The sequence below is a fragment of the Sphingomonas fuzhouensis genome (assembly GCF_034659795.1).
Lineage (GTDB): Bacteria > Pseudomonadota > Alphaproteobacteria > Sphingomonadales > Sphingomonadaceae > Sphingomonas > Sphingomonas fuzhouensis.
Genome location: NZ_JAXSQY010000002.1, coordinates 748,299 through 804,724 on the forward strand (window position 1 = coordinate 748,299; position 56,426 = coordinate 804,724).

General features: G+C 66.8%; 52 protein-coding genes and 1 other RNA gene (2 of these 53 cut by a window edge). 25 read left to right on the top strand and 28 right to left on the bottom strand.

Annotated features, from left to right (window positions below; all coding sequences use genetic code 11):
- The 10 genes from U1H82_RS07855 to U1H82_RS07900 form a co-directional block, all read right to left on the bottom strand.
- Positions 1-1,276: the 5' portion of an acetyl-CoA carboxylase biotin carboxylase subunit gene (locus U1H82_RS07855; protein ID WP_322964372.1), read on the bottom strand. It extends 722 nt beyond the left edge of the window; only the first 1,276 of its 1,998 coding nucleotides appear in the window; it begins with the start codon at positions 1,274-1,276; the stop codon falls past the left edge of the window.
- Positions 1,277-1,476: 200 nt separating this feature from the next.
- The gene (gene bioB, locus U1H82_RS07860) at positions 1,477-2,481 is read right to left on the bottom strand and encodes a biotin synthase BioB (protein ID WP_322964373.1); all 1,005 of its coding nucleotides are present in this window, start codon (positions 2,479-2,481) and stop codon (positions 1,477-1,479) included.
- Positions 2,482-2,495: 14 nt separating this feature from the next.
- Complete coding sequence (gene scpA, locus U1H82_RS07865; protein WP_322964374.1) at positions 2,496-4,757, bottom strand: methylmalonyl-CoA mutase; 2,262 nt, start codon at positions 4,755-4,757, stop codon at positions 2,496-2,498.
- Between the two features lie 72 nt (positions 4,758-4,829).
- Positions 4,830-5,588, bottom strand: a complete 759-nt coding sequence (locus U1H82_RS07870; protein ID WP_322964375.1) for an enoyl-CoA hydratase-related protein — start codon at positions 5,586-5,588, stop codon at positions 4,830-4,832.
- Between the two features lie 8 nt (positions 5,589-5,596).
- On the bottom strand, positions 5,597-6,016 hold the full coding sequence (gene mce, locus U1H82_RS07875; protein WP_322964376.1) for a methylmalonyl-CoA epimerase: 420 nt from the start codon (positions 6,014-6,016) through the stop codon (positions 5,597-5,599).
- 102 nt (positions 6,017-6,118) lie between these two features.
- Positions 6,119-6,415, bottom strand: coding sequence for a GIY-YIG nuclease family protein (locus U1H82_RS07880; protein ID WP_375339505.1), 297 nt, complete (start codon positions 6,413-6,415; stop codon positions 6,119-6,121).
- Between the two features lie 90 nt (positions 6,416-6,505).
- Positions 6,506-8,032, bottom strand: coding sequence for an acyl-CoA carboxylase subunit beta (locus U1H82_RS07885; RefSeq protein ID WP_322964378.1), 1,527 nt, complete (start codon positions 8,030-8,032; stop codon positions 6,506-6,508).
- Positions 8,033-8,131: 99 nt separating this feature from the next.
- Positions 8,132-9,064 carry a 50S ribosomal protein L11 methyltransferase gene (locus U1H82_RS07890; protein ID WP_322964379.1) on the bottom strand — a complete coding sequence of 311 codons (933 nt, stop codon included), beginning with the start codon at positions 9,062-9,064 and terminating at the stop codon, positions 8,132-8,134.
- A complete protein-coding gene (locus U1H82_RS07895) occupies positions 9,054-9,749 on the bottom strand; it encodes an SDR family NAD(P)-dependent oxidoreductase (protein WP_322964380.1) in 696 nt (231 codons plus the stop codon). Before U1H82_RS07895 ends, U1H82_RS07890 begins: the two co-directional genes overlap by 11 nt.
- 171 nt (positions 9,750-9,920) lie before the next feature.
- The gene (locus tag U1H82_RS07900) at positions 9,921-11,303 is read right to left on the bottom strand and encodes a methyl-accepting chemotaxis protein (RefSeq protein WP_322964381.1); all 1,383 of its coding nucleotides are present in this window, start codon (positions 11,301-11,303) and stop codon (positions 9,921-9,923) included.
- 207 nt (positions 11,304-11,510) lie between these two features.
- Here U1H82_RS07900 and sdhC point away from each other — a divergent pair, with 207 nt between their 5' ends.
- Genes sdhC through sdhA form a run of 3 tightly spaced genes read left to right on the top strand, consistent with a single transcriptional unit; the run spans position 11,511 to position 14,112 of the window.
- The gene (sdhC, locus tag U1H82_RS07905; protein WP_322964382.1) at positions 11,511-11,921 is read left to right on the top strand and encodes a succinate dehydrogenase, cytochrome b556 subunit; all 411 of its coding nucleotides are present in this window, start codon (positions 11,511-11,513) and stop codon (positions 11,919-11,921) included.
- Complete coding sequence (gene sdhD, locus U1H82_RS07910; protein ID WP_322964433.1) at positions 11,921-12,304, top strand: succinate dehydrogenase, hydrophobic membrane anchor protein; 384 nt, start codon at positions 11,921-11,923, stop codon at positions 12,302-12,304. The genes sdhC and sdhD overlap by 1 nt, the downstream gene beginning before the upstream one ends.
- Positions 12,304-14,112, top strand: coding sequence for a succinate dehydrogenase flavoprotein subunit (gene sdhA, locus U1H82_RS07915; RefSeq protein ID WP_322964383.1), 1,809 nt, complete (start codon positions 12,304-12,306; stop codon positions 14,110-14,112). The genes sdhD and sdhA overlap by 1 nt, the downstream gene beginning before the upstream one ends.
- Before the next feature lie 289 nt (positions 14,113-14,401).
- Here sdhA and U1H82_RS07920 read toward each other — a convergent pair whose 3' ends face one another.
- From U1H82_RS07920 to U1H82_RS07940, 5 genes are all read right to left on the bottom strand, one after another.
- Positions 14,402-15,817 (bottom strand): alpha,alpha-trehalose-phosphate synthase (UDP-forming), encoded by a 1,416-nt coding sequence (locus U1H82_RS07920; protein ID WP_322964384.1) that lies wholly within the window; start codon positions 15,815-15,817, stop codon positions 14,402-14,404.
- The gene (locus U1H82_RS07925) at positions 15,814-17,592 is read right to left on the bottom strand and encodes a glycoside hydrolase family 15 protein (RefSeq protein ID WP_322964385.1); all 1,779 of its coding nucleotides are present in this window, start codon (positions 17,590-17,592) and stop codon (positions 15,814-15,816) included. Before U1H82_RS07925 ends, U1H82_RS07920 begins: the two co-directional genes overlap by 4 nt.
- On the bottom strand, positions 17,592-18,365 hold the full coding sequence (otsB, locus tag U1H82_RS07930) for a trehalose-phosphatase (protein WP_322964386.1): 774 nt from the start codon (positions 18,363-18,365) through the stop codon (positions 17,592-17,594). Before otsB ends, U1H82_RS07925 begins: the two co-directional genes overlap by 1 nt.
- Before the next feature lie 51 nt (positions 18,366-18,416).
- Positions 18,417-19,520, bottom strand: a complete 1,104-nt coding sequence (locus U1H82_RS07935) for a mechanosensitive ion channel family protein (RefSeq protein ID WP_322964387.1) — start codon at positions 19,518-19,520, stop codon at positions 18,417-18,419.
- A gap of 151 nt (positions 19,521-19,671) precedes the next feature.
- Positions 19,672-20,382 (bottom strand): hypothetical protein, encoded by a 711-nt coding sequence (locus U1H82_RS07940; RefSeq protein WP_322964388.1) that lies wholly within the window; start codon positions 20,380-20,382, stop codon positions 19,672-19,674.
- A 134-nt stretch (positions 20,383-20,516) separates the two neighbouring features.
- Here U1H82_RS07940 and U1H82_RS07945 point away from each other — a divergent pair, with 134 nt between their 5' ends.
- The 4 genes from U1H82_RS07945 to U1H82_RS07960 all read left to right on the top strand — a co-directional run bounded on the left by U1H82_RS07945 (position 20,517) and on the right by U1H82_RS07960 (position 25,690).
- Positions 20,517-21,185 (top strand): response regulator, encoded by a 669-nt coding sequence (locus U1H82_RS07945; RefSeq protein ID WP_322964389.1) that lies wholly within the window; start codon positions 20,517-20,519, stop codon positions 21,183-21,185.
- A gap of 2 nt (positions 21,186-21,187) precedes the next feature.
- Positions 21,188-22,552, top strand: coding sequence for an ATP-binding protein (locus U1H82_RS07950; protein ID WP_322964390.1), 1,365 nt, complete (start codon positions 21,188-21,190; stop codon positions 22,550-22,552).
- A gap of 13 nt (positions 22,553-22,565) precedes the next feature.
- Positions 22,566-24,137 carry an alpha,alpha-trehalase TreF gene (treF, locus tag U1H82_RS07955; protein WP_375339506.1) on the top strand — a complete coding sequence of 524 codons (1,572 nt, stop codon included), beginning with the start codon at positions 22,566-22,568 and terminating at the stop codon, positions 24,135-24,137.
- Positions 24,138-24,406: 269 nt separating this feature from the next.
- On the top strand, positions 24,407-25,690 hold the full coding sequence (locus U1H82_RS07960) for an Hsp70 family protein (protein WP_322964392.1): 1,284 nt from the start codon (positions 24,407-24,409) through the stop codon (positions 25,688-25,690).
- 194 nt (positions 25,691-25,884) lie between these two features.
- Here U1H82_RS07960 and U1H82_RS07965 read toward each other — a convergent pair whose 3' ends face one another.
- Both U1H82_RS07965 and U1H82_RS07970 read right to left on the bottom strand, forming a co-directional pair.
- Positions 25,885-28,281 (bottom strand): TonB-dependent receptor, encoded by a 2,397-nt coding sequence (locus U1H82_RS07965; RefSeq protein WP_322964393.1) that lies wholly within the window; start codon positions 28,279-28,281, stop codon positions 25,885-25,887.
- A 331-nt stretch (positions 28,282-28,612) separates the two neighbouring features.
- A complete protein-coding gene (locus U1H82_RS07970; protein WP_322964394.1) occupies positions 28,613-30,871 on the bottom strand; it encodes an NADP-dependent malic enzyme in 2,259 nt (752 codons plus the stop codon).
- A gap of 132 nt (positions 30,872-31,003) precedes the next feature.
- Between U1H82_RS07970 and U1H82_RS18350 the strand changes: the two genes are divergently transcribed.
- Positions 31,004-31,189 (top strand): antitoxin, encoded by a 186-nt coding sequence (locus tag U1H82_RS18350; protein WP_511073012.1) that lies wholly within the window; start codon positions 31,004-31,006, stop codon positions 31,187-31,189.
- A 125-nt stretch (positions 31,190-31,314) separates the two neighbouring features.
- Positions 31,315-33,885: a DNA mismatch repair protein MutS gene (mutS, locus tag U1H82_RS07975; protein ID WP_322964434.1), complete on the top strand. Its 2,571-nt coding sequence runs from the start codon at positions 31,315-31,317 to the stop codon at positions 33,883-33,885.
- 368 nt (positions 33,886-34,253) lie between these two features.
- Here the strand turns inward: mutS and ssrA are convergent.
- Positions 34,254-34,603, bottom strand: a transfer-messenger RNA (tmRNA) gene (gene ssrA / locus U1H82_RS07980).
- A gap of 37 nt (positions 34,604-34,640) precedes the next feature.
- Here ssrA and U1H82_RS07985 point away from each other — a divergent pair.
- On the top strand, positions 34,641-35,072 hold the full coding sequence (locus U1H82_RS07985) for an RrF2 family transcriptional regulator (protein WP_007406932.1): 432 nt from the start codon (positions 34,641-34,643) through the stop codon (positions 35,070-35,072).
- A gap of 43 nt (positions 35,073-35,115) precedes the next feature.
- Here the strand turns inward: U1H82_RS07985 and mscL are convergent, their stop codons facing one another.
- Positions 35,116-35,568: a large conductance mechanosensitive channel protein MscL gene (gene mscL / locus U1H82_RS07990; protein ID WP_322964395.1), complete on the bottom strand. Its 453-nt coding sequence runs from the start codon at positions 35,566-35,568 to the stop codon at positions 35,116-35,118.
- 108 nt (positions 35,569-35,676) lie between these two features.
- On the opposite strand from mscL, the gene U1H82_RS07995 reads away from it, so the two are divergent.
- From U1H82_RS07995 to U1H82_RS08010, 4 genes are read left to right on the top strand one after another with little or no spacing between them, the layout of a single operon-like run.
- Positions 35,677-36,270 (top strand): LemA family protein, encoded by a 594-nt coding sequence (locus U1H82_RS07995; protein WP_322964396.1) that lies wholly within the window; start codon positions 35,677-35,679, stop codon positions 36,268-36,270.
- Between the two features lie 22 nt (positions 36,271-36,292).
- Complete coding sequence (locus U1H82_RS08000) at positions 36,293-37,189, top strand: TPM domain-containing protein (protein ID WP_322964397.1); 897 nt, start codon at positions 36,293-36,295, stop codon at positions 37,187-37,189.
- Between the two features lies 1 nt (position 37,190).
- Positions 37,191-37,856 carry a TPM domain-containing protein gene (locus U1H82_RS08005; protein ID WP_322964398.1) on the top strand — a complete coding sequence of 222 codons (666 nt, stop codon included), beginning with the start codon at positions 37,191-37,193 and terminating at the stop codon, positions 37,854-37,856.
- A complete protein-coding gene (locus tag U1H82_RS08010; protein WP_322964399.1) occupies positions 37,853-38,386 on the top strand; it encodes an NUDIX hydrolase in 534 nt (177 codons plus the stop codon). The genes U1H82_RS08005 and U1H82_RS08010 overlap by 4 nt, the downstream gene beginning before the upstream one ends.
- A 452-nt stretch (positions 38,387-38,838) precedes the next feature.
- Here the strand turns inward: U1H82_RS08010 and U1H82_RS08015 are convergent, their stop codons facing one another.
- The 3 genes from U1H82_RS08015 to U1H82_RS08025 all read right to left on the bottom strand — a co-directional run bounded on the left by U1H82_RS08015 (position 38,839) and on the right by U1H82_RS08025 (position 42,807).
- Positions 38,839-39,120 carry an ETC complex I subunit gene (locus tag U1H82_RS08015; RefSeq protein ID WP_042491340.1) on the bottom strand — a complete coding sequence of 94 codons (282 nt, stop codon included), beginning with the start codon at positions 39,118-39,120 and terminating at the stop codon, positions 38,839-38,841.
- 12 nt (positions 39,121-39,132) lie between these two features.
- Positions 39,133-41,583, bottom strand: coding sequence for an ATP-dependent helicase HrpB (gene hrpB / locus U1H82_RS08020; protein ID WP_322964400.1), 2,451 nt, complete (start codon positions 41,581-41,583; stop codon positions 39,133-39,135).
- A 213-nt stretch (positions 41,584-41,796) separates the two neighbouring features.
- Positions 41,797-42,807: a polyprenyl synthetase family protein gene (locus tag U1H82_RS08025; RefSeq protein ID WP_322964401.1), complete on the bottom strand. Its 1,011-nt coding sequence runs from the start codon at positions 42,805-42,807 to the stop codon at positions 41,797-41,799.
- Positions 42,808-42,916: 109 nt separating this feature from the next.
- Between U1H82_RS08025 and U1H82_RS08030 the strand changes: the two genes are divergently transcribed.
- Positions 42,917-43,195 carry a chorismate mutase gene (locus U1H82_RS08030; RefSeq protein ID WP_175313215.1) on the top strand — a complete coding sequence of 93 codons (279 nt, stop codon included), beginning with the start codon at positions 42,917-42,919 and terminating at the stop codon, positions 43,193-43,195.
- Complete coding sequence (locus U1H82_RS08035; protein WP_322964402.1) at positions 43,195-43,866, top strand: nucleoside/nucleotide kinase family protein; 672 nt, start codon at positions 43,195-43,197, stop codon at positions 43,864-43,866. Before U1H82_RS08030 ends, U1H82_RS08035 begins: the two co-directional genes overlap by 1 nt.
- A gap of 278 nt (positions 43,867-44,144) precedes the next feature.
- Here the strand turns inward: U1H82_RS08035 and U1H82_RS08040 are convergent, their stop codons facing one another.
- The 3 genes from U1H82_RS08040 to U1H82_RS08050 are packed head-to-tail and all read right to left on the bottom strand — an operon-like array spanning position 44,145 to position 45,247.
- Positions 44,145-44,738 carry an NADPH-dependent FMN reductase gene (locus U1H82_RS08040; RefSeq protein ID WP_322964403.1) on the bottom strand — a complete coding sequence of 198 codons (594 nt, stop codon included), beginning with the start codon at positions 44,736-44,738 and terminating at the stop codon, positions 44,145-44,147.
- 53 nt (positions 44,739-44,791) lie between these two features.
- Positions 44,792-44,980, bottom strand: coding sequence for a hypothetical protein (locus U1H82_RS08045; protein WP_322964404.1), 189 nt, complete (start codon positions 44,978-44,980; stop codon positions 44,792-44,794).
- Between the two features lie 57 nt (positions 44,981-45,037).
- Entirely contained in the window at positions 45,038-45,247 is a 210-nt protein-coding gene (locus tag U1H82_RS08050; RefSeq protein ID WP_175313204.1) for a cold-shock protein, read from the bottom strand.
- A gap of 266 nt (positions 45,248-45,513) precedes the next feature.
- On the opposite strand from U1H82_RS08050, the gene U1H82_RS08055 reads away from it, so the two are divergent.
- The 6 genes from U1H82_RS08055 (at position 45,514) to rplA (ending at position 50,393) form a co-directional block, all read left to right on the top strand.
- Entirely contained in the window at positions 45,514-47,559 is a 2,046-nt protein-coding gene (locus U1H82_RS08055) for a carbon starvation CstA family protein (RefSeq protein ID WP_322964405.1), read from the top strand.
- Positions 47,556-47,738 (top strand): YbdD/YjiX family protein, encoded by a 183-nt coding sequence (locus tag U1H82_RS08060; RefSeq protein WP_322964406.1) that lies wholly within the window; start codon positions 47,556-47,558, stop codon positions 47,736-47,738. Before U1H82_RS08055 ends, U1H82_RS08060 begins: the two co-directional genes overlap by 4 nt.
- A gap of 418 nt (positions 47,739-48,156) precedes the next feature.
- A complete protein-coding gene (gene secE / locus U1H82_RS08065; protein ID WP_042491311.1) occupies positions 48,157-48,354 on the top strand; it encodes a preprotein translocase subunit SecE in 198 nt (65 codons plus the stop codon).
- Between the two features lie 10 nt (positions 48,355-48,364).
- Entirely contained in the window at positions 48,365-48,901 is a 537-nt protein-coding gene (nusG, locus tag U1H82_RS08070; protein ID WP_042491307.1) for a transcription termination/antitermination protein NusG, read from the top strand.
- Between the two features lie 363 nt (positions 48,902-49,264).
- Positions 49,265-49,696: a 50S ribosomal protein L11 gene (gene rplK / locus U1H82_RS08075; RefSeq protein ID WP_007407063.1), complete on the top strand. Its 432-nt coding sequence runs from the start codon at positions 49,265-49,267 to the stop codon at positions 49,694-49,696.
- A 4-nt stretch (positions 49,697-49,700) separates the two neighbouring features.
- Positions 49,701-50,393, top strand: coding sequence for a 50S ribosomal protein L1 (gene rplA / locus U1H82_RS08080; RefSeq protein WP_175313557.1), 693 nt, complete (start codon positions 49,701-49,703; stop codon positions 50,391-50,393).
- A 424-nt stretch (positions 50,394-50,817) separates the two neighbouring features.
- Here the strand turns inward: rplA and U1H82_RS08085 are convergent, their stop codons facing one another.
- Complete coding sequence (locus tag U1H82_RS08085; RefSeq protein ID WP_322964407.1) at positions 50,818-51,717, bottom strand: sugar kinase; 900 nt, start codon at positions 51,715-51,717, stop codon at positions 50,818-50,820.
- Positions 51,718-51,855: 138 nt separating this feature from the next.
- Between U1H82_RS08085 and uxuA the strand changes: the two genes are divergently transcribed.
- The 3 genes from uxuA to U1H82_RS08100 are packed head-to-tail and all read left to right on the top strand — an operon-like array spanning position 51,856 to position 55,840.
- Complete coding sequence (gene uxuA, locus U1H82_RS08090) at positions 51,856-53,058, top strand: mannonate dehydratase (RefSeq protein ID WP_322964408.1); 1,203 nt, start codon at positions 51,856-51,858, stop codon at positions 53,056-53,058.
- Positions 53,055-54,467 (top strand): glucuronate isomerase, encoded by a 1,413-nt coding sequence (gene uxaC, locus U1H82_RS08095; protein WP_322964409.1) that lies wholly within the window; start codon positions 53,055-53,057, stop codon positions 54,465-54,467. Before uxuA ends, uxaC begins: the two co-directional genes overlap by 4 nt.
- A complete protein-coding gene (locus tag U1H82_RS08100) occupies positions 54,464-55,840 on the top strand; it encodes a mannitol dehydrogenase family protein (protein ID WP_322964410.1) in 1,377 nt (458 codons plus the stop codon). Before uxaC ends, U1H82_RS08100 begins: the two co-directional genes overlap by 4 nt.
- Before the next feature lie 127 nt (positions 55,841-55,967).
- Here U1H82_RS08100 and U1H82_RS08105 read toward each other — a convergent pair whose 3' ends face one another.
- Both U1H82_RS08105 and U1H82_RS08110 read right to left on the bottom strand, forming a co-directional pair.
- Positions 55,968-56,324: a hypothetical protein gene (locus U1H82_RS08105; protein WP_322964411.1), complete on the bottom strand. Its 357-nt coding sequence runs from the start codon at positions 56,322-56,324 to the stop codon at positions 55,968-55,970.
- Between the two features lie 11 nt (positions 56,325-56,335).
- Positions 56,336-56,426: the final stretch of a L,D-transpeptidase family protein gene (locus U1H82_RS08110; RefSeq protein WP_322964412.1), read on the bottom strand. The gene runs 1,454 nt beyond the window's last position; 91 of the gene's 1,545 nt are visible here — the last part of the coding sequence; its start codon lies off the right edge, out of view; it ends in the stop codon at positions 56,336-56,338.

Here is a 56,426-nt window from a genome sequence, read left to right on the forward strand (position 1 = left end):
TGCCAGGACCTGCAATCTCGAAGGCGTCGAGTGCGGCGATCTGCGCATCGATCGCGGCTTCGCGGGTCGGCGCCCAGGTGACGAGCTTGGCGATCATGGGATCGTAGAACATGCTGACCTCGCCACCTTCGGCGACGCCGTCGTCGATGCGGACGCGTACGTCGTCATCGGCCTGTTCGGCAGGCGGGTTGTAGCGGATCAGCCGTCCGGTCGAGGGCAGGAAGCCGCGATACGGGTCCTCGGCATAGACGCGGTTCTCGATCGCCCAGCCGGTCAGCGTCACCTCGTCTTGGGTAAAAGCGAGCGGCTCTCCGGCAGCGACACGGATCATCTGTTCGACCAGATCGAGGCCGGTGATCTCTTCCGTCACCGGATGCTCCACCTGAAGCCGGGTGTTCATCTCCAGGAAGTAGAAGCTCTTGCCGCTCGTATCCGCGCCCGACACGATCAGCTCGACGGTCCCGGCCGAATAATAGCCGACCGCGCGGGCCAGCGCGACCGCCTGCTCGCCCATCGCGCGGCGCATTTCGGGCGTGACGAAGGGCGACGGGGCTTCCTCGACCACCTTCTGGTGGCGGCGCTGGACCGAACATTCGCGCTCGCCGAGATAGACGATGTTGCCATGCTGGTCGCCCAGCACCTGGATCTCGATATGGCGCGGGCTTTCGATGAACTTCTCGATGAAGACGCGGTCGTCGCCGAAGCTGGCGAGCCCTTCGCGCTTGGTCGCATCGAAGCCCTCGCGGACGTCCGCCTCGGACCAGGCGAGCCGCATCCCCTTGCCGCCGCCACCGGCGGAGGCCTTCATCATCACGGGGAAGCCGATCTCGCTGGCAATGCGCACCGCCTCCTCGGTATCGGCGATCTCGCCCAGATAGCCGGGGACGACATTGACCCCGGCCGCCTTGGCGAGTTTTTTCGATTCGATCTTGTCGCCCATCGCGGCGATGGCGTTCGGCGGCGGGCCGATGAACGCGACGCCCGCCTCGGCACAGGCGCGCGCGAAGCTCTCGCGCTCGGACAGGAAGCCATAGCCGGGATGGATCGCATCCGCGCCGGTTGCCTTGGCGGCAGCGAGGATCAGTTCGGCCTTGAGATAGCTTTCGGCGGCGGGCGCGGGGCCCAGGCGGACCGACTCATCGGCCAGCCGGACATGCGGGGCGTTGGCGTCTGCGTCCGAATAGACCGCGACGGTGGCGATGCCCATCGCGCGAGCGGTGCGGATCACCCGGCACGCGATTTCCCCGCGATTGGCGATCAGGATTTTCTGGAACACGGGGATACCTCTCCTTTTATGTCGTTGGTCCGTGTCGAATGTCTTGTGGGAAGCACCACCCCGGCGAAGGCCGGGGCCCAGTTCCCCTGTGGTCGGTGGCGCGCCGTGCCGCCTCGGGGAAGGCCTCTGTCACGCGCCATCGATGGTTCACCGCAACTGGGCCCCGGCCTTCGCCGGGGAACAGGGGCGGTGTTTCAAACTCACTCCGCCGCGACCCGCATCGGCTCGGCGCCTTCCATCGGCTTCAGGCCCAGTTTCGCGAACAGCGCGGCATCGGCATCATCACCGGCATTGCCTGCGGTGAGCAGCTTGTCGCCGGTGAAGATCGAGTTCGCGCCCGCCAGGAAGCACAGCGCCTGCGTCGCCGCCGACATGCTTTCGCGGCCCGCCGACAGGCGGACCATGCTCAGCGGCATGGTGATGCGCGCGACCGCAACGGTGCGGACGAACTCGATATCATCGATCCGCGCCAGCGGCGTGTCGGCCAGCATGTCGCCTAGCACCGTGCCCTTGACCGGGACCAGCGCGTTGACCGGCACGCTTTCGGGATGGCGTGGCAGGGTGGCGAGCGCGTGGACGAAGCCGACGCGGTCGCCGCGCGTCTCGCCCATGCCGACGATGCCGCCGCAGCACACCGAAATCCCCGCCTCGCGCACGTTGGACAACGTCTCCAGCCGGTCCTCGAAGCAGCGCGTCGTGATGACGTTGGCGTAGTTTTCGGGCGAGGTGTCGATGTTATGGTTGTAATAGTCGAGACCCGCCTCGGCCAGCCGCTGCGCCTGCGGCGCGTCGAGCATGCCGAGCGTCATGCAGGTCTCCAGCCCCATGGCTTTCACGCCCTCGACCATGGCGACGACCTTGTCCATGTCGCGCTCCTTAGGGGACCGCCACGCCGCGCCCATGCAGAAACGCTGCGAGCCCGCCGCCTTGGCCTCGGCGGCCGCCGCCAGCACCGCCTGAACGTCCATCAGCTTTTCGGCCTTCACGTCGCTCTCCGCCGAGGCGCTTTGCGAGCAATAGCCGCAATCCTCAGGACAGCCGCCGGTCTTGATCGAGCACAAAGTGCACAGCTGCACCTCGTCCGCCGTATGATGCGCGCGGTGGACCTCGGCCGCACGGAACAGCAGTTCGGTGAAGGGCAGGTCGAACAGGGCGCTAATCTCGGCGCGGGTCCAGTCGGTGCGCAGCGCGGGGGTGGTCGTCATTCCGTATCGTCCTGTCATTCGCCCGTCTCGGGCGGCATATTATGGCCCAGCAGCCTCAGCACATCCTCGGCCGCCTTCACAAGATTGGTGCCGGGGCCGAAAATCGCCTGCACCCCGGCATCATAGAGCGCCTGATAGTCCTGCGCAGGAATAACGCCACCCGCGATGACCTTGATATCGGCGCGGCCTGCATCGCGCAGGTGGCCGATCAGTTCCGGGATCAGCGTCTTGTGCCCGGCGGCCAGGCTGGAGGCACCGACCACATCGACGTCGCGGGTCAGCGCGATCTGCGCGGCTTCTTGCGGAGTCTGGAAGAGCGCGCCCGGCACCACCTCGAAGCCCAGATCCCCGAACATCGAGGAGACAAGGTTCGCCCCCCGATCATGCCCGTCCTGGCCCATCTTGGCGACGAACAGCCGGGGCTTGCGACCCAGACGGCGTTCGACCGCCTCGACGCCGCGGATCAGCTGCGCCCAGCGTTCGTCCTCGGCGTATGCGCCGCCGTAAATGCCCGACACCGGGGTCGGCTGGGTGCCATAGCGACCGAACGCATCCTCCAGCGCGGCGGAAATCTCGCCCAAGGTCGCCCGCGCCCGCGCAGCTTCGACCGCCAGCGCCAGCAGGTTCGACCCCATTCCTCCCTGAGCTTGCTCGGGGAGGGGGACCGCGCCCGCAGGGCGTGGTGGAGGGGCGGCACCGTCAGCCCCGGCCCCTCCGCCATCCTTCGGATGGTCCCCCTCCCCAAGCACAGCTTGGGGAGGATTTTGGGCGGCTTGGCGCAGGGCATCGAGTGCGGCCTGGCACGCCGCTTCATCGCGTTCGGATTTCACGCGAGCGATCCGCGCCACTTGGGCCTCGCGCACCGCGTGATTGTCGATATCGAGAATTTCCACCGGCGCTTCGTCGGCCAGCCGGTATTTGTTGACCCCGACGATCACGTCCTCGCCCCGGTCGACCTTGGCCGCGCGGGCCGCCGACGCCTCCTCGATCATCGCCTTGGGCCAGCCCGCCGCAACGGCCTTGGCCATGCCGCCTTCGGCCTCGATCCGCTCGATCAAGTCCCAGGCGCCGTCGACTAGGCTCTGGGTCAGGCTCTCGACATAATAGCTGCCGCCCAGGGGATCGACGACCTTGGTCATCCCCGTTTCCTCCTGCAGCACGATCTGCGTGTTGCGCGCGATCCGGGCGGAGAAGTCGGTGGGCAGCGCGATCGCTTCGTCCAGCGCATTGGTGTGCAACGACTGGGTGCCGCCCAGCATCGCCGCCATCGCCTCGATCGTGGTGCGGATGACGTTGTTATATGGGTCCTGCTCGGTCAGCGACACGCCGCTCGTCTGGCAGTGCGTGCGCAGCATCTTGGAGCGCTCGTCCTTCGCCCCAAGCTGCGTCATCGCCCGGTGCCACAGCACACGCGCGGCGCGCAGCTTGGCGACCTCCATGAAGAAGTTCATGCCGATGGCGAAGAAGAAGGACAGACGGCCCGCGAACTTGTCGATGTCCAAACCCGAGGCGACGCCGTATTTCACATATTCCATGCCATCGGCGATGGTGAAGGCCAGCTCCTGGAGCTGTGTCGCCCCGGCCTCCTGCATGTGATAACCGCTGATCGAGATGCTGTTGAACTTCGGCATCTCGGCCGAGGTATAGGCGAAGATGTCCGAGATGATCCGCATGCTCGGCTCAGGGGGGTAGATATAGGTGTTACGGACCATGAACTCCTTGAGGATGTCGTTCTGGATGGTCCCTTCCAGCTTGGAACGATGAACCCCCTGCTCCTCGGCCGCGACGATGAAGAAGGCCAGCACCGGGATCACCGCGCCGTTCATCGTCATGCTGACCGACATGGCATCCAGCGGGATGCCGTCGAACAGGATCTTCATATCCTCGACCGTGTCGATCGCGACGCCCGCCTTGCCCACGTCGCCCGTCACGCGCGGGTGGTCGCTGTCATAACCCCGGTGGGTCGCCAGATCGAAGGCGACCGACAGCCCCTTCTGCCCCGCCGCCAGATTGCGGCGATAGAAGGCATTGGACTCCACGGCGGTGGAGAAGCCCGCATATTGCCGGATCGTCCAGGGGCGGCCCGCATACATGCTCGCGCGCACGCCGCGCGTGAACGGGGCGAAGCCCGGCAGGCCGGGATCTTCGCGCACATCGGCGGCGGTGTAGAGCGGCTTGACCGTGATCCCCTCGGGCGTCTGCCAGTCGAGGTCGCGACCCTTCACCTCGCGAGACGCAAGCGCTTCCCAATCCGACAGGTCAGGGCGTTCGGCCATCGACCACTCCTCATCCACTCTTATTTTATTTCACTAGAGCGAAATCATCATGCGCGCGCAAGGGGCGGTCTCTTATCGCCCCAGGAAACGCGGCGGACGCTTTTCGAAAAAGGCCCGACCGCCTTCCTCGCCGTCCTGGGTGGCGCGGGCGGTGCGCTGGTCGTCCGCCTCGCGGGCCAGTGCGGCGGCATAGTCGCTGTCGAACCCGGCATGGAGCGCCCGGCGCATCAACCCCAGCGCCACGCTCGGCCCGGCCGCCAGCCGCCCGGCGAGGGACAGGGCTTGCGCATCGAGCACATCGTCGGCGACGACCTTGTGGATCATGCCCCAGTCGCGTGCCTTGGCGGCGGGCACCCGCTCGCCCAGCATCATCATCTCGGCGGCGCGGGCCCGGCCGATCAGGCGCGGGAGCATCCAGCTCGCGCCGCCATCGGGGACGAGGCCGATATTGACGAAGGCGTGGAGGAAATAGGCATTCTCGCTCGCCACGCAGAAATCGGCGGCGAGCGCCAGGCTGCACCCGATCCCCGCCGCCGCACCGCGCACCGCGCTGACCACAGGGATAGGCAGATCGGCCAGCGCCAGCATCGCCGGGTTGTAATGCTGGACCAGTGCGCGGTGGACGGTGTCGGGGCCGACATCGCCACCCGAAATATCCGCGCCGGAGCAAAAGGCACGCCCCTCGCCCGCGATCAGGACCGCGCGGGCATCGCCTCTTTCATCCAAGGCGGCACGGATCGCATCGAACAGCGCGGGCGGCGCGGCATTCAGCCGCTCGGGCCGGTTGAGCGTCAGGACCAGGACATCACCCCGACGCTCAGTCCGAAGCATGCTATCGCTCAATGCCCTTCTCCCGGCGTTTCCATCAACTCGACCAGCACCCCGCCCATGTCGCGCGGGTGGAGGAAGACGACCGGCGTGCCATGCGCACCGATGCGGGGCTGGCCCAGCAGCGTCGCGCCCTTGGCCTGAAGCTCGGCGACGGCGGCGGCCATGTCGGCGACCTCGAAGCACAGATGATGCTGCCCGCCGCCTGGGTTCTTTTTCAGGAAGTTGGCGATGGGGGAGCTTTCGTCCAGCGGCTGGATCAGCTCGATCTGGGTGTTGGGCGCGTCGATGAAGCACACCCGCACGCCTTGTGGCGGCAGATCGAAGGGCTCGCCGATCGCGTCCGCACCGAGCAGGTAGCGATAGGTTTCGATGGTCTTCTCGATGGACGGCGTGGCGATGCCGATATGGTTGAGACGGCCGAGGGTCATATCGTGTCCTTCGTCATTGCGAGCGCAGCGAAGCAATCCAGTGCGTCGCGCGAGACCCTGGATTGCTTCGCTGCGCTCGCAATGACGGGGCTGTTTAGAGAGTTAGCCATGAGCGATCTGCTCGAACAGGTCATGCCAATGCGGGTTCGCCTCTTCGATCAACGCGATTTTGCGCGCCCGCGATCCGCCCTTCAACTGCTTCTCGCGCAGGATCGCAGTTTCCATCGTATCCGCGACTTCGAACCAGACCAATGATTTACAGCCATAACGCTTGGTAAAGCCATCGGCGACGGCTTCGCGATGCTGCCAGACCCGCTGGGCCAGGTTCGACGTCACGCCGATGTAGATCGTGCCGTTGCGCTGGCTGGCCATGATATACACGGCGGGCTTTTTCACCACGCTCCCAACCCGTCATTGCGAGCGAAGCGCGGCAATCCAGTGTTTCGCACGACGCCCTGGATTGCTTCGCGATGCTCGCAATGACGGGGGTCAGAGCGGCAGATTGTCATGCTTCTTCCACGGGTTCGCCAGGTCCTTGTTCCGCAGCTTGCGCAGGCCCAGCGCGATACGCCTGCGGGTCGAGTGCGGTTGGATCACCTCGTCGATAAAGCCCTTGGACGCGGCCACGAACGGGTTGGCGAAGCGCGCTTCGTACTCGGCGGTACGCTCGGCGATTTCCTCGGGCGTCTTGCCCCGGAAGATGATCTCGACCGCGCCCTTGGCGCCCATCACCGCGATCTCGGCGGTCGGCCAGGCATAGTTCAGGTCGCCGCGCAGGTGCTTGGACGCCATCACGTCATATGCGCCGCCATAGGCTTTCCGCGTGATGACCGTGATCTTCGGCACCGTCGCCTCGGCATAGGCGAAGAGCAGCTTGGCACCATGCTTGATGATGCCGTTATGCTCCTGGGCGGTGCCGGGCAGGAAGCCGGGCACGTCGACAAAGGTCACGATCGGAATCTCGAACGCATCGCAGAAGCGCACGAACCGTGCGGCCTTGCGGCTGGCGTTGATGTCGAGCACGCCCGCCAGCACCATCGGCTGGTTGGCGACGAAGCCGACCGTGCGCCCCTCGATCCGGCCGAAGCCGGTGATGATGTTGGCGCCGTGGGCAGGCTGCACCTCGAAAAAGTCGCCTTCGTCGACGACCTTGGCGATCAGCTCGTGCATGTCATAGGGCTGGTTGGCGCTGGCGGGGATCAGCGTGTCGAGGCTTTCCTCGATGCGGTCCCAGGCATCGGCGGTCGGCCGCTCCGGCACGCCTTCGCGATTGTTGGCGGGCAGGAAGTCGATGAAGTCACGCGCTGCCAGCAGCGCCTCGATATCGTCCTCGAACGCCACGTCGGCGACGCCGGTCCTGGTCGTGTGCGTCACCGCGCCGCCGAGCGCTTCCTGGGTCACCACCTCGTTGGTCACCGTCTTCACCACATCGGGGCCGGTGACGAACATATAGCTCGAGTCCTTCACCATGAAGATGAAGTCGGTCATGGCGGGCGAATAGACCGCGCCGCCCGCGCAGGGGCCCATGATGAGGCTGAGTTGCGGCACCACACCGCTCGCCAGCACATTGCGTTGGAACACCTCGGCATAGCCGCCGAGGCTGGCCACGCCCTCCTGGATGCGTGCACCGCCCGAATCGTTCAGGCCGATGACCGGTGCGCCGACCTTCATCGCCATGTCCATGATCTTGCAGATCTTCTGCGCGTGGCGCTCGGACAGCGAGCCGCCGAAGACGGTGAAGTCCTGGCTGAACACGAAGACCAGCCGCCCGTTGATCGTGCCCGATCCCGTCACCACGCCGTCGCCGGGGATGACCTGTTCGGTCATGCCGAAGTCGGTGCAGTTATGCTCGACGAACATGTCGAGTTCCTCGAAGCTGCCCTCGTCGAGCAGCACGTCGAGCCGCTCGCGCGCGGTCAGCTTGCCCTTGGCGTGCTGCGCGGCGACGCGCTTCTCGCCACCACCGGCGCGCGCGCCTTCGCGGCGGCGTTCCAGTTCGACCATCGTCGATGCCATGACCTCTCCTTTACGTCTTTGCATGGGCTTATGCCCGAGACGCGAGGGGGATGGCAATCGCCGCAGCGCCTTCCGCTTCCGTAAGCGGAAGGCCCTTCGTCAGATGTCGAGCGCCCAGCCGTCGCGCCCCTTGGGATCGAACGGCGCATTCGGTACGAAGCGCTCGCTCGCCGCCCGCAGCCGCAACACGCTCCAGTCGCCGCGCCGGTCGACCGTCTCCAGCGCACAGCCGCACGCTTCATAGGCCGCGACCACATCGGCGCGCTGGGTTTCCAGCAACCCGGCCAACACCACCGTCGCCTCCGGCCCCGCGATGGCGGCGAGTTCCGGCGCCATCGAAATCAGCGGACCGGCCAGGATATTGGCGATGACGAGGTCATAGGGCGCGCCCGCCATGATCGGATCGGCCAGCGCGCCGTCCGCGACGATCAGTTCCACGCCGTCGACGCCATTGATCGCGGCATTCTCGGCCGTCACGTCGATCGCGATCGGGTCGATATCGGTCGCGACGACCTTGGCTTCGGGCCAGAGGTGCCGCGCGGCGAAGGCGAGCAGGCCAGTGCCGGTGCCCACGTCGATCGCGTTCGTGACCGTCTCACCCGCCATCGCGTCGAGCATGGCGAGGCAGCCGCTGGTCGTCTCGTGATGCCCGGTGCCGAACGCGCGCCCCGCCGGAATGTGGAAACCGCGCAGGCCCTCGGGCACCGTCTCGTCGCCCGTGTGGACGAAGAAACGCCCGACCGAGAGCGGTTCAAGACCGGCCTGGCTCATCGTCACCCAGTCCTGCGCGGGCACATGCTCGACCGTGGCAGGATGATCCCCCGCGCTCGGCACCAGCGCGCGGATCGCTTCGATGGCGGCGACATCGGGCTCGGCCTCGAAATAGGCGTCGAGCCGCCAATGCTCGCGATCATCCTCCACCTCTTCGGTGGTCATGATGACCGCCTCGATCGCCAGATCGTCGGCCGCGTCGATCGCCTCGGCCTCGTCACGGGTGCAGGGCAGGGTCAGCTTCCAGCTGTCAGCGGACATAGCTTGCTCCATTGATGTCGAGGACCGCGCCGGTCATCGAAGGCGGCGCATCGGTGCACAGGAAACGGACGGTCGCCGCGACCTCGTCCGGGCTCGCGACCCGGCCGAGCGGGATGTCGGCGAGCAACGCGTCCCCGCCCCGGCTGGCCAGATAATCGTCGGCCATGCCGGTCATGGTGAAGCCGGGACAGACCGCGAAGGCGAGGATTCCTTCCGCGGCGTAACCCCGCGCGATGGTCTTGGTCATCGCGACCATGCCGCCCTTGGATGCGGCATAATGCCAGTGGGCGGGCGAGTCGCCACGGTAAGCGGCACGACTGGCGATGTTGACGATGCGACCACCGACGCCCCGCTCCTGCCAGTGCAGCACCGCCAGGCGACACAGCTCGGCCGAGGCGGTCAGGTTGACCTGCATCGTGCGCGCCCAGCTGTCCGACCAGTCCTCGGCGTCGAGCGGGCTGGCCTCGAAAATCCCGGCATTGTTGACGAGGATGTCGATCGCGCCGCCCGCATGGTCGAGCGCCTCGCTCCAAAGCCGCGCGGGGCCAGCGGGATCGGACAGATCGGCGGCGATACCGCTGCGCGTCGCATGACCCAGAACCCGCGTGTCGGGCAGGTCGCGCAAGCTGGATGCGATGGCCGCGCCGATGCCCCGGCTGCTGCCCGTTACCAATATCGTCGTCATGCCCTGTCCGTGCCGGGCGCACGGGCATGCGTCAACTGGCACCCCACCTTCCTCCCCTGCAAGGGGAGGTGGCAGGCCGAAGGCCTGACGGAGGGGTGTCGAGCTATCGAGAGGGGGACACCCCTCCGACGCGCTGCGCGCGCCACCCCCCCTTGCAGGGGAGGAATAGGGTCAAGCCGCAACCCGCGCGACGAACTGGCTGGCGCTGGCCTTCAGGTCGCCCAGCTGCGTGTCGAGATGGTCGAAGCCGCGCCCGACCCGGTCGATTTCCTGCGCGACATGTTCGGTATCCTGGCGAATCGCCGCGATGGTGTGCGACATCGAATCGGCGGCCAACGCGGTTTCGTCGACGGCGGCGGTGATCGCGGTCACCGTCTGCGCCTGCGCTTCCATCGCATGGCGGATGCGCTCGGCCGAGACCTGCACCTCATGCACCGTCGCCTTGATCGAGGCGTTGGTTTCGACCGTCGAGCGAGTGGCGGCCTGGATCGCGGCGATCTTGGTCGCGATATCGTCGGTGGCGCGGGCGGTCTGGCTGGCGAGGCTCTTCACCTCCTGCGCGACCACCGCGAAACCCCGGCCCGCATCCCCGGCGCGGGCGGCCTCGATGGTGGCGTTGAGCGCCAGCAGATTGGTCTGCCCGGCAATGTCGCGGATCAGGCCCAGGATCGATTCGATCGACTTGGCGTGATCGGACAGCATCTCGGACATGCCGACCGCCTGTCCCGCCTGGTCGGCGGCGCGGTTGGCGACGTCGGCGGCCTGGTCGACCTCGATCCGGGCATCCTCGATCGCGCGGATCAGCCCGGCGGCGGTCTGCGCGGCTTCGCGCATCGCGACGGCCGACTGCTCGGCGGCGGCGGCGACTTCGCTCGACTTGCCCAGCATCCCGCGCGTCGACAGCGACGCCTCCTGCGCCTGACGCCGCAGGTCGCGCCCCTCGACCGTGGCATTTTCGACCACCGACGAGATGCCGTTGCGAAAATCCCCGGCCAGCCGCTCGCGCTCGCGCTCGGCAGTCCATTCGGCAAAGCCCGCGAACAGCTCGACGGTCAGTTCGGTCTCCATGCCGAACAGGCGGAGCAACGTGTCGATCATCACCTCGCGACAGGGATCGTCAAAGGACACCGACTCCAGCAGCACCTTCAGCGCGGCACGGTCGCTGGCGCAGGACATGGCCAGCACCTCCATCGGCGGCACCCCGGCGGCATAGGCGGAAGCGACCGATCGCCCGAGCGACTCGACCCAGTCGCGTCCCGCGAGATTGCAAAACCGGTTGCGCAGATAGGCACGCCCCGCCGTCAGCTGGCGTTCGCGATCCAGCGGCGTCCAGTCGGGCTGAGCCGGATTGGTACGACGCCAATGCCCCCAATAGGCCTCGGTCACCTCGTCCGCGCGCGCCTCGATCACCGGCCATAGATCGGCCGCAAGGCGGGTCAGCGACCCGTCGCCCCCGTCGAATGCGCGAACCCGCGCGTCAAGATCGATCCCCGCGGTAATCTCCGTGGGCGACGGCAGATCGGTCCTGGCAATAGAATTTCCCCGGTCGGGCATATCGGCTTCCGCTTTCAGGCAATCGGAACGTAATGGCGCCGACTGTGGCGCGGAAAGCGTTAAGGGCGGGTTATCCGCATATCCCTTCCCCCGGTCGCGCCTGCCCATCGGGGGCGAATCTCGCCTCGTGGCTTGCATCCTGTCGGCGTCTTCACCATAGGCGTATCCGCAAACCAGCCCGACTTTAGACTGTTCGAGGATCTGCCCTTGGCCGCCCGCAACACCGCACGCCCGCTTTCCCCGCACCTCCAGATCTGGAAATGGGGCCCCAATATGCTGGTCTCCATCCTGCATCGTGCCACCGGCACGGGCATGGCGACCGTGGGGGCGGCGCTTCTCGTCTGGTTCCTGGCGGCGGTCGCTGCCGGTCCCGAAAGCTATGCGACCTTCCGCGACGTCTTCACCGTCCAGTCGGGCGGGCTGAACATCATCGGCTATATCGTCGGCATCGGCCTGACCGCCTGCCTGTTCCAGCACATGGCCAACGGCATCCGCCACCTGTTCATGGATGTCGGTGCCGCCTTCGAGCTGAAGGCGAACAAGCTGCATGCCAAGTTGACCATCGTCTTCGCCGTCGTGATGACGGTGGCCTTCTGGCTCTATCTGGGGATCAAGTGATGCGTTCCGGAACCGCGATCGGCCGCGTGCGCGGCCTGGGCTCGGCCAAGTCGGGCACCCATCACTGGCTCAACCAGCGCCTGACGGCGGGGTCGAACTTCCTGCTGGTCGTCTGGCTGCTGATCTCGATCCTGCGCCAGCCGTCCTACGACTATGCCGCGATGCGGCTGTGGCTGTCCAACCCCTGGGCCGCCATCCCGATGGTGCTGCTGGTCGCCTCGATCTTCTATCACATGCGCCTCGGCCTGCAGGTCGTGATCGAGGATTATGAGCAGGACCAGAACCGGGTCGCCATGCTCGTCGTCATGAACCTGTTCGTCTTCACGATCGCCGCCGTCGCCATCTTCTCGATCCTCAAGATCGCCTTCGGAGCCGCTGCATAATGTCCGCTGCCGCCTATAAGATCATCGACCATACCTATGACGCCGTCGTCGTGGGTGCGGGCGGCTCGGGCCTGCGCGCCACCATGGGTATCGCCGAAGCCGGTCTGAAGACCGCCTGCATCACCAAGGTGTTCCCGACCCGCAGCCACACCGTCGCCGCGCAAGGCGGTATCGCCGCCTCGCTGGGCAATATGGGCCCGGACCACTGGACCTGGCACATGTACGACACCGTCAAGGGGTCGGACTGGCTGGGCGACCAGGACGCGATCGAATATCTGTGCCGCGAGGCGCCCGCCGCCGTGTACGAGCTGGAGCATGCGGGCGTGCCGTTCAGCCGCACCGAAGAGGGCAAGATCTACCAGCGCCCCTTCGGCGGCATGATGCAGAATATGGGCGAAGGCCCGCCCGCGCAGCGCACCTGCGCCGCCGCCGACCGTACCGGCCACGCCATGCTGCACGCGCTGTACCAGCAGTCGCTGAAATATGACGCGGACTTCTTCATCGAATATTTCGCGCTCGACCTCATCATGGACGATCAGGGCAATTGTCGCGGCGTGATCGCCTTGTGCATGGAAGACGGCTCGATCCACCGTTTCCGCGCGCATAATGTCGTGCTGGCGACCGGCGGCTATGGCCGCTGCTATTTCTCGGCCACCTCGGCGCACACCTGCACGGGTGACGGCGGCGGCATGGTGCTGCGTGCGGGCCTGCCGCTCCAGGACATGGAGTTCGTGCAGTTCCACCCGACCGGCATCTATGGTGCGGGCGTCCTCATCACCGAGGGTGCGCGCGGTGAAGGCGGCTATCTGACCAACTCCGAGGGCGAGCGCTTCATGGAGCGCTATGCCCCGTCGGCGAAGGACCTCGCCAGCCGCGACGTCGTGTCGCGTTCGATGGCGATGGAAATCCGCGAAGGGCGCGGCGTCGGCAAGGAGGGGGATCATATCTACCTCCATCTCGACCATATCGATCCCAAGGTCCTGGCCGAGCGCCTGCCCGGCATCACCGAGACCGGCAAGATCTTCGCCGGTGTCGACCTGACCCGCCAGCCGCTGCCCGTCACGCCGACCGTCCACTATAATATGGGCGGTATCCCGACCAACTATCACGGCGAGGTCGTCCGTCTGAAGGACGGCAACCCGGATTCGGTCGTCCCTGGCCTGTTCGCGGTCGGCGAAGCGGCCTGCGTGTCGGTGCACGGTGCGAACCGCCTCGGCTCCAACTCGCTGATCGATCTCGTGGTGTTCGGCCGCGCGACCGGCCTGCGCATCAAGGACACGCTGAAGCCCGGCACGCCGCACGCGCCGCTGCCCGCCGGTTCGGAAGAGCTGGCGCTCAGCCGTCTGGATCACTTCCGCAACGCCGCCGGTGGTTCGACCACCGCGCAGGTCCGCAGCGAGATGCAGAAGACGATGCAGCGCCACTGCGCCGTGTTCCGCACCGACGAGCTGCTGACCGAAGGTCGCCAGATGATCCGCGCCACCTATGACCGGATGAAGGACATCGGGATCAAGGATCGCTCGCTGATCTGGAACACCGATCTGGTCGAGACGCTGGAGCTGGACAATCTCATCAGCCAGGCGGTCGTGACCATGGAATCGGCGCTGAACCGCAAGGAAAGCCGCGGCGCGCATGTGAACGAGGACTTTCCCGATCGCGACGACGCCAACTGGATGAAGCACACCGTCGCGACCTTCGACGGCTGGGGCGGCCAGGACGGCGGGGTCGCCATCGACTATCGCCCGGTCCACGACTACACGCTGACCGACGATATCGAGTATATCAAGCCGAAGAAGCGGGTGTACTAAGACCTGGTTTTCAGAGGTCCGAAAAAGGGGCTGGCGAGCGATCGCCAGCCCCTTTTTTATACCCGATGTCCGGAACGGATTTAGAGCAAGGTGACATGAGATGGATTCGTCATTGCGAGCGTAGCGAAGCAATCTAGGGCGTCCTGATCCAACTCTGGATTGCTTCGCTACGCTCGCAATGACGGATCGGGTCGAACTGACGTCATCGCGCTCCAGAGCAGGATGGCATGAGATCACCCCCCCCTAAAGGGGAGGGGCTTGCGTCGATTCGACGCAAGGCCATCAGACTCTAAGTCGCCGCCGCTTCGATCGCCTTGGCTTCGTCCTTCACCCCGTCGCCGCGAAGGACCGACAGGAACAGCTCGCACCACCAGAACACGTCTTCGCGCCGGACATTGTCGATCAGGCTTTCCCAGCGCCGGATACGCTCGTCGCGCGGCATGGTCAGCGCCTGGACGATCGCATCGGACATCTCCTCGGCGCTATAGGGGTTGATGAGCACCGCGTCCTTCAACTGCTCGGCCGCGCCCGCGAAGCGCGACAGGATCAGCACGCCGGGATCGTCGGGGTCCTGCGCCGCGACATATTCCTTGGCGACCAGGTTCATTCCGTCGCGCAGCGGCGTCACCAGCCCGATCCGCGCTGCGCGATAGATGCCCGCCAGCACCGGCCGGGGGAACCCCTTGTTGACGTAGCGGATCGGCACCCAGTCGATATCGGCATATTCGCCGTTGATCCGCCCCGACAGCGAATCGAGATTGGCGCGGATTTCCTGATAGGTGTTCACCTTCTCCCGGCTGGGTGGCGCGATCTGGAGCATATAGACGAGGCCGCGCCGCTCCGGGTTGGACGCCAGGAAGCGTTCATAGCCCAGGAACCGCTCGGCCAGCCCCTTGGAATAGTCGAGCCGGTCGACCCCGACGATCAGGCTGCGGCCGGTCGCCGACATATACATGCGTTCGCGTGCGAAACGGGCGTCATGCCCGCTGGCGGCTTCCTCGAACTCCTTGGTTTCGATACCGATCGGCGCGCGGATCGCCTGGATGGTGCGGCCGTTCCACGTCACCGCGCCATTCTCGCCCAGCGTGCCGCCCAGCTCCTTGGTCACATAGTCGCGGAAGCTGTCGAGCCAGTCCTCGGTATGAAAGCCGACCACATCATAGGCGAACAGCGACTCGACCAGCTTGCGATGGCTGGGCAACGACATCAGCAGGCGTACTGGCGGCCACGGGATATGCAGGAAGAAGCCGATTCGGTTCTTGAACCCCCGCTTGCGCAGGTCGCGGCCCAGCGGGATCAGATGATAGTCGTGGACCCAGACCAGATCGTCCGGTTCGATCAGCGGCTGAACCGTCTCGGCGAAGCGTTCGTTGACGCGGGCATAGCCGGAGTCGAAATCCCGCTCGAACTCGGTCAGGTCGATGCGATAGTGGAAGAGCGGCCAGAGCGTCCGGTTGGCATAGCCGTTATAATATTCGTCGATATCCTGCTCTTCCAGGTCGATGGTCGCGGTGGTGACGCCGCCACCCTGCTGGAAGTTGATATGGCCGGTGAACTCGTCGGTGGTCTCGCCCGACCAGCCGAACCAGATACCGCCCTGTTCGCGTAGTGCGGCCAGGAGTGCGACCGCCAGCCCGCCCTGATTTCCGCCCGGCCCGGTGGTGGGCGGCTGGACCCGGTTCGAGATGACGATCAGGCGACTCATCGCACGGCACTCCATGGTTTACTCAGCAGGACGGCGCAGTTGATCAGGCCGACCAGCGAATAGGTTTGCGGGTAATTCCCCCACAGTTCGCCCGTATTCGGGTCGATATCCTCGGACAGAAGCCCGGCGGGGGTGCAACGCGCCACCATCTCCTCGAACAGCGCGCGGGCGTCGGCATGACGCCCGGTGACATATAACGCCTCGATCAGCCAAAAAGTGCATACATTGAAGGCGGTATGCGGCAGACCGAAGTCATCCTCGGTCGCATAGCGCAGCATATGGCTGCCCCGGCGCAAGCCTTTTTCGACCGCATCCAGGGTCGAGCGGAAGCGGGGATCGTCGGGCGACAAGAAGCGCAGGTCGAGCAGCTGGATGATGCTGGCGTCGAGATCGTCGCCGCCGAAGGTCGCCGACATGCGCTGCGTCTCGGGGCGCCACGCCGCCTGCTCGATCGTCTCGCGCATCAGGTCGGCGCGTTCCTGCCAGAAGACCCGCCGATCCTCCAACCCCAGCGCCTGCGCGGCATTGGCCAGTCGGTCGCACGCCGCCCAGCACATGGCGGCGGAATAGGTGTGGACATGGCTCTTGGTGCGGAGTTCCCACAGGCCCGCATCCGGCTGGTCATATTTGGCCCAGGCGCGCTCACCGACACGCTCCAGCGAGTGGAAATCCTCCAGCCCGGACATGCGGAACAGGCGGGTGTCGAAAAAGGCCTGTACGTCGGACAGCACGATCTGGCCGTACGCGTCATGCTGAATCTGTTCATAGGCCTGGTTGCCGACACGGACCGGGCCCATGGCGCGATAACCGGGGAGCTTTTCCTCGATCCGCTCGACCAGGGTCGCCTCGCCGCCGACCCCATAAAGCGGCTGGATATGCCCGCCCTTGGCCGCATCGACGATGTTGCGGAGATATTCGAGATACCCCTCCAGCACATCGAGCGCGCCCAGCCGGTTGAGCGCCTGCACCGTGTAATAGGCGTCCCTGATCCAGCAGTAGCGATAATCCCAGTTGCGCCCCGAATCGGCATGTTCGGGCAGTGAGGTGGTCAGCGCGGCGACGATCGCGCCGGTTTCCTCATGCTGGCAGAGTTTCAGCGTGATCGCAGCGCGGATGACGACCGCCTGCCATTCGACCGGCGTGGCGAGCCCGCGCACCCAGTGGTGCCATTCGTTCGTCGTCCGCTCCAGCATCGCGCGGCTCGCCTCGCTCAGCACGCCCGCGAAGCTCTCGTCCGGCCCCAGGAACATGTGGATCGGGCGTTCCAGCCGGAACCATTGCTCGGCGGCGATATGGCCGACCGGCGCGTCGGTGCTGAGCCGCAGCGTCTGTTGCGTCATCAGATAGCGGATATGGTTGGACCCTTGCGTCCGCTCGGTCGGGCTACCCCAGTCGGTCGCGACGCGAAGCGCGATGCGGATGCGCGGGGAGCCGATGGGCCGCACGATCCGCACATAGCTGGTCGGGCGATAGACACGGCCCTCGCGCGAGAAGCGCGGGCAGAAATCGGTGATCTCGATGCCGTTGCCCCGGTCGTCCATATGGGTGGTGACCAGGATCGGGGTGTTGCGCAAATAGCCTTGCGTGGTCGAGACCCTGTCTTCCAGATCGATCGACCAATAGCCGGTCTGCGGCTCACCATCACCCAGCAGCGCGCAAAAGGCCGGGTCGCCATCGACGCGCGGTACGCAGCCCCAGACGAAACGCCCGGTCGAGTCGATCAGCGCCGACACCTGGCAATTGCCGATCGGCCAGAGATTCAGATCCTGTTGCATCAATTTGCATTCTCCAGCGCTTGGGCAAGCCATTGGTGGACGGCGGCGACATCGGGCAGGCGATAACGGGCGGCGGTTTCACGCATCGGACCGACCAGCACGCCAGCTCCGCCCAGGGCGGCGGCGGCGGCGAAGCCGTCCTCGTCGGTCACATCGTCGCCGAAGAAGATGGGCATGGTGCCGCGCATCGCAGGCGTGTCCATCAGCGTTTCGATCGCCTGCCCCTTGTCGCCGGGCAGGCGGACCTCGACCATCATCTTGCCGGGTTGCAGGGTCAGGCCATGCCGCTCGGCAATGGCCGCGGCTTCGCGCAGGGCCAGCGGTTCGGCTTCGGGCCTGCGGCGATAATGGAGTCCGGCGCCGAAGCTCTTGGTTTCGAAATACAGGTCGTTGGCCTCCGCCACCGCGCGCATCTCCTCGGTCGCGGCGGCGAGCTGGTCGGGCTTTTCCGGCTGGCTATGGCCGTCCTCCGGGCTGCGGCGCTCGGCACCATGGCTGCCCGCCAGCGTGAAATGCTGCGCCTGCGGGCCGAACAGCGCGTCGAGTTGCGCGATCGAACGGCCGCTGACGATGGCGAGGCGGCCGGGCATGTGTGCGGCCAGCGCATCCAGCCGGTCGGCAAGGTCGCGGCTGACATGCACGCCCTCGGGATTGTCGGCCAGATCGACCAGCGTGCCGTCGAAGTCCAGGAACAGGCTGTCGGTCGCGGACAGGCGAGGCGGAGGCGGAGCGAGGTCGAGCAGCATGGGCGAAAGCATAGCGGATGCGGACATGCCGAGTGAACCCATCCCCGCCGCTCGCGTTCCGCTGCGCTGCCGAAATGATTACTGTTGCCGAGTCACGCCGTGAGGGGACGGATTGGGGATGTCGCCCAAATGCTCCAACCGCCGCCTCGGCAACGCCTCGGGCATGTCGCGGCGGATATATTCGAGCAGCCCCTCGCGGATTTCGCAGCGCAGGTCGAAGGCGGTCGAGGCATCGCGCGCGGTCATCAGCCCGCGCACCTCGATCGAGTCCGGCTTCACATCGGTCACCTGCATGTTGAAGAAGCGCCGGTCCCAGCGGGTGCTCGCCTCGACCAGTTCGCCCATCTTCGCGCGCAACCGGGGAATGTCCGCCGCGGGATCGAGATACCAGAAGACCGACCCCAGCAACTGGCTGGTTTCGCGCGTCCAGTTCTGGAAGCTGTTCTCCAGGAACTTGGCGACCGGCACGACCAGCCGCCGCTCGTCCCAGATGCGCACCACGACGAAGGTCAGGTGAATCTGCTCGATCCGTCCCCATTCATTGTCGATGATGACCACATCGTCGAGGCGGATCGGCTCGGTAAAGGCCATCTGCACGCCCGCGATCAGGTTCTTGAGCGCAGGCTGCGCGGCGGCACCGACGACCAGGCCCGCAATACCCGCCGAGGCCATCAGGGTCACACCGATGGTGCGAATGCCCGGCACGCTCAGCAGCATCAGGCAGACGGTCAGGAACACGATCAGGAAGATGCCGATCCGCCCCAAAATCTGCGCCCGCGTCCGCTTGCGCCGGGCGCGCAAATTGTCCTCCACGCTGATATCGGCGCGCAGGTACACCACGCCCTGAAGCGCGCGCAGGGCCGACACCGCCAGCCAACCGAGCAGCGCCGGTACGCAAAAGCCCAGCGCCTGCCGCCAGATTTCGCGCCCGTCGCCCGACATCGGCACCAGCCGCATCGCGAAGCTGACTGCGATCGCGATCGCCACCCAGCGCAGCGGCTGGCGGATATGCGCGATCACCAGATCGTCGCTCTCGCTCGCCGTGCGTCTTGCGGCATGGCTGGCGACGCGCATCGCGACACTGTGGACCAGCACCGCGATCAGCACCGCCGCCGCGATGATGAGGACATGTTGCAGCCACAGCCATTCGGCCGGAATGTCGAGCGATCGAAGCCAGCGCATGGGCTGCAAAAGGGTCAGGATCGCGAAGGTTCCCGATATGCGTTCCCAATAGCGCCGATGCCGTCGCCCGGTGACACGCCATGGTCGACCGGGCGAGCCATGCGCAAAGACGCCCCCGACCGAGGTCGGAGGCGCCTTCGTCAGGGCCGGATCAGGCCGCCGGGCGTGCTGCGCCCGTGGGGGCCGGAGCCGGTGTACCGGCCGGGGGCGGGGGCGGCGGAACGGGGGCGCCCTGCGGCGCGGCACCGTTCACCGGCGGGGGCGGAGGCGGCGGCGGCACCGCGCCCGGTGCGCAGCCACCCGGCGGGGGCGGCGGGGGAGCCCCCGGACCACCCGGTGCCCCAGGCCCGCCCGGCGCTCCAGGTCCCCCCGGCCCACCCGGACCACCGGGCGGCGGAGGCGGGGGCGGACCGTCACCACGCGGGCCACCGGGGCCGCCGGGGCCACGCGGACCACCGGGCGGGGGCGGCGGCGGGCCGACCGGCACGACCGAACCGTTCGGCTCGACCAGATACTGGGCATGCATGATCCCGTCGTCGAAGCGCCCCTGCACCATCACGTTGCTGCCGACCGAGGGCATGGCATCGCGGTTGCTGGCGACCATCGCGCGGCCGGTGCCGTCCTGCACCACGAAACGGTCGCCGAACACTTCGGCCACACGCCCCTTGGCGGTGACGATGCCGTTGGTCGAGGACAGCTTGGCGATCGGCGTCGGGATGGTCGGCGCCATGGTCACGGTCGGTCGGGTCATCGAGACGGCGGCGGCGCCACCGCCTGCGCCCAGCGCGGTCAGGACCGCCGCCGCAGCGGCCAGCGGCACCTTGCCCTGCAAGCGGAAGGTCGGGATATTGAAACGAGACATCGTTCGATCTCCTTGGTTGATGTCCCGCTTTTAGGTGATTCGGCCCGATGCCCGCTGAACCACGCGGTTCAGATTGGGTTTAAGCTATGCGACGATAGCCGGGCGCGGGGACATAAGGGGACAATGAAGACGTCATGCGGATTCTGCTGGTCGAGGACGATCCCGCGCTGGGCCCCGCGATCGCGCGCGCGCTGCGTGCCGAACAATGCGCGGTCGATCTGTTCGCCAGCGGCGTCGATGCGGGCCATGCGGGCGATACCGAAATCTATGACGCCGCCGTGCTCGACCTGGGATTGCCCGATGGCGACGGCATGACCCTGCTGCGCCAGTGGCGCGAGGCGGGGCGCGACCTGCCCGTCCTGATCCTGACCGCGCGCGACGGCTGGTCGGACAAGGTCGCGGGGTTCAAGGCGGGTGCGGACGACTATCTGACCAAGCCGTTCCGCGTCGAGGAACTGGTCATGCGGCTGCGCGCGCTGGTCCGCCGTGCGGCGGGCCATGCCCAGCCGCGCCTGACCTGCGGCCCCCTCGCCTTCGACAGCCAGACCGGGCAGTTCGAGCTGGACGGCCTGCCGCTGAAGCTCACCGCGTTCGAGTGGCGCGTCCTGTCTGCGCTGATGCTGCGCAAGGAGGCGGTGATTCCCCGACTGGAACTGCTGGAGCGGGTCTATGAGGGCGATGCCGATGTCGACTCCAACAGCCTGGAGGTGATCGTCGGGCGGTTGCGCAAGAAGATCGGCGCCGACCTGATCGAGACGGTGCGAGGGCTGGGTTATCGCCTGACCGCAGGCGACGCGGCGTGAGGATGCCCCGGTCCATCCATGGCCGGATGATCCTGATCTCGGGCGCGGCGATCCTGGTGGCGCTGCTGCTGGCGGGCTGGGGCCTGACCAGCGCGCTGGAGGGGATCGTCACGCGCGGGCTCGACCAGCGGCTCGATTCCGAGATCGCCGTCCTCGCCTCCGCCGTCGACAAACAGGGTGCCGTCGACCGCGACCGTATCGCCCAACGGCGGGGCCTGCTGGAGCCCGAACCCGGCTGGCGCTGGCGGATCGTGGGGCCGGACGGAATGATCGGCTCGGGCGACTTTCCCCCGCTCGCCGCGCCGCATCCGCCGGGCCCGATCCCCCCCGGCCCGATCTCGGGCACCCCGCGCCCTGCCCCACCGCCCGGACCCGCCCCCGTCGAGCCACCCCATCCGGCCGAGGGCCGCACCGAACAGGGGGTCCGCGTCCATGCGCGCCAGATCACCATCGCATCGACACGGGGGCCGGTGACGATCACCGCCGCCGCCCCGCGTGCAGTCGTCGCGCGGCCGATCCGCGCCGCGCTGGTGCCGCTGCTCGGAATGCTGGCGGGGTTGGGCGTGCTGCTGGCGGGAGCGAGCCTGATCCAGTTGCGCCTGGGCCTGCGCCCGTTGCGCCGGTTGCGCGAACAGGTCGCCGCGATCCGCGCCGGAACCCGCACCCGCGTCGATGAGGATCAGCCCGCCGAACTCCAGCCGCTCGCCGCCGAGTTGAACGCGCTGACCGCCGACAGCGAACGCGCGCTGGCCGCTGCGCGCGCCTCGGCCGCCAATCTGGCCCATGCGCTCAAGACGCCGGTGGCGACGCTGGCGCTCGATCTGGCGGACGATCCGCCCCGTGCCGAGCAGATCGCCCGAATCGACGCGACCATCCGCCACCATCTTGCGCGCGCGCGGGTCCAGCTGGGCACCAGCCGCACCGCGACCGCGCTCCGCCCCGCGATGGACGATCTTGCCCATGCCATTGCGCGTATCCATGCCGATCGGGGGATCGGCGTCACCACCGATATCGCCGACGACCTGGCCGTCGCGATGGATGCGCAGGATCTGGACGAGGTGGCGGGCAATCTGGTCGACAATGCCGCGCGCCATGCCCGAACCAGGGTGACGATCGCGGCGGTCGCCGACGGGCGGCACATCCGGCTGAGCGTCACCGATGACGGCCCCGGCATCCCGGAGGCCGACCGGCTTCGCGCGACCCAGGCCGGAACCCGGCTGGACGAACGCGGCGACGGCCATGGCTTCGGCCTGGCGATCGCACGCGAACTGGCCGAATTGCATGGCGGCGCGCTGATTCTGGACGAAGCGCCGGGCGGCGGGCTGGCCGCCACCGTGATGCTGCCCCGCGCCGCCAGACCGGAATAATCAGGAGAGGATGATGATCGCCACCCGGTTCCGCCCGCTGGTCCTGCTGCCCGCGCTGGCACTGTTGCTCCAGGCACAGGTGATGCCGCCCTCACCGGCCGACATTTACGGCCCGCTGTTCGACGCGGTGCAGGAGGCGCAGGTATTTCCCGACGGCAAGACCTTTGCCGATGCCGTGCCCCGCGCGGCTCCGCAAGCGATCCTGGCCGACTATGCCCGCGAGAAACCCCGCGACAAGGCGGCGCTGACGGCCTTCGTCCTGCGTCATTTTTCGGTGCGCGGCGACCATCAGGGCAAGCCGCCGCTGCGCGCGCGCATCCGCGAGCTGTGGCCGGCGCTGGGCCGCGCGCCCTTTGCCGCGACGCCGGGATCGTCGGCACTGGGGTTGAACCATGGCTATGTCGTGCCCGGCGACCGGTTCCAGGAGATTTATTACTGGGACAGCTATTTCACCATGCTGGGGCTGAAGGCCGATGGGCAGACCCCGCTGATCGAGGCGATGCTGGCGGATTTCGTCGATCTGGTCGAACGCTACGGCCATGTCCCCAACGGCACGCGGACCTATTATCTCAGCCGGTCGCAGCCGCCCTTCCTGGCGCTGATGATGGACCTGTCGGACGATCGCGATCCGACGCTGGCAAAGCGGCGGCTTGCCGCGCTGATCCGCGAGCATGACTATTGGATGGCGGGGGCGACCTGCCTCGATGCGAGCGGGGCGTGCCAGCATGTCGTGCGGATGCCCGATGGCAGCCTGCTCAACCGCTATTGGGATGCGCGCGACACGCCGCGCGACGAAAGCTGGCGCGAGGATCGCGCCACCGCCGCCAAGGCCGCACCCCGCCCCGCTGGCCTGGTCCAGCGCGACCTGCGCGCGGCGGCGGAGTCGGGTTGGGATTTCAGCTCGCGCTGGCTGACCGATCCAATGCGGCTGGAGACGATCCACACCACCGACATCGTGCCGGTCGATCTCAACAGCCTGTTGTGGATCGCCGAGGCCCGGATCGCCGCGCGCGCCCAGGCGGCGGGTGAAGCGGCGACCGCGCGCCGCTTCACCGACATGGCGGCGCGACGGAAAGCTGCGATCGACCGCTATCTGTGGGTGGCGGGCGAAAGGCGCTTCGCCGATTGGGACCGGATCGCCAAGCACCCGACGCCGTCGCGTACCGCCGCCGTCCTCTTCCCGCTCTTCGCCGGGCTCGCCAGTGCCGAGCAGGCCCGCGCCGTCGCCGCGACGACCCGCACGACGCTGGTCGGCGAAGGTGGCTTGCGTACCACCGGCATCCGCACCGGTCAGCAATGGGATTCGCCCAATGGCTGGGCCCCGCTGCAATGGATCGCGGTCGAGGGACTGGGGCGCTACGGCGAACGGGCGCTGGCCAAGGACATCGCCCGCCGCTGGGTCGCCACCGTCGCGCGCACCTATGCCGAGACGGGCAAGCTGCTGGAAAAATATGATGTCGAGGAACGGCGGCCGGGCGGCGGCGGCGAGTATCCGACGCAGGACGGCTTCGGCTGGACCAACGGCGTGACGGCCGCGATGCTGGAGCGCTGGCCGGACCTGACGCCGACGGAGGGCGCGAAGTAGATTTTTGTTCGCGCGGAGGCGCGGAGAGGGTTCGTCTGGGGACCGTTTGGCCTTTCATCACGAGCGGGAGACATTCGATTCACGCGAAGGCGCGAAGCAGATCACCTGAAGATCGACATCTTTGCGCCTTCGCGGCTTCGCGTGAATCCTGTCTGCCACCCGAGAGCGGGTCCGACATCGCCACCTGTCCAAACACCTCCGCGTCTCCGCGCCTCCGCGCGAACAAAAAACCCCTCCCCTAGCCACGCGCTTCGTGTAGCGGACCCGGCATGACCGACATTTCGCGCCCCATTCTCGGTATCGACTTCGGCACCACCAATTCGGTCGTCGCCCGCGCAGAGGCTGGCGAGTCGCATCTCGTGCCCTTGCAAGGCCCCCAGGGCAGCGATCCCGTCTTCCGCTCCGCCCTGTGCTTTTGGGAGGATGACGGCATAGAGGTCGAGGCGGGCCCCTGGGCGATCGCCGAATATCTGGACTTTCCGGGCGGCAGCCGGTTCATCCAGTCGTTCAAGTCGGTCGCCGCCTCGCCCGTGTTCGAGCATGCGACCGTGTTCGACAAACGCTATCGCTTCGAGGAGCTGGGCCGCGCTTTTCTCGACCGGATGGCGGTGCGCAGCGGCGGCGCGCTCGATGGCAAGGCCGCGCGGATCGTCGTCGGCCGCCCGGTCGAATATGCCGGACATCGGCCCGACGAGGCCTTGGCGCGGGCACGCTATGACGCCATGTTCGCGCGGCTGGGGGCGGAGATCCATTATGTCTATGAGCCGCTCGGCGCCGCGTTCAGCTATGCGTCGCGGATCACCGAGCCCGCCACCGTGCTGGTCGCCGATTTCGGCGGCGGCACCAGCGACTTTTCGGTCGTCCGCATCGCCGCACCGGGCGCCGCACGCCGCTGCGAGCCGCTGGGCCATGCCGGTGTCGGCATTGCGGGCGACCGGTTCGACCAAAGGCTGATCGACCATCTCGTCCTGCCGCTGCTGGGCGCGGGCGGACGCTATCGCTCGTTCGACAAGGTGCTGGAGATTCCGCGCGGCTATTTCGCCGATTTCGCCGACTGGTCGCGGCTGGCGCTGATGCGCAACCGCAAGACGCTGGCCGAACTGGAAAAGCTGCGTCGCGCCGCGCTCGATCCGCAAGCCATCGGGCGGATGATCGCGATCATCGAGGAGGAGCAGGGATACCGGCTCTACGACGCGGTCGGCCAGGTGAAGCGCGACCTGTCCGCCGCCGAGGACGCCCGTTTCCGCTTCGAGGGCGGCGGTCTGTCGATCGAGGCGGACGTGACTCGCGCCGATTTCGAGGCCTGGATAGTCCCCGATCTGGTGCGGATCGAACAGGCGGTCGATCGCGCGCTGACGGCGGCGGCGGCCGGGCCGGAGCGCATCGATCAGGTGTTCCTGACCGGCGGCACCTCTCTGATGCCCGCGATCCGGCGGATGTTCGAGGCACGGTTCGGCGCGGAGAAGATCGCGACCGGCGGCGAACTCACCTCGATCGCGCATGGCCTGGCGCTGATCGGCGAACAGCCGGATATCGCGGCCTGGGCTACTTAAAGCCCATCTCCCGGCAGGGAGTTTCAGGTCGGTCATGCCCCCGACATGACCTAAACGATGCGGGACATCGTTTGCCTGAAACTGGGTTGGGGAGGGGCAAGAGCCGCGAGCGACTGGCTCGGTGAGACTTCCAGCCCTCCCCCCATCCCCTCCCGCCTGCGGGAGGGGAGCGGCCAGAGGCTAAGGACGGTTCTTCAGAAGCCCTTCTTCAACGTCACGAACCACTGGCGCGGCGCACCGGCCAGCAGCGTCTGGTTGTCGCCGCTGGCGGTGAAGCCGTTGGTGCCGACCGTCGCGATATATTTCTTGTCGGTCAGGTTGGTCACGCTGCCCTCGATCGAGAAGCCGCCCCATTCCTTCGGGAAACGATAGCCGATGCTGGCGTCGACCAGCACGCGGCCCGCAACCGACTGGTCGTTGAGATAGGTGAAATAGCGCTTCGACATATAGTCCGCGCCGACCCGGCCGAAGAACCGGCTGTCGTCATAGACCAGTTCGCCCTTCACCATGTTCTGCGGCTGGCCGACGACATAGCGGCCCTTTTCGGCGAGCAGATTGCCCTGCCCGTCGCGCACCGTCTGCTGATAGGTCGCATGGTTGTAGGAATAGCTGGCCAGCGCCGAGAAGGCGCGGGTCAGGCGGTAAAAGGCCGAAACCTCCGCGCCATAGCTTTCCACGCCGCCGACATTGTTCAGCGTCGGCGGAATGCCCTGGATCGCGGTGCCGATCGAATAGGTCAGCAGACGGTCGGAAAAGTCGATATAATAACCGACCGCCGACAGTTGCAGCCCGCCGGTCCGCGCGCGGATACCGCCTTCGACCGTCTTCGACTTTTCAGGCCGCACGGTGTTCTTGACCGCATCGAACGCCGCCTGGGTGATCGAGAAGGGCGGCGCGGTCGCCGCCGCGATGAAGGCGCGCATATTCTCGGTATAGCTGGCGAAGACCTCCGCCTGGTTGCCCAGATGCAGCACCGCGCCGACCTGCGGCAGGAACCAGTCCTCGCTCTGGATCTTGCCGCGCGCCAGACTGCCCGCCAGCACATTGGCCTGGTTGCGGACGCGCACGCCCTTCCACCCGCCATTGAGCGTCAGCTGGCCGATATCGATCGTGTCGCCGACCGAATATTGCAGCGTCTCGGTATCATATTTGCCGTTCCATACGGTCGCCATCGGATTGCTCTGGTAATCCAGCGCATTGCGGTTCGGCGTCGCGGTGTCGGTCATGCCATAGAGGCGGCGCGCCTGGTGCAGCGTGTTGCTTTCATACCAGCCGGTCAGTTCCAGCCTGTTGGCGCCGGTGGTCAGTGCCAGCTTGGCGATGGTCCCTGCGCGATCGAGGCTGTACTCGGTCGTGCGGAACGACAGCGGCGCGGGGTTGGTGATCGGCGTGCCATCGGCATTGGGCGCGCCCAGCGCCGTCGGGGTATAGGGCGTGATCCACGACCCCTGCCCCTTGTTATGGTGATAATAGCTGGTCGAGGTCAGCGACAGATGGTCGGTCAGGCGCGCGTCGAAGATGATGCCGCCCAGATAGTCGCGACGCAGGCCCGCCGCGTCGTAATAGCCGTCGTCGAGCGTGATCCCCGAGGGCAGGCCGATCTGAACCCCGGCATAGGGCGCGGTAAAGCCGGTCAGCGAACCGTTCTTCGCCTGATAGGCCGCCGCCGCCGCGCCGTTGGTCGCTTCCTTGGCATAGAGGATGGCGAGCGGATAATTGTTCGAGATATTGTCGTTATAATAGCCGCGTCGCTTGATGATATCGAGGCTCAGGTCCTGATAGTCGTTCTCGCGACGGTCGGAGAAGTTGAAGAAGCCGGTGATCGAACCGCGGTCGCCGAAATCCTTGACGATCTTGGCATTGGCCTGATGCTGACGCTGGCTGCCATAGCCCTTCCACTTGTCGGTGGTCAGATAGGCATAGCTGAGATAGCCCTTCAGCCCGCCGCCCAGATCGCCGCTGTCGACGCGAATGAAGGCGCGCGCGGTATCGTTGCTGCCATAAGTGCCCGAGGCGGCGATCCCGGCGGTCTCGGACGGCGCACGGCTGGTGAACTGGATGGTGCCGCCCAGATTGCTGGTCGAGGCGGTGCCGAGCGCACCCGCCCCCTGCGCGACGCTGGTCGAGGCGATATTCTCGGAGATGATGGCGCGGCTGATATGCAGGCCATTGGTCGGGCCATAGCTCATATCGCCCAGCGGCACGCCGTCGAGCGTGAAGCCCAGCTGGTTCTGGCTGAACCCGCGCAAGCTGATGCTGGTCGACCATTCATAGGCGCCGAAGGGATCGGCCGACTGGAAGTTGACGCCGGGCAGCTTGGAGATCGCCTTGAGCGGCGAGGTGCCGGGGGTCAACCGGTCGAGATCGGCGGCGGTGACGGTCTGGACCTGGCGGCTCTGGCCGAAGCCGAGCACGACGACATCAGCCGGAACGCTCGCCTGCTCGCCTTCCGTAGTGGCGGCGGCGGTGGGATCGGCCGTGACCGGACCGGTGCTGGCACCGGCGACGGCGGCTTGCGCAGGCAGGGTCTGCGCCGATGCGCCGGATGCGATCAGTGCGAGCGGCGCGACACCGATCAGAAACTTCACCATGAACTTGGCCCCCAAAATGGCTCGTTAACCCAATGGGGCGGGCGCATGGGGCCGGGGCGTGACACGCGCACGACAGCGTAATGACCGGAATGTGACGGGGTGGCGTTGTGGTTTTAGGGACACGATCGCTTTCCTCCCCTGCAAGGGGAGGGGGACCATCCGAAGGATGGTGGAGGGGTGTCACCCGGCGCGAGGACAGGGAAGCTCGCCAAGCGGGACACCCCTTCGTCAGGGCTTCGCCCTGCGACCTCCCCTTACAGGGGAGGAATAAAGAAAAAAGGGCCGGGCAACCTCTCGCTGCCCAGCCCCCTTTCCTACCCTATGGCGAGGATCAGCGTGCGATGCCGCCCGCCGCCAGCACGGCCAGCGTCACAAGATCGCCCGCGGTCGAGGTCATCGGCGCGATCTGCACCGGCTTTTCCATGCCGATCAGCATCGGACCGATCATGGAGTCGCCGCCCAGCTCGCGCAGCAGCTTGGCCGAGATATTGGCCGACTGGAGCCCCGGCATGATGAGCACATTCGCCGGACCCGACAGGCGCGAGAAGGGGAAGTTCGCCATCTGCTTGGGGTTCAACGCGACGTCGGGGGCCATGTCGCCTTCATATTCGAAACCGACCTGCCGCTTGTCGAGCGCGGCCACGCCGTCGCGGACATTGTCGATCCACTGGCCTTCGGGGTTGCCGAAGGTCGAATAGGACAGGAAGGCCACGCGCGGCTCATGCCCCATGCGGCGGGCGACGGCGGCGGTGCGCTCGGCGATATCGGCCAGTTCCTCGCCCGAGGGACGCTCATTGACCGTGGTGTCGGCAATGAAGACGGTATGGCTCTGCCCGACGAGCAGATGGATGCCGAACGGCACCTTGCCGTCGACCGGATCGATCACCCGGCGGATCTCGCGGAAGCTCTGCGCATAGGTGCGGGTGATGCCAGTGATCATCGCATCGGCCTGGCCCAGTTGCAACATCACCGAGCCGAAGATGTTGCGATCCTGGTTGATGAGCCGCTCGGCATCGCGCTTCAGGTAACCACGCCGCTGGAGCCGCTCATAGAGGAAGTCGACCATCTGCGGCACCATCTCCGAGGTGCGGCTGTTATGGACTTCATATTCCTTGGGGTTGGTGACGCCCAGCGCCTTGAGGCGGTCATAGACATCGTCGCGGCCGACCAGCACCGGCGTCCCATAGCCGCCTTCCTTGAAGGCGATGGCGGCGCGCAGCACGACTTCCTCTTCGCCCTCGGCGAACAGCACGCGCTTCGGATGCGCGCGGGCGCCCTCATAGGCGAGCGTCAGGACCGAGGTGGTCGGGTTGAGACGCGCACGCAGCTTCTGGCGATAGGCGTCCATGTCCAGGATCGGCCGCGTCGCCACGCCCGAGTCCATTGCCGCCTTGGCCACCGCCGAGGGGACCAGCTCCATCAGGCGCGGGTCGAACGGCGCGGGGATGATATATTCGGGGCCGAATGTATGCTGCGTGCCATAGGCCAGCGCGACTTCCTCGGGCACGCGCTGGCGCGCCAGTTCGGCGATCGCATTGGCGGCGGCGATCTTCATCTCGTCATTGATGCCGGTCGCGCGCACGTCGAGCGCGCCGCGGAAGATGAAGGGGAAGCCGATGACGTTGTTGACCTGGTTCGGATAGTCCGAACGCCCGGTCGCGACGATCGCGTCGGGGCGCGCCGCCTTGGCAAGTTCGGGGCGGATTTCCGGCTCCGGATTGGCCATGGCGAAGATGATCGGCGAGGGCGCCATGTCCTTGACCATCTCGGGCTTCAGCGCGCCTGCCGCCGATAGCCCCAGGAACACGTCGGCACCCGACAGCGCCTCGGTCAGGGTACGGCGGTCGGTGACGGCGGCGTGCGCCGACTGCCACTGGTTGATGTCCTCGCGGCCCTGATAGATCACGCCGGTCCGGTCGCACATGATGACGTTCTCGTGCCGGACGCCCATCGCCTTCATCAGCTCGGTACAGGCGATCGCCGCCGCGCCCGCGCCGTTGACGACGACCTTGATCTCATCCAGCCGCCGGTCGGTCAGCAGACAGGCGTTGATGAGCCCCGCCGCGCATATGATCGCGGTGCCGTGCTGGTCGTCATGGAAGACCGGGATGTTCATCCGCTCGCGCAGCGTCTGCTCGATGATGAAGCATTCAGGCGACTTGATGTCTTCCAGGTTGATGCCGCCGAAGCTCGGCTCCATCAGCTCGATCGCGTCGATGATCCGGTCGACATCCTCGGTCTTCAACTCGATATCGATCGAGTCGACATCGGCGAAGCGCTTGAAGAGCACCGCCTTGCCCTCCATCACCGGCTTGGAGGCGAGCGCGCCCAGATTGCCGAGACCCAGGATGGCGGTGCCGTTGGAGATGACCGCCACGAGGTTGCCCTTGGCGGTATAGTCATAGGCCGTAGCAGGGTCCTCGGCGATGGCCTTCACCGGCACCGCGACGCCGGGCGAATAGGCCAGCGCCAGGTCGCGCTGCGTCGCCATCGGCTTGGACGCGATGATCTCGATCTTGCCGGGGCGTCCCTCGGAATGGAACAGCAGGGCCTCGCGCTCGGAAAACTGGTCGGTGGGTTCGTCGGACATGCGCGCGGCCTTCGATGCTGTGGATACAAGGACGCTACGGCTCATTAAACTTTCGGACACCGCTGACAACCCTGTCACGCAGTCCTTTTGCTGCCCTAGGCAAGCCGAAGCATCAGGCTTATACGTTCGGCTATGGAGCATGAGCCCGGCATTTTCGAGCGCCATGACGAGCAAGCGGAACACGCTGCGGACCTGCGGGCATTGGCGGATTTCCAGGCTGGACGTTATTACGATCACGCCGTCGTTGCGCGTTGGCTGCAAACATGGGGTACGCCGGGACGGGTGTCGTTTCACGAATGGCTCGCAGCGAACGGTTGATCGCTTACCCCTGTAGCCACCATTAGGCCTTGACCTAACCCAACCGTCTTAGCGCATCGGCGCTATCCATATCCGCCGCCTGGCCAGATTCTGGAAAACACGTTTCGATGACCACCCCCACCCCGATGATGGCGCAGTATCTGACGCTGAAGGCCGAGGCCGAGGATTGCCTGCTCTTCTACCGGATGGGCGATTTCTTCGAGCTGTTCTTCGACGATGCACGCATCGCCTCGGGCGTGCTGGACATCGCGCTGACCTCGCGCGGGGAGCATGGCGGCGAAAAGATTCCGATGTGCGGCGTGCCGGTCCATGCCGCGACCGCCTATCTCCAACGGCTGATAAAGGCCGGGCACCGCGTCGCCATCGCCGAGCAGACCGAGACGCCCGCCGAGGCCAAGGCGCGCGGCGGGTCCAAGGCGCTGGTCGCGCGCGGCATCGTGCGGGTGGTGACGGCGGGCACGCTGACCGAGGAGGCGCTGCTCGACGCCAAGAGCGATAACTGGTGCGTCGCGATCGGCGAGGCAGGCGGCGCGGTGGCGCTGGCCGCCGCCGACATTTCGACCGGGCGGTTCGTGGTGATCGATGTGAAGGCGGACGCGCTGGGCGCCGAACTCGCCCGCCTCGCCGCCGCCGAAGTGGTCGCGGCCGAGAACGCCGCCCACGCCGATGCCGCGACGACGCTGCGCCCGTCCTCCACCTTCGACAGCGGCCAAGGCGAGGATCGGCTGAAACGGCTCTACGGCGTGGCGACGCTGGACGGGTTCGGGCAGTTCAGCCGCGCGGGGCTGTCGGCGGCGGGCGGGCTGGTCGCCTATCTCGACCATACCGCCAAGGGGGCCCTGCCCTTCCTGCGCCCGCCGGTTCTGAGCCAGGCGGCAGGCGCGATGGCGATCGACGCGGCGACGCGCGAGAGCCTGGAGCTGACCCAGACCGCCAATGGCCAACGCAAGGGCTCGTTGCTCGACGCGGTGGACCGGACGGTGACGGGGGCTGGCGCGCGCGCGCTTGCGGGCGATATCGGCGCGCCGTTGATGGACCGCGATACGATCGAGGCACGGCTCGACCTCGTCCAGCATTTCCACGACGATGCGGCACTCCGCGAGCGGCTGCGCGCGGCGCTGCGCGCGCTCCCCGATATCGGCCGGGCGATCGGTCGGATCGCGGCAGGCCGTGGTTCCCCGCGCGATCTGGGGCAGTTGCGCGACGGGCTCGATGGGGCCTGGGCGCTGTCGGAACAGTTAAGCGACGGCCCTCCCCTGCTGCGCGAGACCACGCCCCGGCTGCGTGGGCACGGCGAACTGATCGACCTGCTGCGCCGTGCGCTGGTCCCCTCGCCGCCGATCGAGGCGAGCGAGGGCGGCTATATCGCGGCGGGCTATGACGTGGCGCTCGACGATCTGCGCGACGCGGGCGCAGGGGGCCGCCGCGCCATCGCCGCGCTGGAGGCCGAGTTCCGCCAGAAGACCGGCATCACCGCGCTCAAGATCCGCCATAACGGCGTGCTCGGTTACCATGTCGAGGTGCCCGCGCGCTCGGCCGATGCGCTGATGAAACCGGAGTCGGGCTTCACCCATCGCCAGACGCTGGCGGGCGTGGTCCGCTTCAACACCCCCGAACTGCACGAGGTCGCGAGCAAGGTCGCGCAGGCGGGTGCCCATGCACTCGCCGCCGAGGCCGCGCATCTGGAGGAGCTGACCGCCGCCGCGCTCGCCTCGCGCGAGAGTATCGCGGCGACGGCAGACGCGCTGGCCCGGCTCGACGTGGCGAGTGGCCTTGCCGAACGTGCGGTCGAGGGCGGCTGGGTGCGGCCCGAACTGGTCGATCATGCCTGTTTCGAGGTGACGGCCGGCCGCCACCCGGTGGTCGAGGCGGCGGTGGCACGCTCGGGCGAGCGGTTCGTCGCCAATGACTGTTCGCTGTCGGAGGCCTCGCGGCTGTGGCTCGTCACCGGGCCGAACATGGGCGGTAAGTCGACCTTCCTCCGGCAGAACGCCTTGATCGCGGTTCTGGCGCAGGCCGGGTCCTATGTCCCCGCGACGCACGCCAGGATCGGGCTGGTCGACCGGCTGTTCAGCCGCGTGGGCGCATCCGACAATCTCGCGCGCGGACGCTCGACCTTCATGGTCGAGATGGTCGAGACCGCCGCCATCCTGGCACAGGCCACGCCGCGCAGCTTCGTCATCCTCGACGAGGTCGGGCGCGGTACGTCCACCTATGACGGCCTCGCCATCGCCTGGGCGGTGGTCGAGGCGATCCATGAGGATAATCGCTGCCGCTGCCTGTTCGCGACGCATTATCACGAGTTGACCCGGCTGGCCGAGCGGTGCGAGGCGCTGTCGCTCCATCATGTCCGCGCGCGCGAGTGGAAGGGGGAGCTGGTCCTGCTGCACGAAGTCAGCGAGGGCCCGGCGGATCGCTCTTATGGCCTGGCGGTGGCGCGGCTGGCCGGAATGCCGCCCGCGACGGTCGCGCGCGCCAAGGCGGTGCTGGCCAAGCTGGAGGCGGGGCGCGCCAAGACCGGCGGGCTGGCGGCGGGGCTGGACGACCTGCCCCTGTTCGCCGCCGCCGCACAGATCGAGGAGGAACAGTGCGACGCGATCCGGGCGGAGGTGGAGAAGCTCGATGTCGACGCGCTGTCACCGCGCGAGGCACTGGACGCGCTGTACAAGCTGAAGGCGCTGGCGCGGGAGGGGTAATTTCGCCCCCTTCTTCGACCCCGGCGAAGGCCGGGGCCCAGTTGCGGTGTACCATCGAAGGAGGGATACCATTGCCTCCCCCTCATCCTTATGGCGCGCCATCGGCTGCGCAGAATCTGGGCCCCGGCCTCCGCCGGGGTCAACAGGGGAGTTTGACAGCTCCCACCCTCCGTTCAGCCTGAGCGAAGTCGAAGGCCACGCCCCCTCGCCCAGTCGCAAGGGCAGCCCATGCACTTCGACTTCGCTCAGTGCGAACGGAGGGTGGGGGTAGAATGGACGAGCATGAGTGAGGCACCCGGCTCTCACCTGCAAACACCATCAAAACCGGAAAGTGGGGAGCTTCTGTTGCCCGGTGCTCCCCGTACCGCTGGATTCCCCTTCTGTTGCCCGGTGGGGTCCGACCGCGCTATTTTGGTGTAATCTCAGGCCGTGAGGCCCTCAATTACGCCGCAATCGCGAGTGCTTCGTTATCGTTGGCACTTGTGTATATGGGCCGTTGCGGTGGTCCCATTCCGAACGAAAACAGCGCTTTTCAACACACGTCGATCCTGGTTCGGCCCCGTCAGAAACGGTGTCCAAGTACACCACCTTTTATGGTGGAGCCGCCGGGTACTGCCCCCGGGTCCGCTGCGTCTATTACTCGCCGCAGTTTATCGTCATAGCCGGGTAAAACCCGGCAAGGACGGATATAGGTAGCCAAGCGAGTTTACGCAAATGCCTTTCGCTCGCCCCAATTTGGGTCCATGGGAAGCCCCATGTTGACCCAGCGGTCCCGTTATGCGCTGCGCGCGATGCTGTTCCTGGCGGAGATGCCGCCTGCCGGTCCGCCGACCTCGATGACGCGGATCGCGACCGAGGCGAATGTTCCGCGCAAGTTCCTGGAGCTGATCCTTGCCGATCTGAAGGGCGCGCAACTGCTCGACAGCCAGCGCGGCAAGATGGGCGGCTACCGCCTGGCGCGCGCGGCGCATCTGATTTCGCTGGGCGACATCATCCGCACCATCGAGGGGCCGCTCGCGTTGGTGCCTTGCGTCAGCCGCACCGCCTATCGCCCCTGTAACGACTGCAAGAGCGAGGCTGACTGCGCCATCCGCCACGCAATGATGCGCGTGCGCGACGAGACGGCGCGGATTCTCGACGGCACCAGTCTGGCGGATGCCACCGCCAAGAAACTGGCGGCGGCGTAAATACCCTTATTCCTCCCCTGCAAGGGGAGGAATAAGAATGCCCCTACCCCCGCCGCGCGCGCAGTTCGTCGCGGATTTCGCGGAGCAGCGCGACATCGGCGGGTTCGGCCTTGGGCTCCTCGGCCGCCTTGGCCTTTTCCTTCTCGAACAGGGTTGTGGCGCGGTTCACGGTGCGGACCAGCAGGAAGATGATGAAGGCGACGATCACGAAATTGACCGCCTGCGTCACGAACGCGCCGTAACCGAGCAACGGCACCCCCGCCTTCTTCAGCGCGACATAATCGGTCAGCGATCCCGCATAATTGGCCGGGATCGGTCCCATGCGGATAAAATAGCTGGAGAAATCCAGCCCGCCGAAGATCTTGCCGATCACCGGCATCAGCACGTCATCGGTCAGCGAGGTCACGATCTTGCTGAACGCCGCCCCGATGATGACCGCCACCGCCAGGTCGAGGACATTGCCCCGCGCGATGAAGGCGCGAAATTCCTTGAGCATCGCCAAATCCCTCTGATTTTCGTTGGTTTAGGGTATCGTCGCTTTTGCTCTTCGCCAAGCCGGACATGCGTCTTATATAGACCAGACAGTTGACGGAGGAATATTCGAATGCGTCGTCCCGTTCTTGCCCTGACCCCGGTCGTGATGGCCGTCGCCCTGTCCGGCTGCGGCATGAACAGCGTGCCCACGGCGGAGGAAAATGCGAAGGCGAAATGGGCCGATGTCCAGGCCGCCTATCAGCGCCGCGCCAACCTGATCCCCAATCTGGAAGCGACCGTGAAGGGCGCCGCCGCATCGGAAAAGGCGATCCTGACCGACGTGGTCAACGCCCGCGCCAAGGCGACCTCGGTCCAGGTGACCGGCGACGACCTGTCCGATCCCGCCAAGATGCAGCAGTTCGCGGCAGCCCAAGGCCAGCTCAGCGGCTCGCTTGGTCGCCTGCTCGCGAATGTCGAGGCTTATCCGAACCTGAAGAGCCAGGACAATTTCCAGACCTTCATGAGCCAGCTGGAAGGCACGGAGAACCGCATCAACATCGCGATCGGCGATTACAATAAGGCGGTGCAGGCCTATAACACCCGCATCCGCACCTTCCCCGACGCGATCGGCGCCAAGGTCTTCTACGGCGCCAAGCCGATGGCCCCCTATCAGGCGACCACGCCGGGGGCCGAGAATGCGCCCAAGGTGAATTTCGGTAGCTGATCGCCCGATTGTGACCTGGCCCATGACCCGGTTCACCCGGTTGCTTCGCCCGGTCCTCGGGCTCTGGCTGATCCTCTGCGCCGTCCCCGTGATGGCGCAGACCTTTCCCAAATTCGACGGACTGGTCGTCGATGCGGCGAACAAGATCGACCCTGCCACCAAGGCGCAGCTCGAACAGAAGCTGGAAGCCTTGCAGAAGGATACCGGCCGCCAGCTGGTGGTCGCGACCATCCCCGACCTGCAAGGCTATCCGATCGAGGATTATGGCAACAAGTTGATCCGTTACTGGGGCGTCGGCCTGAAGGACGTCAACAACGGCGCGATCCTGTTCGTGGCGCCCAATGAGGGCAAGGGGCAACGGGGTCCGCGTCTCGAAGTCGGCTATGGGCTGGAGCCAATCCTGACCGATGCGTGGTCGTCGCAGATGATCCGCACGCTGATGCTTCCGCGTCTGCGTGAGTCGGGCGACATATCGGGCGCGCTGAATGCTGGCGCGGACGCCGTCATTGCCCAGCTTCGCGCCTCGCCCGAAGAGGCAAAGGCCCGAGTGGCCGAGGCTGCCAAGCAGTTCGACCGCCAGAACCGACGTGGAGGCGGCAATTCCGATGGCTTTCCGATCCTGATCGTTCTCGTCGTCTTCATCGGCGGGTTCGTCCTGTTGTCGATCCTGCGGCGCAGGCAGGGCCAGCGGTTCCACGACGACGATGATGACGATCGTGGCGGCGGTGGCGGGCGTCGCGGCGGTGGCGGCTGGCCGATCATTCTCTGGGGCCCCGGCTGGGGTAGCGGCGGCGGATCGGGCGGCGGCTGGAGTTCGGGCGGCTCGGACGGCGGCAGCGACGGGTCATGGTTCGGCGGCGGCTTTACCGGCGGCGGGGGCGGGTCGGGTGGCGGCGGCGGCGCATCGGGGGATTGGTGAGATGTTGAGCGATACCGAAAGCGATCGGATCACCGCCGCCGTCGCGCGCGCCGAGGCGACGACCGATGCCGAGATCGTGACCATCGTCGCGCGCCGGTCGGACGCGTATCGTGACGTCGCCTTGTGGTTCGCCGCGCCCGCCATGCTGCTGGTGCCGCTGTTCGCCGCGCTCTTTCCCGATCTGGGGCTGAAGCTGCTCGCGCTGGTCCATGATGCTTGGAGCGCGCCGGGCGAGGACCTGATCCTGGGCGCGGTGATGATCGCGCAGGTCTTGGTGTTCGGCCTGGTCTTCGCGCTGCTCGGGCCCGTGGCGCGCCGGATCGCGCTGGTGCCCAAGAGCATTCGCCATGCCCGCGTGCGCGCCCGCGCCGTCCTGCTCTTCCGCGTCGCGGCCGAGCGGCGGACCGACAGCCGCTACGGCGTGCTGCTCTATCTCTCCGAAGACGAGCATATGGCCGAGATCGTCGCCGACTCCGGCCTGACCGGCAAGGTCGGCCCAGAAACCTGGGGCCGCGCGATGGCGGTGATGCTGCCGCATGTCGCGCAAGGGAATGTCGGCGAGGGGATGAGCGCGGCGGTCGAGCGCATCGGGCTTGTACTGGCCGAGCATTTCCCCAAGACGGCGGCCGATACCAACGAACTGCCGGACAGACCCATCTCGCTATGACCGATCCCCGTATGGACGCTCCCCTCGAAACCCTGGCCGAGGGGCGGTTCCTGGCGCTGCGCAAGCGCGGCACCTGGGAATATGCCGACCGCCCGCGCGACATCCGCGCCGCCGTGATCCTGGCGGTGGAGGACGACCATATCCTGCTGGTCGAACAGTTCCGCATTCCGCTTGGCGCGCCCTGCCTGGAAATGCCCGCTGGCCTGATCGGTGACGAAACCGTGGGGGAAGCGGTGCTGGACGGTGCGGCGCGCGAACTGGAGGAGGAAACCGGCTATCGCCCGTCGCGGATCGAAGCGCTGGGGGAGTTCTGCTCCTCGCCGGGCATGACTTCGGAGCGGTTCACCCTGGTCCGCGCGAGTGGCCTGGTGAAGGTCGGCGAAGGCGGTGGTGATTCGGACGAGCAGATTACCGTCCACCGGGTAAAGCTGGCGGATGTTTCCGCCTTCATCGCGGAACGACGTGCGGCGGGCGTGGTGATGGATGCCAAGCTGCTGTTGCTGCTGGGGGGCGGCATCCTGGGCTTTTGAGTTCACGCGAAGACGCGAAGACACGAAGAAGATTTATCGCGCGGAGACGCGGAGGCGCGGAGAGGTCGTGCTCGCGGCAGCGAAATATCTCTTCAACAGGCCGTTTATAGTGCGCGTCCGATGCCGCCGGATACGACACCTCCGCGCTCTCTGCGCCTCTGCGCGAACCAATTAAAAAACTCTTCGCGCCATCGCGGCTTCGCGCGAACAAATGGCGTCATGCCGGAACTGACGGGAAGGCGCCAAGAAACGTTGTTCGCGCAGAGGCGCAGAGGACGCAGAGAGGAGTGGCTCGCGGCAACGACACGCCGCTCCAACAGGCCGGTTGTGATGCGATCCCGATGCCGTCGGGCCCGACACCTCCGCGTCTCCGCGCCTCCGCGCGAACCAACCTTCTTCAGCGATGCGCGCGAAAGAAAAAGCGCCCCGGCCTTAACCGGAGCGCTCAAAGCTCAGCGGAAATTGTCGGCGTAGCTTTGCAGCTTCAGCGTCTTTTGCGGTGTCGGCACGACATGGTGGTCGAGCCCTTCGCGCTGGCAATAGGCGATCGCCTCTTCCAGCGTCGCGAAGGTCAGGCGGACCTGTTCCTGCGTGTCGCCGCTCCCGGCCCAGCCGGTCAGGGGATCGGGCTTTTTCGCCTCGGTCGGTTCGAATTCGAGTTGCCAGCGATCGGTCCGGTACTTGCCGGATTGCATCGCGTTCTTGGGGCGCTGGAAGATGCGAGCAGTGGCCATAATCTGTGTCCCTTATCGCGAACCGGCGGCTCTTGCATCCGCCTTTTTCGTGCGCAGCGTCGCGGACGCCTCTGCGGGCGCGTCGGGCCAGGGATGACGGGGGTAGCGGCCGCGCATTTCCTTGGCCACCGCGCTCCAGCTTCCCGCCCAGAAACCGGGCAGGTCGCGCGTCGTCTGGATCGGGCGACCCGCGGGTGAGGTGAGGCTGAGGACCAGCGGCACACGCTCGGTCCCGATCACCGGATGCTCGCCCAAGCCGAACAGCGCCTGCACGCGCAGTTCGACGCGCGGGCCACCTTCGGCCGCATAATCAATCGCATGGGTGCTGCCCGCCGGGCTGGTGAAATGCGACGGCGCCATCGAATCGATCCGCCGCTGGTCGTTCCAGTCGACAAGGTTGCGGATCGCCTCGGTCAGCGCACCCGGCGCGACAGCATCCAGCCGCCGCTTCCCCGCCACCAAAGCGGGCAGCCAGTCGTCCAGCCGCGCGATCAGCGTTTCGTCATCCAGCGCCACCCCTGCATAGGCCGCCCGCGCGCGGTACGCCCCTGCCCCGTCGCTCCAAGGCAGCAGCGCCACGCCATGTGCCCGCACCCCCTCGACCAGCGCCTCGGCGATTGCCTCCGGGGAAGCCCCCGAATCGGGTCCGCTCGACAGGCGAAGCCCGCCCAGCCGCCGTTCGCGCAACGCCTCGACCCCGCCGGTTGCGGGGTTGAAGGTGACGGTACACCGTGTCTCGATCCGGTCGGCGAACAGCGCCTCGACGGTGGCGAGGTCGAGGGGGGCTGCGGACAGGATGCGCGTACCCGACGCCGCACCTTGCGTCTCACCCACCGCCAGCCATTCCGAACTCGCCAGCCCCGATGCGGGATCGAGCCGGAAGCCGCGCCCGCCGACGCTCGCCCAATTCTCGCCCGTCCCATCCCGCCGCCGCGCCACCCGGTCGGGATAGGCGAGCGCCAGACAGACGCCCGCCGCATGATCCCAGGCTTCCTGTTCGACCGGCTTGGGGGCAAGGCCGGTCCAGCGTTTCGCCATCGCCCGCGCCGCTTCCGCCTTGGGGCCGCGCTCGGTTCGCCAGCGGCGCAGGCGTTGCTCGACATCGACATCCTGCCCGCCGATGCCCCGCTCGCCGATCAGCACCGCGACCTCGGCGGCGGTGGAGGCCAGCCCGCGCTCGCCGCTGCGGATCAGCATATGTGCGAGGCGTGGCGGCATCGGCAGCTTGGCAATCGCCTTGCCATGCGCGGTCGGGCGGCCGGTGTCGTCCAGCGCCTCCAACACGGTCAGCCGCGCGCGGGCTTCGGCGACGGCGGCCTCGGGCGGCGGGTCGAGCCAGGGGAGCGCACGCGGATCGCCGACACCCCAGAGCGCGGTGCCAAGCAGCAGTGCCGACAGGTCCGCCTCCAATATCTCCGGCGGATCGAAACGCGGCAGGCCCGCCGTCGCGGCTTCTTCCCACAGGCGATAGGCGACGCCGGGCGACTGCCGCGCCGCGCGCCCTGCGCGCTGGATGACGGCGGCCTGGCTGGCACGCTCGGTGACCAGCCGGGTCATCCCCGCCGCGCGGTCGTAGCGCGGTCGCCGGGCAAGGCCCGAATCGATCACGATCCGCACGCCGTCGAGCGTGAGGCTGGTCTCCGCGATCGAGGTGGCGAGCACGATCCGCCGCCGCCCCTCCGGGTCACGCCGGATCGCCGCACGCTGCGCCGCCGGGTCGAGCGAGCCGTGGAGTTCGTGGATCGCGATGCTCTCGGGCAGGGTCGCCAGCCGCTCGGCGGTGCGGGCGATCTCGGCGGTGCCGGGCAGGAAGGCGAGGATGTCGCCCTCCGCTTCGTCTTGCAGCGCGCGGCGGATCGCGGCGGCGACCGAATCCTCGATTCGCGCCTCCGCCGCCCGGCCAAGATGGCGCAGGGTCAGCGGATAGCTGCGCCCCTCGCTCTCGATCACCGGCGCATCGCCCATCAGGCTGGAGAAGCGGCGGCCGTCGAGCGTCGCGGACATGGCGACCAGCCGCAAGTCCGGCCGCAGGCTCGCTTGCGCGTCGAGCGCCAAGGCCAGGCCGAAATCGCCGTCGAGGCTGCGTTCATGCACTTCGTCGAACAGCACCGCCGAGACGCCCGCCAGCTCGGGATCGGCCTGGATGCGCGCGACGAAGATGCCTTCGGTGACCACGGTCACGCGGGTCGCGGCGCTGACCTTGCTATCCATGCGGGTGGCATAGCCGAAGGTGCGGCCGACCGGCTCTTCGGCGAGCGCGGCCATGCGTTCGGCGGCGGCACGCGCGGCGAGGCGGCGGGGGGAGAGGAGCAGGACGTCGCCGGTACACCAAGGCTGGTCGAGAAGGGCCGGCGCGACGGCGGTGGTCTTGCCCGCGCCGGGGGGCGCGACGAGGACCGCGTTCGGGGCATTGGCGAGCGCGGTCAGCAGGTCGGGCAGGACGGCGGTGACGGGCAGGGTCATGGCGTTGCGATAGGGGGTTTGGCGGGCGGGGTGAAGACGGGCCCCGTTCTAGCGAGCGGGCCGCCGTCAAACCAAATTGTTCCCCGTCGGAGGCCGGGGCCCAGACTCTACCAAGTTGGTGGCGGGCAGTACGACGCGAGGGAGGCTGACCGCCTCGCGCCTTCGACCATGCACGGCAACTGGGGCCCGGCCTTCGCCGGGGTCAAAGCAGGGTCAATACGCCCGTGCGACCGCGAACTCGACCGCTTCGATCATCGCGCTCTTCGCCGGGCCATCGGCAAAGCCCTTGATCGCCTCGATCGCCAAGCCGCCATAATGCCGCGCGCGCGCCATCGTATCGTCGACCGCGCGGCTCTTGCGGACCAGCGCGATGGCGTGGGCGAAGTCCTCGTCCGAGGTGCGCCGCCCTTCGACCGCGTCCTTCCAGAAGGTGCGTTCTTCCTCGTTGCCCCGCGCATAGGCCAGGATCACCGGCAGGGTCATCTTGCCCTCACGGAAATCGTCGCCCGCATCCTTGCCCATGGTCCCCGCGTCCGAGACATAGTCGATCGCGTCGTCGATCAGCTGGAACGCGATGCCCAGATTGCGGCCATAGGCCTCCAGCGCCAGTTCCTCCGCCTCGGGCCGCTCGGCGATCACCGCCGAAATGCGACAGGCGGCGGCGAACAGCGCAGCGGTCTTGGCATCGATGATCGAGAGATAGCGTTCTTCGGCCAAGCCCACCTGCCGCACGGCGGTCAGCTGGTTCACCTCGCCTTCGGCGATCACGGCCGACGCACCCGACAGGATGTTCAGCACCTTCAGGCTGCCCGCGTCGACCATCAGCTGGAAGGACCGGCTGAACAGGAAATCGCCGACCAGCACGCTCGCCGGATTGCCCCAGATGATGTTGGCGGTGCGCCGTCCGCGCCGCAGGTCCGATCCGTCGACGACATCGTCGTGCAACAGGGTTGCGGTGTGGATGAACTCCACCGCCGCCGCCAGGACATGGTGGCTGGTGCCCTGATAGCCTAGCAGTTGCGCACTCGCGAGCGTCAGCATCGGGCGCATTCGCTTGCCGCCGCCCGAGATCAGATGCCCGGCCAGTTGCGGGATCAGCGGAATCTCCGACCGCATCCGGTCGATGATGACCTGGTTCACGGCGTTCATGTCGTCGGCCACCAGCCGGATCATCGGGTCCAGCGAGGGCGCGGGCTTGGCGAGGCGGGTGGCGGTTACGGTCATGGGCAGGTAAGAGCCTCTGGCGACAACGCTTGCCGAACGCAAGCCTAAGCGCGAAAGGGCGCACGCGAAATTGCCGTGGGCCCTGCCTGCGCCAGAGGGAGACGTATCGATGTCCGACACCGTGCTGACCGGCTATCGCCAGTCGATCGACAATATCGACGCCGCGCTGGTCTTCATGCTGGCCGAGCGGTTCAAGATCACCCAGGCGGTCGGCCGCTATAAGGCGGAGAACGAACTCCCCCCCGCCGATCCCGGCCGCGAAGAGGCGCAGATCGCCCGGCTGCGCCAACTGGCCAGCGATGCGCAGCTGGACCCCGAATTTTCCGAAAAATTCCTGCGCTTCATCATCGACGAGGTGATCCGCCACCACGAGCGACTGCGCGGCTGATGGCATTCCTGCTGGCGATCGAGGGCGCGGACGGCGCGGGCAAGGCGACCGCGACGGCGGCGGTGACCGAGCGGCTGAACGCGCTGGGCCTGTCGGCGGCCGCCCTGTCCTTTCCGCGCTATGCCGAGACGGTCGGCGGCTGGGCGCTGGGCGAGTATCTGGCAGGCCGCCTGCCCCATGCCGCCGCGCCCGAGACGGCGGCGACGCTCTATGCGCTCGACCGATTCGAATCGCGGCCGCATCTGGTCGAACTGGCGGAGACGCATGATGTCATCGTGTTTGATCGCTATATCGCATCGAACATGGCCTATCAGGCTGCGCAGGTGCCGCCCGACCGGGCGGAGGCGCTGCTGCAGTGGATCGCGCAGCTGGAGACGGTCCAGTTCCGCCTGCCCGCCCCGCATCTGTCGGTCTATCTCGACACGCCGCTCGACGTGGCCCGCGACCTGATCGCCCGCAAGCACAAGCGGAGTTATACCGACGATACCTATGATGCCTATGAGGCCGATCTGGGGCTTCAGGCACGGGTGCGGGCCAATTACGCCGCGATGGCGGATGGGGCGATGCTGGGCGAATGGGCGACGGTATCGACCGTGGCGCACGGTGCCTTGCGCGATCCGGCCGAGATTGCGGACGAGATCACGGCGCTGGTGACCGAGCGCTTGCGCTAATCCATTCCCCGGCGAAGGCCGGGCGGGGGATGAAATCATTTATCTCGCGCGAAGCCGCGATGCCGCGAAGAGAAAGAGGTTGGTTCGCGCGGAGGCGCGGAGAACGCAGAGGTGTCGTATACTGTGGCCCCTGCACTCCTTCTTCCTCGAACGGTCGACGAAAGAGGACTGCGCGCAGTCGCACGCGAGACACCTCTGCGTTCTCCGCGCCTCCGCGCGAAATCAAAAAATCTTCGCGGCTTCGCGGCTTCGCATGAACCGAAATCCGCGCGACGTCTTCAATTCGACGCGCGGATCGTCCCGGCTAAAGGCGCGAAGCGGGCGACCTGTTGGCCGACCAGCCGCAACTGCCCCTCGACAGCCGGGTCGCTGATCCGGCCTTCCTCATCGAAACGCGTCTGCTGGGTGTTCACCGCCGCCGCGAAGGGGGTCGGCCAGCCGCGCAGCGCGTGGACGATCGAACGCAGCGCCGCGATGGTCGAGCCAGTCGCCTGCCAGCCATAGGCGGTGGCGATCAGCCCCACGGGCAAGTCGGCGAAATAGGGCCGGTCGTCCTTCGCTGTCTCTTCCAGCAGGTCGAGCGCGTTCTTCACCAGCCCCGAGATGCTGCCATGATAGCCGGGACTGGCGATGATGATCGCCGAAGCCTGGCGCACGGTCTCGACGAAGACGCGTTCCGCCTCCGTCCGCTCGGCCGCGCGCGGATTGTAAAGCGGCAGGCGCGCCAGATCCTCGCCGCCGAAGACATGGGTGCGGAACCCCTCATCGGCCGCCGCCGTCATCGCGGTGCGCAGCGCGCGCTCGGTCGAGGAGACGCTGCCGATCGTGCCGCCGATACCGACGACGAGCGGAGAAGAGGATGCGCTGGCCATGCCGAGCCTTTCACCCCGGACGGCGCGGCGGGGCAAGCGCTAAGTTTGAGCGGTCAGCCCGCGACCGATCGGGCCGCCGACGCCGCGCGTCCCAGTTCCGCGCGCTCGGCCCGGACGGCCATCGCCTCCCAGGAGGACGCGGCACGCTCGCAGCGTTCGCGGACATTCTGCAGGGTCGCATCGGCGGCGTTGGCGCGCTCGAGCTCGGCCTGGTTGCGGAAGAAGATGGCATCGCGCGACATGGATTATCCTTTCGACCACAAAAAAAGCGGTAGCCGGACCGGCTACCGCTTCGACATTCAGGCGGGCTGAAGGTTGACCGCCGCCATCTTACCGCGGCGATCCTGCTCCAGTTCGTAGCTGATCCGCTGATCCTGGTTCAGCGTGATCATGCCCGCGCGCTCGACCGCGCTGATATGGACAAAGGCGTCCGCGCCGCCATTTTCGGGGGCGATGAAGCCATAACCCTTGTCGGCGTTGAAGAATTTGACGGTTCCAGTGATGCTCATTTTCATTCCTTCATAATGGTGAACCAGGCGCTGGGCCGGATTCGGGGCCGCGGTGCAGGGAAAGAAGGAACGAGCCGCAAAGCAGAGAACCGTCGATTTGCGACTTTAGCAGCCTGACATGTGGGCCTCCTGATCTGAATCTACAAGGCCGACTGGAAAATAACCCGTGTCAGCACGCGATTGTCGAAGCCGACTTTCGGGGTAGCGCCCATCTGCGGGAGGGTTAGAAAGGCGGATAAGAGCAGAACTGGAGGACCGGACGGGGCATGATGAAACACCTTCCCTGGATCGCGCTGGCGATCGTCGGAGCGGGCGCGCTGGCCGTGGTGGCGAGCGTACGGGGTGAGCCGATCAACGCGCTGTGGATCATCGCGGCGGCGGTGTCGGTCTATCTGATCGCCTATCGTTATTATGCGCTGTTCATCGCGCGGGTGATCGGCATCGATCCTCGCCGCCCCACCCCCGCCATCCGGCGTGCCGATGGCCTGGATTATGTCGCGACCGACCGGACGGTGCTGTTCGGCCACCACTTTGCCGCGATCGCGGGCGCGGGGCCTTTGGTGGGGCCGGTGCTGGCGGCGCAGATGGGCTATCTGCCGGGGACGCTGTGGATCTTGGCGGGCGTCGTGCTGGCAGGCGCGGTGCAGGATTTCCTGATCCTGTTCCTGTCGATGCGGCGCGACGGACGCTCGCTGGGCGAATTGATCCGCATGGAGATGGGTCCCGTTGCGGGCACCATCGCGCTGTTCGGCGCCTTCATGATCATGGTCATCATCCTGGCGGTGCTGGCGCTGATCGTCGTGCGCGCGCTGGCCGAAAGCCCATGGGGCCTGTTCACCGTGGCGGCCACCGTGCCGCTGGCGATGCTGATGGGCGGCTATACCCGCTGGGTCCGGCCGGGGAAGATCGGCGAGGTGTCGATCATCGGCTTTATCGGCCTGATCCTGGCTATCGTCTATGGCCAGTCGATTGCCCAGTCCGCCGTCCTCGCGCCGCTGTTCACCTTCACGCCGGTCCAGCTCTGCTTCCTGCTGATCGGATACGGCGCGGTCGCCTCGGTCCTGCCGGTGTGGCTGCTGCTCGCGCCGCGTGATTACCTTTCGACCTTCCTCAAGATCGGCGCGATCATGGCGCTGGCCATCGGCATCGTCATCATGGCGCCGCCGTTGAAAATGCCTGCGCTGACCAAGTTCATCGACGGCAGCGGGCCGGTCTGGGCGGGGCCGCTGTTTCCCTTCCTGTTCATCACCATCGCGTGCGGCGCGGTGTCGGGCTTCCACGCGCTGATCGCCAGCGGCACGACGCCCAAGCTGATCGCCAGCGAGAAGGACGCGCCCTTCATCGGCTACGGCGCGATGTTGATGGAAAGCGCGGTCGCGATCATGGCGCTGGTTGCCGCCTCGATCCTCGATCCGGGCGTCTATTTCGCGATGAATGCGCCGGCCGCCGTGCTGGGCACCGACCCGGCCAGCGCCGCCGCCGCCGTCACCGCGATGGGCTTTCCGATCTCGGCCGATACGCTGGCACAGGTGGCCAGGGACGTGGGCGAGCATACGATCATCTCCCGCGCGGGCGGCGCACCGACGCTGGCCGTGGCGATGGCGGAAATCTTTAGCCATGTCTTTGGCGGACAGGCGATGAAGGCCTTCTGGTATCACTTCGCCATATTGTTCGAGGCGCTGTTCATTCTGACCGCCGTCGACGCAGGGACGCGCGCCGGGCGGTTCATGCTGCAGGACCTGATCGGCCTCGTCGTCCCCAGCTTCCGGGGATCGAGCAAGGTTGCACCGGGCCTGATCGCGACCGGGCTTTGCGTCGCGGCCTGGGGCTTTTTCCTCTACCAGGGCGTCACCGATCCGCTGGGCGGGGTGAACACGCTGTGGCCGCTGTTCGGCATCTCCAACCAGATGCTCGCCGCGGTGGCCCTCATGCTGTCCACCGTCGTGCTGTTCCGGATGAAGAAGGATCGCTTCGCCTGGATCACGATCATCCCGACCATCTGGCTGCTCGCTTGCACGCTGACCGCCGGGTGGCTGAAGATCTTCTCCAGCGATCCGCGCGTCGGCTTCCTCGCCCATGCCGACAAATTCTCGGACGCGGCAGCGGCGGGCAAGATACTCGCCCCCGCCAAGACCATGGCGGAGATGGGGCGGATCGTCTTCAACGACCGGATCGACGCCGGGCTGTGCGCGATCTTCCTGGGCGTGGTGCTGGCGATCCTGGTCTATGCGGTGCGCACCTGCCTGATCGCGCGGTCCATCGATCGGCCGAGCGTCACCGAAGTCCCGCCCGAGATGGTCGCCGCCGAATGAGATGGCTCGCCCGCCTGCGCGAGATCGGCAATGCGATGGTCGGGATGCCCAGCTATGACGCCTATCTGGCGCACATGGCGGCGAAGCATCCCGACCGCGCGCCGATGGACGAGGTGACCTTCTTCCGCGAACGGCAACAGGCGCGCTACGGCGGCAAGAATGGCGGGCGGTGCTGCTGATTGTTCACGCGAAGCCGCGACGACACGAAGAGGAAGAAGGTTGGTTCGCGCGGAGACGCGGAGGCGCGGAGATCTTGGGCCCGGCCGATAGGCCAGCCATTCCCAACCCCTGTCCGATCGTCTTCCGTTCTTGAGGGCAGGCCAAGCTCCTCTGCGTCATCCGCACCTCTGCGCGAACCTCAAAATCTCCGCGTCTCCGCGCCTCCGCGCGAACCAAAAACCTTCGCGCCATCGCGGCTTCGCGTGAACAGCAAACCCCTACCCCCGCCCTACCCTTGCCTTTTACCCGAGCCACGGCTACATCGCGTTCCCATCCGAACAGCGCGGACGGACCCTTCGTCGCAGGCCCCTTGGGCAGGCGGCGGCGGACCCATGCCCCGCTGACAGTAATTCCAACGCAGGTGCGGGAACGGTACGAGTGGCGAAGACGACCCCCATCGAATTCCTCAACCAGGTCAAGACCGAGACCAAGAAGGTCGTCTGGCCGACGCGGCGCGAGACGGTGATGACCGGCGTGATGGTGGTCGTGATGACCACGATCCTGGCCATCTTCTTCCTGGCGGTCGACTCGTTCTTCGAGACGCTGGTCCGCACCCTGCTGTCGCTCGCGAAGTAAAAGGGTTCTCATGGCGCGCTGGTACATTATCCACGCTTATTCCGGTTTCGAGGGCAAGGTCCGCGATTCGATCATGGCCGAGGCGACCCGCCTGGGCCTCGACCATCTCGTCGACCAGATCGAGGTTCCGACCGAGACCGTGACCGAGGCCCGTCGTGGCAAGAAGATCGCGGTCGAGCGCAAGTTCATGCCAGGCTATGTCCTGGCCAAGCTCGACATGACCGATCAGGTCTATCACCTCGTCAAGAACACGCCGAAGGTGACCGGCTTCCTCGGCGCGATGGGCAAGCCCCAGGCGATCAGCGAGGCGGAAGCCACGCGGATGCTGAATTCCAAGGAAGAGGCCGCCGCCGCCCCGAAGCACAAGGTCAAGGTCGATTACGAGATCGGCGACGCGGTCAAGGTGCTGGAAGGCCCCTTCGCCAGCTTCAACGGCGTGGTCGAGGAACTGGATTTCGACAAGTCCAAGGTCAAGGTGTCGGTGTCGATCTTCGGTCGCGCGACCCCGGTGGAACTGGATTTCGAGCAGGTCGAACGCTCGAAGTAAGTCCTGTCGGATCGACGGAACGAAGGGCCGGGGCGGCGACGCCACCGGCCCTTTTTCGTATCTGGCTGCCCGATCTTCGTCATTGCGAGCGTAGCGAAGCAATCCGGGCCGTATTCGCCCGTGACCCTGGATTGCTTCGCTACGCTCGCAATGACGGAACCGATATGACACAAGGCCGGGGGGATGCGCGCCCTTCAACGTCGCTCCGTACGAGCAGAGGTGGTCGCGCCACCTTGCCATCTCCTCCCTTTTCCGCTATCGGCCCGCGCTTCCCTAGCATCATGCGATGGAAAACTTGCGGGAGGGTGCGCTGGCCTATGCCTTCGTGCCCGTCACGACCGCTAGACTCGAAAAGAGAGTGACATGGCAAAGAAGATTACCGGCTATATCAAGCTGCAGGTTCCTGCAGGCGCCGCCAACCCCTCGCCGCCGATCGGCCCGGCGCTGGGTCAGCGCGGTGTGAACATCATGGAATTCTGCAAGGCGTTCAACGCGCAGACCGGCGAAGTCGAGAAGGGCACGCCGCTGCCCACCGTCATCACCGTCTATGCCGACCGTTCGTTCTCGTTCGAGACGAAGACCGCGCCTGCGACCTACCTCATCAAGAAGGCGGCCAACCTGAAGTCGGGCTCGAAGGAGCCGGGCAAGGTGTCGGCGGGCAAGATCGCGCGCTCGAAGCTCGCGGAAATCGCCCAGGTCAAGATGAAGGACCTGAACGCCAACGATATCGAGGCTGCGACCAAGATCATCGAAGGCTCCGCCCGCGCGATGGGCCTCGAAGTGGTGGAGGGCTAAGATCATGGCGAAGCTGACCAAGAAGCAGAAGGCCGTCCAGATCGACGCCGAGAAGCTGCACGGCATCGACGAAGCGATCTCGCTGGCGCGCACCCATGCGACCTCGAAGTTTGACGAGACGATCGAAGTCGCCGTCAACCTGGGCGTTGACCCGCGCCACGCCGACCAGATGGTCCGCGGCGTCGTCACCCTGCCCAAGGGCACCGGCAAGACCGTTCGCGTCGGCGTGTTCGCCAAGGGTGCGAAGGCCGACGAGGCACGCGCCGCTGGCGCCGATGTCGTGGGCGCCGAGGACCTGATGGAAACCATCCAGGGCGGCACCATCGACTTCGATCGCTGCATCGCGACCCCGGACATGATGGGCGTCGTCGGCCGTCTCGGTAAGGTGCTGGGCCCCAAGGGCCTGATGCCGAACCCGAAGCTGGGCACCGTGACCATGAACGTCGCCGAAGCCGTCAAGGCGGCCAAGGGCGGTCAGGTCGAGTATCGCGTCGAAAAGGCCGGCATCATCCACTCGGGCATCGGCAAGGCGTCGTTCCCGGCGGAAGACCTGCGCGCCAACTTCGACGCGCTGGTCGATGCTCTCATCAAGGCCAAGCCGTCGGGCGCCAAGGGCAAATATGTCCGCAAGGTCGCCGTCTCGTCGACGATGGGCCGCGGCATCAAGGTGAACGTCTCGGAAATCCCGGGCGCGTAAGCCACGCCGCCAGCGCATGCTGACAGGATCAGGGGGTCGGAACCAAGGTTCCGGCCCCCTTTTTCGTGGTGGGGTGGCCCCGCCCCTGCCTTCCGTTCAGCTTGAGCGGAGTCGAAGGCCACGCCGTTACCTCGCCGCGAGCGAATCCCGCGCACGTCGACTTCGCGCAGCGCGAACGGAATGGGTTTGGCGGTGGGATCTACGCAAATCGCTCCCCTCCCCTTCAGGGGAGGGGCCGGGGGTGGGGCGCTTCCGCAAGCGGATCGCTTGGTAGAGAGGCCCCACCCCAACCCAGTGGCAGGTAAACGATGCCCCGCATCGTTTAGGTCATGCTGGGGGCATGACCGACCTGCCACTCCTGAAGGGGAGGGGCTAATGGGGTCATGCCATGATTGACCCGTTAATTTTGGTCAGTCCAAAAACCTCAGCGCGGCAGATCATCATCTCGCGCTGGGATCGCACCCGACCGCATGACCGTCCAACCGGCCAGCCTATGCCCCCGCACCGCTGCCTCCGCCGGAGACAAGCCGTCGAGGCGCGCGCCCAGATAGCCCGCATTGAACGCATCCCCCGCCCCGCTGGTATCGCGGGGGCAGAGGCGCTCCGGCGGGGGCACGATACCGACACCCGTGACGAGACAGCCATCGGCGCCCAATTTCACCACGACCTCCCCCGCGCCCAGCCCCTGCCAGCGGTCGCGCACCTCTTCGGCGGATTTGGCGTCGACCAGCATCGCCTCGTCCTCCAGTGTCGGCAGGCCGATGTCGCAGCCACTGATCGCCCGGCGGCACAGTTCACGCGCCTCGTCCTGATTGGCGAACAGGCGGGGACGGTAATTGCCGTCGAACGCGACCCGCCCGCCGCGTGCGCGAACCCGCTGCGCCAGATCAAACAGATGCTCGCGGCTCGGTTCGTCCAGAATCGCTAGGGTGATGAGCGAGTAGAGCAGCAGATCGGCCTGCTCGGTCTGCGCCATCACCGCCTCGCTTCCCGGCAGCGACAGGGTACGCCGCGCGGCACTCTGTCCGCGCCAATAGGAGAAGCTGCGCTCGCCCGCCTCGTCGGTGGTGATCGCGTACAGGCCCGGCATCCGGGTCGGATCGCGCAGGGTCAGGCTGGTATCGATGCCCTCCGCCGCCCAGTCCTGGAGCAGCGTGGCGCTGAACGGATCGTCGCCCAGTGCGGTCACATAGCGGACGTCGCGGTCCATCCGCGCCAGATGGATCGCGGTGTTCAGCGTATCGCCGCCATGACCCAGCCGCCAAAGGCCCCGCTCGGCCCGCGACAATTCGATCATCCCTTCCCCGACGACGACGATCCGCATTCCACTTCTCTCCTGTCTTTCCTGGTCTCGCCCGCATAGTGGCAAGGCCAAAATTTGTAACTGGTCAATCCGAATGTCGAATGCTACCGCTACCGTCCTGCAAATAGGATATGGGACGAGGGAATAGCGGACGTGTTGATGATCCAGTCTATGCGGTGGTTCGGACCCGCCGACCCGATCGCCTTGTCCCATATTCGCCAGGCGGGCGCCACCGAGGTCGTCACCGCGCTGCATGAAATCCCCAACGGCATGGTCTGGCCACGCGAAGCGATCGCCGAGCGGCGGGCGATGATCGAGGCGGCCGGGCTGGGCTGGTCGACGGTCGAAAGCCTGCCGGTGCATGACGCGATCAAGCGCGGCGAGCTGACCGACGATCTCGTCCAGGCGTATGGCGACAGTCTGCGCAACCTGGCGGCCGAGGGCGTGCGGACTGTCACCTATAATTTCATGCCGCTGCTCGACTGGACGCGCACCGATCTGGACTGGCAGCTGCCCGACGGCGCGACCGCGCTGCGCTTCGAATGGGCGGCGGTCGCGGCCTATGACATCCATATCCTGCGGCGTCCGGGGGCCGAGGCGGATTATTCGGAAAGCGTCCGCGTGGCCGCCGCAGAGCGCTTCGCCGCGATGACGCCCGAGGAGCGCCACAGGCTGGAGCGGACGATCATCGCGGGGCTTCCCGGCAGCGAGGAGAGCTTCGACTCGCCCGCCTTCCAGCGCGCGATCGACACCTATGCCGGGATCGATGCCGAGCGCTTACGCGCCAATCATATCGCCTTTCTGCGCGCCATCTGTCCGATCGCCGAGGAAGTCGGCATCAAACTGGTCGTCCATCCCGACGATCCCCCCTTCCCCATTTTCGGCCTGCCGCGCGTGGTCAGTACGGCCGAGGATCTGGATCGTCTCTATGCCGCCGTGCCGTCCCTGGCGAACGGGCTGTGCTTCTGCACCGGGTCGTTCGGCGCGCGGCCGGACAACGATCTGCCCGCCATGGTCCGCCGTTTTGCCGAGCGGATCGACTTTCTCCACCTCCGCTCGGTCGGTTGGGAAGCGGGCGAGCGCAATTTCCATGAGGCCGAGCATCTGGGCGGCAATGCCCGCATGACCCAGGTGATGCAGGCGGTGGTCGAGATTTCGCATGCGCAGAACCGTGCGATCGTGATGCGCCCCGACCATGGCCACCGGATGATGGACGACCTTCATCGCAGCTCCAATCCCGGCTATTCGTTGCTGGGTCGGATGCGCGGACTGGCCGAGCTGCGCGGGCTGGAGCAGGGAATCGTGTATATGCTGGGGTTGAACGCGAACGCGGCTCTGGCCGAACTGGAGCTGACGGCATGACCCGCAAGCTGGAGCTTCATCCCGACCGGCTGTTCCCCGCCGACCCGACGACGCGGGGCATCGCGCGGACGCTCTATGCCGAAGTCGCGGACCTGCCGATCATCAGCCCGCACGGTCACACCGATCCGCGCTGGTTCGCCACCGACGAGCCTTGGGCCGATGCCAGCGACCTGCTGCTCGCGCCCGACCATTATGTCTTTCGCATGCTCTACAGCCAGGGCATCGCGCTGGACGATCTGGGCATCCCGCATCGTAGCAGCCGCCCGGCGACCGATCCGCGCGCGGCGTGGAAGCTGTTCGCGGCGAACTATCACCTGTTCCGCGGCACGCCCTCGCGCATGTGGCTGGACCATGTGTTTGCCGAGGTATTCGGTTTCACCGAGGCGCTCGAGGCGGCGACCGCCGACCGCTATTTCGACGCGATCGGCGAGGCGCTGGCCACCCCCGCCTTCCGCCCCCGAGCGCTGTTCGAGCGGTTCCGTATCGAGTGCCTGGCCACGACCGAGGGTGCCGACGATCCGCTGGTCCATCACCAGGCGATCAAGGAGTCCGGCTGGCAGGGCCGCGTCATCACCACCTATCGCCCCGACAGCGTGATCGATGTCGAGCATGAGCAGTTCGCCGGCGCGATGCAGCGCTTCGCCGAGCTGACCGGCGAGGATGTGTATAGCTGGTCCGGCTATCTCGCCGCCCATGCCAAGCGCCGCGCCGCCTTCCGCGCTTTGGGCGCGACCGCGACCGATCATGGCCATCCGACGGCCGCCACCGCCAACCTGTCGGCGGCCGAATGCGAGGCGCTGTTCGCGAAGATCGTCGGCGGCCGCTGGACGCCCGCCGATGCCGAACTCTTCCGCGCGCAGATGCTGACCGAGATGGCGAAGATGAGCGTCGCGGACGGCATGACGATGCAGATCCACCCCGGCTCGTTCCGCAACCATAATGCGGGCCTGTTCGCCAGCCATGGGCGCGACAAGGGCGCGGACATGCCGATGCGCACCGATTACGTCCATGCGCTGAAACCTATGCTCGACGTGGTCGGCAATGCGCGCGACCTGACCATCATCCTCTTCACGCTGGACGAGAGCGTCTATGCGCGCGAGCTGGCGCCGCTGGCCGGGCATTATCCCTGCCTAAAGCTGGGCCCCGCCTGGTGGTTCCATGACAGCCCGGAGGGGATGCGCCGCTTCCGCGAGATGACGACCGAGACGGCGGGTTTCTACAACACGGTCGGGTTCAACGACGATACCCGCGCCTTTCTGTCGATCCCCGCGCGGCACGACGTCGCGCGGCGGATCGATTGCGGCTTCCTCGCACGCCTCGTTGCCGAGCATCGGCTGGAGGAGGATGAAGCGGTCGCGCTGGCCCATGCGCTGACCAACGGGCTGGTCCGCACGGCGTACCGGCTGTGACCCGGCTGAACGAAGCCACCGCCGCGACGCTGCCCGCAAGTGTCCCGCGTCCCGGCTATGACCGGGCGGCGCAACGGATCGGCATCGTCCATATCGGGCTGGGCGCGTTCCACCGCGCACATCAGGCGGTCTATACCGATGACGCGATGGCGGCGGGCGACCGGGACTGGGGAATCGCGGCGGCATCGCTGCGCTCAGGCGGCGTGCATGACCAGATGGCGCCACAGGACGGCCTCTATACCGTCACCGAACGGTCGAGCGAAGGCGAAGCCGTCCGGCTGGTCGGCGCGATCCGCGAGGTGATCGTCGCGGCCAAGACGCCCGAGCGGCTGGCCGAACGCCTCGCCTCCCCCAATACGCGGATCGTGACGCTGACCGTCACCGAAAAGGGCTATTGGCGGCGGCCGGACGGGGCGACCGATCTGGCGGGCATCGTCGCGGACGGGAACAGCATCTATCATTATCTGGCGCAGGCGGTGGGCGCGCGAGCTGCGGCGGGGCTGGACCCGCTGACGCTCGTCAGTTGCGACAACCTGCCCGACAATGGCCGAGTGCTGCGCAGCGGCGTGGCGGCGTTCCTTGATCATCACGGCCAAACGGCGGCGCGCGACTGGTTCGAGCGCGACTGGCGCTGCCCCAACACCATGGTCGACCGCATCGTCCCCGCCGTCACCGACGCCGATCGTGCGGCGGTCGAGGCGGCGCTGGGGATGCGCGACGAGGCCGCCGTCATCACCGAGCCCTATCGCCAATGGGTGATCGAGGATGATTTCGCGGGCGAGCGCCCCCGCTGGGACATCGGCGGCGCGCAATTCGTCGCCGATGTCGCGCCCTATGAGACCGCCAAGCTGCGGATGCTCAACGGCGCACATTCCGCACTTGCCTATCTCGGGCTGGAGCGCGGGCATGCGTTCGTCCACCAGGCGGTCGCCGATCCCGCCATCCGCCCCGTGGTCGAACGGCTGATGCGAGCCGAGGCGGCGACCAGCTTTACGGCGGCCGAAGGACAGGCGCTGGAGCCCTATGCCGACGCGCTGCTCGCCCGCTTCGCCAATGTGACGCTCGAACATCGCCTGTCGCAGATCGCCAGCGACGGCTCGCAAAAGGTCGGTCCGCGCTGGCTGGCCTCGCTCGCGGCGCATGGCCGGGATGCCCCCGCGACGCTGACCGCGCTGGCGGCGTGGCTGCGGTTCATCCGAACGGGCAACGACGCCTCGCCCGATCCGCGCCGGGCGGAACTGGCCGCGCTATGGGAACAGGGCGATGCCGCGCATGTCGTGGACGCGCTGTTCGGGCTCGATGGTTCGATGGCAGGCCAGTGGCGCCCGACCGAGGCGCAGCGGACGGCACTGATCCGCGAGATCACCCGCTAAATTCCTCCCTGCAAGGGGAGGGGGACAGCCGCGAAGCGGTGGTGGAGGGGTGTCCCCGCTGATGGTGACACCCCTCCGTCAGTCCTGCGGACTGCCACCTCCCCTTACAGGGGAGGAATAAGGCAGATTACTGCGCGTCCTTGGGCTCGACACCCTCGGCAGGTGCGTCACTGTTCGGCGTGCGCTGGACGCGCGCGGTCATGCCGGTGGCCGATGCATCATCCAGCATCTGCTGGTCGACCGTCCGCTCGGGGGGCGGCGGCGGAATGGTGTCGGCGGCCATATTGACCGGCGCGACGGTCTCCGAATCATTGGTCATGACCGGGGTCTCGTCCGGCACGGTCATATTCTCCTCGACGACCGGCGTGTCATTCTCCACCGGCACGGGCGGGTCCTCGGACGAGCGCGAGCAGCCGGCCAGTGTCGGCAGCAGCAACCCAGCCGCCAGCAACGCCATGGCCCGTCTGTTGGTGATCTTCATCATATCCGTCCCTTTCAATCCTTGGTCGATTGCGCCCGCTCGGCCGAGCGCGCCTCGATCTTGCTCGCCAGTTGCGCGTCCCAGCCATAGGGGTCATCCCGGAAG

Coding starts and splice junctions, on each gene's coding strand:
- U1H82_RS18350 (WP_511073012.1), top strand. CDS start 31,004: ATGGAGCATGAGCCCGGCATTTTCGAGCGCCATGACGAGCAAGCGGAA.
- scpA (WP_322964374.1), bottom strand. CDS start 4,757: ATGGCCGAACGCCCTGACCTGTCGGATTGGGAAGCGCTTGCGTCTCGC.
- U1H82_RS08000 (WP_322964397.1), top strand. CDS start 36,293: ATGACCCGGTTCACCCGGTTGCTTCGCCCGGTCCTCGGGCTCTGGCTG.
- U1H82_RS08060 (WP_322964406.1), top strand. CDS start 47,556: ATGAGATGGCTCGCCCGCCTGCGCGAGATCGGCAATGCGATGGTCGGG.
- treF (WP_375339506.1), top strand. CDS start 22,566: ATGATCGCCACCCGGTTCCGCCCGCTGGTCCTGCTGCCCGCGCTGGCA.
- sdhA (WP_322964383.1), top strand. CDS start 12,304: ATGTCCGCTGCCGCCTATAAGATCATCGACCATACCTATGACGCCGTC.
- mce (WP_322964376.1), bottom strand. CDS start 6,016: ATGACCCTCGGCCGTCTCAACCATATCGGCATCGCCACGCCGTCCATC.
- hrpB (WP_322964400.1), bottom strand. CDS start 41,583: ATGACCCTGCCCGTCACCGCCGTCCTGCCCGACCTGCTGACCGCGCTC.
- bioB (WP_322964373.1), bottom strand. CDS start 2,481: ATGACGACCACCCCCGCGCTGCGCACCGACTGGACCCGCGCCGAGATT.
- U1H82_RS07965 (WP_322964393.1), bottom strand. CDS start 28,281: ATGGTGAAGTTTCTGATCGGTGTCGCGCCGCTCGCACTGATCGCATCC.
- U1H82_RS08050 (WP_175313204.1), bottom strand. CDS start 45,247: ATGAGCATCACTGGAACCGTCAAATTCTTCAACGCCGACAAGGGTTAT.
- U1H82_RS08085 (WP_322964407.1), bottom strand. CDS start 51,717: ATGCGGATCGTCGTCGTCGGGGAAGGGATGATCGAATTGTCGCGGGCC.
- U1H82_RS07935 (WP_322964387.1), bottom strand. CDS start 19,520: ATGCGCTGGCTTCGATCGCTCGACATTCCGGCCGAATGGCTGTGGCTG.
- U1H82_RS07870 (WP_322964375.1), bottom strand. CDS start 5,588: ATGCTTCGGACTGAGCGTCGGGGTGATGTCCTGGTCCTGACGCTCAAC.
- U1H82_RS08005 (WP_322964398.1), top strand. CDS start 37,191: ATGTTGAGCGATACCGAAAGCGATCGGATCACCGCCGCCGTCGCGCGC.
- U1H82_RS08030 (WP_175313215.1), top strand. CDS start 42,917: ATGTCCGACACCGTGCTGACCGGCTATCGCCAGTCGATCGACAATATC.
- rplK (WP_007407063.1), top strand. CDS start 49,265: ATGGCAAAGAAGATTACCGGCTATATCAAGCTGCAGGTTCCTGCAGGC.
- U1H82_RS08025 (WP_322964401.1), bottom strand. CDS start 42,807: ATGACCGTAACCGCCACCCGCCTCGCCAAGCCCGCGCCCTCGCTGGAC.
- U1H82_RS07970 (WP_322964394.1), bottom strand. CDS start 30,871: ATGTCCGACGAACCCACCGACCAGTTTTCCGAGCGCGAGGCCCTGCTG.
- U1H82_RS07940 (WP_322964388.1), bottom strand. CDS start 20,382: ATGTCTCGTTTCAATATCCCGACCTTCCGCTTGCAGGGCAAGGTGCCG.
- U1H82_RS07995 (WP_322964396.1), top strand. CDS start 35,677: ATGCGTCGTCCCGTTCTTGCCCTGACCCCGGTCGTGATGGCCGTCGCC.
- U1H82_RS07950 (WP_322964390.1), top strand. CDS start 21,188: ATGCCCCGGTCCATCCATGGCCGGATGATCCTGATCTCGGGCGCGGCG.
- rplA (WP_175313557.1), top strand. CDS start 49,701: ATGGCGAAGCTGACCAAGAAGCAGAAGGCCGTCCAGATCGACGCCGAG.
- U1H82_RS08055 (WP_322964405.1), top strand. CDS start 45,514: ATGATGAAACACCTTCCCTGGATCGCGCTGGCGATCGTCGGAGCGGGC.
- mscL (WP_322964395.1), bottom strand. CDS start 35,568: ATGCTCAAGGAATTTCGCGCCTTCATCGCGCGGGGCAATGTCCTCGAC.
- U1H82_RS07920 (WP_322964384.1), bottom strand. CDS start 15,817: ATGAGTCGCCTGATCGTCATCTCGAACCGGGTCCAGCCGCCCACCACC.
- U1H82_RS07945 (WP_322964389.1), top strand. CDS start 20,517: ATGCGGATTCTGCTGGTCGAGGACGATCCCGCGCTGGGCCCCGCGATC.
- U1H82_RS08035 (WP_322964402.1), top strand. CDS start 43,195: ATGGCATTCCTGCTGGCGATCGAGGGCGCGGACGGCGCGGGCAAGGCG.
- U1H82_RS08105 (WP_322964411.1), bottom strand. CDS start 56,324: ATGATGAAGATCACCAACAGACGGGCCATGGCGTTGCTGGCGGCTGGG.
- nusG (WP_042491307.1), top strand. CDS start 48,365: ATGGCGCGCTGGTACATTATCCACGCTTATTCCGGTTTCGAGGGCAAG.
- otsB (WP_322964386.1), bottom strand. CDS start 18,365: ATGTCCGCATCCGCTATGCTTTCGCCCATGCTGCTCGACCTCGCTCCG.
- U1H82_RS07895 (WP_322964380.1), bottom strand. CDS start 9,749: ATGACGACGATATTGGTAACGGGCAGCAGCCGGGGCATCGGCGCGGCC.
- U1H82_RS08040 (WP_322964403.1), bottom strand. CDS start 44,738: ATGGCCAGCGCATCCTCTTCTCCGCTCGTCGTCGGTATCGGCGGCACG.
- U1H82_RS08045 (WP_322964404.1), bottom strand. CDS start 44,980: ATGTCGCGCGATGCCATCTTCTTCCGCAACCAGGCCGAGCTCGAGCGC.
- U1H82_RS07900 (WP_322964381.1), bottom strand. CDS start 11,303: ATGCCCGACCGGGGAAATTCTATTGCCAGGACCGATCTGCCGTCGCCC.
- U1H82_RS08015 (WP_042491340.1), bottom strand. CDS start 39,120: ATGGCCACTGCTCGCATCTTCCAGCGCCCCAAGAACGCGATGCAATCC.
- U1H82_RS07985 (WP_007406932.1), top strand. CDS start 34,641: ATGTTGACCCAGCGGTCCCGTTATGCGCTGCGCGCGATGCTGTTCCTG.
- U1H82_RS07960 (WP_322964392.1), top strand. CDS start 24,407: ATGACCGACATTTCGCGCCCCATTCTCGGTATCGACTTCGGCACCACC.
- uxaC (WP_322964409.1), top strand. CDS start 53,055: ATGACCCGCAAGCTGGAGCTTCATCCCGACCGGCTGTTCCCCGCCGAC.
- U1H82_RS07890 (WP_322964379.1), bottom strand. CDS start 9,064: ATGTCCGCTGACAGCTGGAAGCTGACCCTGCCCTGCACCCGTGACGAG.
- U1H82_RS07885 (WP_322964378.1), bottom strand. CDS start 8,032: ATGGCATCGACGATGGTCGAACTGGAACGCCGCCGCGAAGGCGCGCGC.
- U1H82_RS07925 (WP_322964385.1), bottom strand. CDS start 17,592: ATGCAACAGGATCTGAATCTCTGGCCGATCGGCAATTGCCAGGTGTCG.
- U1H82_RS08010 (WP_322964399.1), top strand. CDS start 37,853: ATGACCGATCCCCGTATGGACGCTCCCCTCGAAACCCTGGCCGAGGGG.
- mutS (WP_322964434.1), top strand. CDS start 31,315: ATGATGGCGCAGTATCTGACGCTGAAGGCCGAGGCCGAGGATTGCCTG.
- sdhD (WP_322964433.1), top strand. CDS start 11,921: ATGCGTTCCGGAACCGCGATCGGCCGCGTGCGCGGCCTGGGCTCGGCC.
- uxuA (WP_322964408.1), top strand. CDS start 51,856: ATGATCCAGTCTATGCGGTGGTTCGGACCCGCCGACCCGATCGCCTTG.